The sequence below is a fragment of the Asticcacaulis taihuensis genome (assembly GCF_900100255.1).
Classification (GTDB): Bacteria; Pseudomonadota; Alphaproteobacteria; order Caulobacterales; family Caulobacteraceae; genus Asticcacaulis; species Asticcacaulis taihuensis.
Genome location: NZ_FMTS01000006.1, coordinates 1 through 57,671 on the forward strand (window position 1 = coordinate 1; position 57,671 = coordinate 57,671).

Consider the following 57,671-nt stretch of genomic DNA (forward strand, 5'->3'; position numbering starts at 1 on the left):
CGCCAGGAAACTACTGACACAGATCAACGCCATGATCAGAGATAACAGGCCGTGGACTGAACAAAAAACTTGACTAATAACACAGTCGCTCCCCAGTAAAGGTATAAGAAGGCGAGCTTTATACCTCCCCGGCTATGCCGGGGAGGGGGACCGACGCGCTCTTGCGCGTTGGTGGTGGGGTTTCTTTGCTAAAATAAAATCCCGCCGGAGAGGCTCCGGCAGGATTTCAAACTCAGATAACTTGTGGGTGCAGGGTCCGCGACCCTGCCCCTTATTGCGCCGCTGCGCCGGTGATATCGTCCCAGAAGCGCCTGGCCTTGTGCATGAAGCCCTGTGACTGCGCATAGGTCTGTTCCTCGGAAATCTGGGCGAATTCCTTCATCAATTCCTTCTGGCGGGCGGTCAGGTGTTTCGGCGTCTCGATGAAAAGTTCGACAATCAGGTCGCCCTTCTTCTTGGAATTGAGCACCGGCATCCCGCGTTCCCTGATCTTGACCTTGTGGCCGGTCTGGGCGCCTTCGGGGATTTCGATCTGGAGCTTGCACTGGCCGTCACAGCCTTCACCACCCATCAGGCAGGGCACGTCCAGCTCGCCGCCGAGAATAGCCGTCGTCATCGGCACCGGTATCGAACAGTGCAGGTCGGCGCCATCGCGCTCAAAGATATCGTGTTCGGCCACAGTCAGGAAAATATAGAGGTCACCCTTCGGCCCGCCGCGCGTGCCCGCCTGGCCCTCGCCCTTCAGCAGGATGCGCGCGCCATCATCGACGCCGGCCGGGATGCGGACCTTCAAGTCCTTGTTCTGGCGCACCTGGCCGTGGCCGCGGCATTCGGTGCAGGGATCCTTGATCGTCTGGCCCTGGCCGTTACAGGTCGGGCAGGTGCGCTCCACGGCAAAGAAACCGTTCGAAGCGCGTACGCGGCCCTGACCGCCGCAGGTTGAGCAGGTGACCGGCTTGGTGCCAGCCTTGGCGCCGGAGCCATGACAGACCTCGCAGGTCATGGTCGTCGGGATGGTGATCTCGACCTCGGCGCCCTTATAGGCTTGTTCCAGCGTGATTTCGTAATCGGCGCGCACATCCGGGCCGCGCTGCGCACCCTGAGGCCCGCGGCGCTGCTGCTGACCAAAGATATCGCCGAACATTTCCGAGAAGATGTCCTCGACGTTCGAGAAGCCTGCGCCACCGAAGCCGCCGCCGCCAAAACCACCACCGGCGCTCTGGCCATTCACACCGGCATGACCGTAGCGATCATAGGCCGCGCGCTTCTGCGCATCCGAAAGGACGCTGTACGCTTCGTTGACTTCCTTGAAGCGCGCTTCGGCTCCATCGTCACCGTGATTGCGGTCCGGATGGTGCTCCATGGCCTTCTTGCGGAAGGCCGATTTGAGGACCACCTCATCGACCGTGCGCTCAACGCCCAGCACTTCGTAATAACAACGCTTGCTCATACTGCTTGCCCCGATATCAGCCACATCGTCCACGCATCGCGCGGGCGAACGGCTTCATCTGTCCAGTTTGTTTGGGAAATTAGAAGGAAAGGCGGCAAGGAGTCAAACCTTGCCGCCCCGTCCGTGCGGGATGCGGCCGCGATACCCGTATCAAGGTCAGCCGTCGCATCCATGTGAGGTCTTAGCCTCGCTTTTGGTCGTCGCCGTCGACTTCCTCGAAATCGGCATCGACCACATTGTCATCGGCGGCAGCCGAAGGCTCTTCGCCACCTTCGCCGGCCTGTTGCGCGGCGTACATGGCTTCACCGAGCTTCATCGAGGCGGTCATCAGGGCCTGATGCTTGGCCTTGATGTCTTCCACATCTTCACCGTCCTTGGCCGTTTTCAGGTCAGCAATGGCGGTCTCCACGGCGGTCTTGTCTTCCGCTGAGACCTTGTCGCCAAAGTCCTTCACGGCCTTTTCGGTCGAGTGGATCAGGGCGTCGGCCTGGTTGCGGGCTTCGATGAGGGCCTTGCGCTTCTCATCCTCGGCCTTGTTGGCTTCGGCGTTCTTGATCATTTCCTCGATGTCGGCATCGGAGAGACCGCCATTGGCCTGGATGCGGATCGAGTGCTCCTTGTTGGTCGCCTTGTCCTTGGCGTGGACATTGACGATGCCGTTGGCGTCGATATCGAAGGTGACTTCGATCTGCGGCACGCCGCGCGGCGCCGGCGGAATGCCGACCAGGTCGAACTGACCCAGCAGCTTGTTATCGGCGGCCATCGGGCGCTCGCCCTGGAAGCAGCGGATCGTCACGGCCGACTGGTTGTCGTCGGCGGTCGAGAAGGTCTGCGACTTCTTGGTCGGGATCGTGGTGTTGCGTTCGATCAGCGGGGTGAACACACCACCCAGGGTCTCGATGCCGAGCGTCAGCGGGGTCACGTCCAGCAGCAGCACGTCCTTGACATCGCCTTGCAGAACGCCGGCCTGGATGGCGGCGCCCAGCGCCACGACTTCATCCGGGTTGACGCCCTTGTGCGGTTCGCGGCCGAAGATGTTCTTCACGGCTTCGACGACCTTCGGCATACGGGTCATGCCGCCGACGAGAACGACTTCATCGATATCCGACGCCTTCAGGCCGGCGTCCTTCAGCGCCTGCTGGCAGGGGCCAACGGTCTTCTGGATCAGGTCTTCAACCAGGCTTTCCAGCTTGGCGCGGGTCAGCTTCAGGTTCAGGTGCAGCGGGCCGGACGCGTTCATCGAGATGAAAGGCAGGTTCAGGTCGTATTGCGCAACCGTCGACAGTTCCTTCTTGGCCTTTTCCGCTTCTTCCTTGAGGCGTTGCAGGGCCAGCTTGTCGGAACGCAGGTCGACGCCGTTTTCCTTCTTGAACTCGTCGGCCAGGTAATCCACGACACGCATGTCGAAGTCTTCACCACCCAGGAAGGTGTCGCCGTTGGTCGACTTCACTTCAAACACGCCGTCACCGATTTCGAGCACCGAGACGTCGAACGTACCACCACCGAGGTCGTAAACGGCGATCTTCTTGCCGTCGTTCTTGTCCAGACCGTAGGCCAGGGCGGCCGCGGTCGGCTCGTTGATGATGCGCAGCACTTCCAGACCGGCGATCTTACCGGCGTCCTTGGTGGCCTGACGCTGGGCGTCGTTGAAATAGGCCGGAACCGTGATGACGGCCTGGGTGACGGTTTCGCCCAGATAGGCTTCGGCGTCTTCCTTCAGCTTGGTCAGGATAAAGGCAGAGATCTGTTGCGGCGAATAGTCCTTGCCGTGGGCCTTGACCCAGGCGTCGCCGTTGGGGCCCTTGGAGATTTCGTAAGGGACCATGCCCTTGTCCTTCTGGACCATCGGGTCGGAATAGTTGCGGCCGATCAGGCGCTTGATGGCGAAGAAGGTGTTGGACGGGTTGGTGACGGCCTGACGCTTGGCGGGCTGGCCGATCAGACGCTCCGAGTCGTCGACAATGGCGACGACGGACGGCGTGGTGCGCACGCCTTCGGCGTTTTCGATCACCTTGGGATTCTTGCCGTCCATGACGGCGACGCAGGAATTGGTCGTGCCGAGGTCGATACCGATAATTTTAGCCATGGATTTCAATCTGCTCCGTTGAGGCGAATGGGTTTTGGCGGCCTTATGAAAGAGAAGCGCCGCGATTGTCCATCCCCGTTAAGATGAATTAAGGGATTTTTTCAAGCCCCTTCCAAAGAAGGACACCTGAAAGCTGTAGCCGATATGGGAGATTGAAACGCCCCTGCAAGGGTATGGGGCCAAATGCCCCTAAAATTTTTGCGGTAAGGGTGCGAGGCACCCTTAACCCGGCATCGCTACAGCGCGTGTGGCAACCTTCTCCTTATACCTCCCCATCTCCGATGGGGAGGGGGACCGTCCGGCGCAGCCGGAGGGTGGTGGGGTTTCTTACTTGATGCAGTTTCTGAGCTTTAGCTAGGTTACACTTAATGCTGAATATCGCCCCGGAGCGAGGCCCTTCTCGCCCGCGATTGGAATAAAATTCCGACGTCATATAACAAACGACTGCGGTATCGGCGCGGTTCGAGATTAAAATGTTTGATGACAATTTAAAGTCGAGAAGCTACCGTCAGTTTATGGAACGGGGCGAACAATTTATTCGGTTAACTTTGGACTGTGACGATCCGATTGAACTGCGAGATTTCGTATGTTCATTTACGGCATTAGGCGCTGAGTACGACCGATTTATGAAAGAGAAGCATCCAGAGATATCTGGAGACTCATCTCTCTACGTTAAGCAAGTTCGCGCAGGTTCCGTGATAGCCGACCTGATACCGTGGATGCTTGACCCTTCTCACATGTTAATTGCTAGTGTGGGAGCCGTGGTTGCCGTCGGTGGCATAGTTTCGGCAATAAACTCTATGGATGAGTTTCTTGAGCGCCTGAACAATCGCATATCTCCATATTTAAAAAAACGTGGCAGGGCCCCAGACGCGACAAAATCAGAGCTGACCCACTACGAGCATTTACTTGCCATTCCCGCAAATAATAGCGGGGCAAGCGTAAAAGTCGCCTCAATGGAGAGAATAACCGATAGCGAGACTATTCGTGTCTCTATCGAGTACGACACCACACAAGCCAGAGAAATCCAGCAGCGGCTGGTGGAGCATAAGGCGGAATTGGCTCATTTGAGCCGAGCCGATCATGAGCGCGTTTTGATGCAATTTACAGAAACAAATACAACGCAGGTGAAAACCGGAAAACCAACTGGTCACAAGGTTAGGATCGGGAAAATCAGCCAAGATCCAAGGAAGGTTTTTTACGCCACCGATTTAGTAAAAGCTAAAATTGAGCATGAGATTAAGGAAGCGGAAGATAATATCTACAAGAAAGTATTCGATGTAGATGTGAACGTTGAAAATCTAAATGGTCGCCCTTACGCCTATCGCATCACGGCCATACATGGCGTTGAAAACGAAGATTAATCCCGCGAGTTTACCTCTTTTTCGTCAATACTGATTGCAGCGAGCTTTTCTACAAACTGCGCGTAAGTGACATCCTTGCGCGTCAATTTAGTTACTCTCCTCCCCTGTAGCGCAGCGTACGGGGGAGGTGGCAGCGCGAGGCTCGAAGAGCCGGTGTCGCTGACGGAGGGGGCCAACAGCGATGTCAGAAACGCCCCCTCCGTCGCGGACTTTCGCCGCGCCATCTTCCTCACAACGAAGTTGCCGCTGCGCTACGCTTGCAAGGGAGGAGAGTGTGATCTTATCCCCGCTGCCAAAAACCGCGCCATCATTCCCTGATGGAGACCTCTGACGACATCGCCGCCGACCTCTCGCCGCTCGAACATCGGCGGGCAGCGCTGCGCGCTTTGTCCGACGAGATCATGGAAACCATCAAGACCCTGCCCAAGCCGCAATCCTGGCTGGAGGGCGACCGCGCCATGCGCTGCCTCGGCACCGCCGATCGCGTCACGGTCCAGTTGTTCACCAAGGTCAAGGCACACGCGCCGCGCCCGGTAACGCCTGCTCGCGCGCCCGTACCCGTCCACGCCTCCGAACCGGAAGCGCCCTTCGTCTATCGTTACGACGATGACGGCGTTGAGGACACTGCGGAAACCGATGATGGCGCCGTGCTCGATGCCGCGCTTGACGATATGGAAGCCCTGCTCGACGCCCTGGATCGCGGCGAGACCCCGGCGCCGGCCAAACCGCCCGCGAAACCCACACCGACCAGCCGCGACACGCCCTATCACAATCTGGCCCAGACCTTCGCCCATGGCCGCGACCTGCTCACGCAACTGGCCACCGCCCCTCCATAAAAAAATCCTCCCCTCTTGGAGGGGAGGTGGCGCGGCGTAAGTCCGCGACGGAGGGGTAATAACCGGCCCGCCTTTACTTGTGACCGCCGATATGATTCAATATGACCAGTACCCCGCGTACAGTATTGTGTGTTCATAACCGGCGGTGACAAGCACCCGGATTATTGACGACAGACAGTTTGCCGCCAGCTTTCGGTGTGCGCCGCCTCTACAGAGGTGAAACATCATGAAAAGTGCAAATGTTGAGTTACTGAAGAGTCTCTATGCGGCCTTCGGACGGGGCGACATGCCCACGGTCCTGGCCGGCATGTCGCCGAAAATCGTGTGGAATGAGGCGGAGCATAATCCCTATGCCGACCGTAATCCCTACATCGGGCCGGATGCCGTTCTGAAAGGCGTTTTTACCCGTCTGAACAATGACTGGGACAATTACCACCTGGATATAGAATCCGTTCTTGATGCCGGCGACCGGCTGGTGGCGCTCGGCCGGTATTCGGCGCGGTTCAAGGCCACGGCCTTCCAGCAATATACCGACACAATGGCCTTCGCCACGGCCATGAACCTTAAGCCCGCCCACCAGCCGGCTTAAGCGAACGCAACAGAGGAGAGGCTGTTACGGGTCTTTCGACTGCACGCTCAGATGCTCGACCGTCAGCGTCTCCACCGACAGCTTCTCGATACGCGCTTCCAGAATGCGCAGCCGCCCGATCGCCACCGCTCCCACGGCAATGGCGCCGATGGCGAACGCCCCAAGCGCAACCGCACCGACCGCCACTGCGCCCGCTGTCACATTGCCTCGCCTTGTCAGATGCGTCACGGACGCGAGCCCAGCATACCGAACATGGCGCCTTGCGGATCACTGGCCGTCACCGCCCACATGCCGCCGGGCACCTCCATCGGCGGCACCAGAATCGCACCGCCGCCGGAGGTCACGCGCCCCACCGCGGCATCGATATCACCGACATTGAAATAGAACAGCCAGGCCTGCTGCGGCAGCGGATTATTCATCATGCCGCCGGTCTGGACACCGCCCGACGTGAACACCTGATAGGTGCCAGCGGGCCCCATATCCATGGCCACGTCCTTCACCCAGCCGAAACGGCCGGCGTAGAAATCGAACGCCTTTTCCCAGTCCTTGCCGTGATATTCGTTCCAGCCGCAATGGCCCATGTCCGAGCTGAAAGCCTGGCTCTCGCCTTCGCCGGTCGGGGCCATGACATAGATCGCCGCGCCCTGCGGGTCAGCCACCATGGCCATGCGGCCGACTCCGGGCAGATCATTGGCGGGCCACAAAACCTTGCCGCCGGCAGTCTCAAAAGCGGTGACCTGCGCATCGACATCGGCCACATTGACATAGCCGAACCAGGCCGGGGGCATACCGGCATCCGGGGCCTTCATCATGCCGCCCACGCCTTCGCCATCAGCGGTGATCCGGCGGTAATCCATGCCGGGGGTTTCGCTGGCCAGCACCTTCCAGCCGACGACATCGCTGTAAAAGCCGATCGCGGCGTCGAGATCCTGGGTAATCAGTTCGTACCAGATAAAACGGCTGTCCATGGCATCCTCCACGTCTTGACCGCTGCATCATGAACCCGCGCCGGCCAGAAAGAGTCAGCAGGTGTTAAAGCCGTGTCCACACCTGCGACTTGCAGAAAACCTTGAGCACGCAGCCCTGGAGCTTGAGATTATTGCCGGTCACCGCCGCAGAGCCATCATAGGTCTTGTCGTCCTTCGGATCAGTAATCTGGCCGTTATAAAGCCCGCCATTACCTTTCAGGTGGCCGATTTCCTTGCCGGCGTAAGGGCCGTTGATGAGCTTGATGCAGAACCCTTCAGCGCAGGGCGCGATATGGGCGGTATCGCCCTTCATCGTTTTCCAGTCGCCTTCGATCGGCTCCGCGGCGATGGCCGAACCGGTCCACATCGCCAGAACGCCCACCAGTAAAATTTTACGAATCACGGCTGTTCTCCACTTTGTTTCCTGTCGCCTACTTGCGTTAAGGCAGGTCGGCATGGCCAGTTTCTGCCCGCTTGACGTGAACGTAACCTCCTCCTGACGAGAATGTCAAATTTATTACACTCTCGAAAAAGTTGACACGGACGTCAACAAATCTCTTGACGTGAACGTAAGCGTAATGTGTAGCTAGGGGCAACGGCGTCTGAGAAGCGCCAGCCGAGTACAGTTTTACAGGAGCAAACGCACGTGACTGCTTTTCCGATCAAGGCCCTTATCGCCGCCTCCACGCTCGCCCTGATGGCGGGCGCTACCACCGCCGCCCATGCTGGCGGCTTCTATCTGCAAGACCTTTCGGCCAAGCAGGCCGGCAATGCCTATTCCGGCGCCGTCAGCGCCCAGGGCGCCGACGCCCTGTGGTGGAACCCGGCCGCCATTGCCGGCTCGACCACGAAGGAGCTATCCTTCGGCGCCGCCTATATCGCCCCCAAGGGCAATGTCGATGATGCCGGCACGATCATCGTCCGTCCGGGCCAGGCCCCAGCCTCGGTCGGCGGCAACCCCTCGGCCAAGAACCCGATCTCGAACGGCGTCCTGCCCAATGGCTCCTTCTCCATGCCGCTCAATGACCGCGTCGCCATCGGGGTTACGGTCACCGCGCCCTTCTCGTTTGAGACCAATTACGACGCCGATAGCTGGGCACGCTATGATGCCGATAAGACCCGCCTGACCACGGTCGATATCCAACCGGTCGTCGCCTTCACGGTCAATGACTGGCTGAGCCTCGGCGTCGGCCTCAATGCCGAATACACCAAGGCGACGCTGAACAACGCCCTGCCGAACCTCTCGCCCCTACTGCCGGATGGCGCCCAGACGCTGGAAGGCGACGGCTGGAATTACGGCTATACGATCGGCGCTCAGGCGCATCATGACAAGGTCACGGTCGGCCTGAGCTACAAGTCAGCCATCAAGCACGAACTAAGCGGTGACCTGACGATTTCCGGCCTGCTCGGCCCGATTGCCGGCTCCAACGGTACGGTCAGCAATCTCAAGGCTGATTTCAGCACACCGTCGCAAACCATGCTGGGCGTGACCCTGCAGGCCACTGACAAGCTGGCCCTGCACGCCCAGGTGATCAGCTTCGGCTGGAGCGAATTTGACTACATCACCATCACCGGCTCGGTGAACCAGGCCATTCCGGAAGACTACCGCGACACGGTCAGCCTAGCGATCGGCGGCGATTATGTGCTCAATGACAAGTGGACGGTCCGCGCCGGCATCCAGTCCGACCAGACCCCCACCCGTGACGGCCACCGCGACGCCCGCGTGCCGGACGCCGACCGCATCGATTACGCCGTGGGCACCAGCTATCAGGTGACGCCGAGCTTCGCCATCGATGCCGCCTTCACCTATGTCGCCTTCGACAAGAGTGCGCTCAGCACCACCACCGCCGCCTATGCCGGCACCGCCGTCCAGACCCCGATCATCGTCAAGGGCACCCTGAACGACGCCAGCGCCAGCGTCTTCTCGATCGGCGGCCACTTCACCTTCTAAGCCGTCTCGGACTGCACATAAGTCTAAGGGAGCGTCGCGTGGCGCTCCCTTTTCTATTCCCCGCAGCCGTTATAGATACTGGCGCTCAATGCGCCGATAGCGGTCTGGGCATCCACCGCCGCCACCTCCGGCGCCAGCCTGTAGGCACGAATGTAATAACCGGTCAGCACCTTCACCGCCACGGCGCCCGCCGCCGCGCGGGCAGGCGGCAGGTCTTCACTTAAGCTGTCCTTCCAGATATCGTCACGGTGCAGCCGCACAACGGTCAGCATTTTCTGGGAATCACGGAAAACCGAAAAGCGGATCGTGCCGTCGCAGTCACCGACATCCTGCCAGGCGTGGTCGGCGAAGGTTTCCAGTTCCGGCACCGGCGGCAGCATAGCGTCGCAATCGGAATCCGGCACCATGCTGTCCAGCATCCCGCCGTAATAGGCGCCGAGCGCCTCGATCAGGCCCGGCCGGCGCAGCAGCGCATCGCACGGCATGGGCATGATATCCCCCGCCGCCATATCGGCGACCACGAAATAGGCACTGAACCCCTTGTCGGAAGCCACGACCTCTTCCGGCGTCATGGATTTTACGTTTTCGTCGTCAGACTGTTCTTGAGCGTTTTCCACCAGCGCCCCCACCACCTGCCGGCGTCTGGCGTCATCGCGGATCGTGACATATTGGTAGAGCGCGACATAGAGCAGCGCCAGTTTCGGATATTCGCGCTTCAGGATCGCCAACGAGTCATCCGGGTCACGAAAAAGCGTCGCCACGGCCAGTTCACCCAGCCGCGCCCGGTAGGCGCTGCTCAGGCATGTGTCGGAAGGGCCATAGCGCGTATCGGCACAGTCACGGTTCCGGTTCGCCAGCCAGGCTTTCTGCAGCGCAGCCTGTCCGGAAGGGCCTGTATTGAACAGGTCGATTTTCGACCGCGCATAAAGCCTGGCCAGGTCACGGTCCTGTTGCGACAGCCCCTTATCCTTGCAGATGATTGCTTCCAGTGCGGAGGGATGGGCGCAACTGAAGCTCGGCCCCGTCTCGGCGGCTTTCGCCTGTCCGAAACCGGCAACCAGAAACAGAATAGATAAGATAAATACCCCTGGAACCCAAATCCGCATATCATCCCCCTCTGCCGAGTCACAGGGAAACGCGAAAAGGGGAGCGCGGTCAAGATATCGCGTCTCAGTCCTTCATCCGGCCCCAGGATTCATCGTAATCGGCCTTTTCGCCGATATCCTCCGCTTTTGCATTGATCAGGCGCGCCGTTTTTCTGAAGTCGGTCTCGGCTTCTTTGCGCAGGCCCGCCGCCTTGTCGCCGAAGCGCTTTTCCCAGGCCGGCGCATAGGTCAGGGTGATCAGATACCCGGCCCGGCGATAAAGTTCAGTCAGCCGCTCACGGTCATGCGCGTGTTTGATATCATCGCGGATTTCACCGAATATCTTGTCGATATCAGTCTTGTTCTCGACATGACCATATTTCACGTCATTATCGTCTTTTGGTTTTTCAGCGGTCTTGACCATGATGGCCTCCTGATCCTCTCCCCTCCCGGCGGAGTCTCCGCGCCGGAAGGTAAGAAAGCAATCAGGAACCTGTGCCTATTGAGGCTTGCCGCCCGGCTTCCATTCCGGCCTGAAATCACTGTTCACCAGGTATTTCACCGGCACGATCAGCGACTGGATCGCCTGGGTCATGAAGGGCAGGTCGAGATGGGCGATGTCATCGGTCTTGTCGTGATAGGTCGGCGTCACCGCCCAGCCAGAAATGGTGTGGGCGACAATGCCCTTCAGCGCCAGAGAGTAGTTATCCGAGCGCTCGAAGAAATGCTGGTCCGGATAGGGATCGGAGGTCACTTTCGCGCCCTTGGCTTTCAGGGTCTCGCCCAGGTTTGAGCGCTCGAAACCAGTCATCATCAGTTCGCCCTTCGCCATTTTCGGATCCTGCGCCCCGATCATCTCGAATTCGAGATTGGCGACAATTTTTTCGAGCGGAACGGGTGGATGTTCGCCAAAATATGTCGAGCCCAGCCCGCCGATTTCTTCCGCGCCATAGGCGACAAACAGGATGCCGCGCCTGGGCTTTTTCCCGGCGGCCAGAGCATGGGCCACTTCCAGCACCGCCACAGTGCCCGAGGCATCGTCATTGGCGCCGTGCATGATGGTCCCGTCCGGTTGCACACCCAGGTGATCGAGGTGCGCCGTCACCAGGATCAGGCCCGCCGATGGGTCGCTGCCTTCGAGATAGCCGATGGCATTGGTGGTGAGGCTCCGTTCCAGCGTGGCGCCGCCGAGATCAAGCGTAACCGCCTGACCATTGGCGGCGGTCACCTGAGCGAAAGCCGCATCGGACAGGGCGATCAGGTCCGGACGCGCGCCGCCCATGCCATTCTGGCCGCTGTCCAGTTGCGGCGCGGTGCCGGTCTGGCCGCCAAAACGTTTCAGCAGGGCGCGGCTGTCATCGCTTTCGCGCACGATCAACAGCTTCACGCCCTTGCTACGGGCGGCGCGCCACCAGCCAGAAAGCGGCGTCTTACCCGAATTGCTGATCAGCAGGATATCCCCGGCGGGCAGATTGGCAATATCATCGGCAGGCACCACGGCCAGGTTGCCGGATACCGGCTTGCCACTGGAATAAAGTAAAGTCAGGCCATCATCTTCACTAACCCTGGCGGCGCCGGCATTCAGCACCGCATGGCCCGTCAGCCTCGGCGTCACCACCCCAGCGGTTTGCAGATAGCCATCCATGCCCGGTGCCGGCATCAACCCATAGCTCTGGAACTGCGCCGCCACATAGGCCGCCGCGATGGCTTCGTCAGGCGAGGCGCTCTTGCGGCCGCGCAGGGCATCCGAGGCCAGAAAGGCTTCATGCGCTGCCACCCATTCCGGTTTTACCGTCCAGGGCCTAGCCACCGCCGCGGAAGAGACAAAGACCAGCAGACTGGCGGCGACGGCAAGACGATGTTTCAACATGGAGGCCCCTTCAAATGAGACCACCAGTGTTAGTTACAGCCGCAAGCATCGTCAAGCCGCGCCAAGCTTGACTTTCCGGTCCACGGACCTACCTTAGGCTTATGATTATCCGCGCCCGGCTCACGCTTGTTCGTTCACTCAAAGGGAATCCTGTCACAGGGTCCTAGCCCGAGGCTCGGCCCTGCGCCCTCCGAGCTTCGGGGGCGCCCTTTTATGCAGATGACCGGAGCTTAATCCGCCTGGCCATCTTCACCGGCACACACATCCTGAATGTTCCTTTCGCCCGTGGTGAAATCCGCCTCCGGGCGCTCTTGTGTATGAAATCATGTCCCAGACCCATATCCAATCACCCAGGCATATCCGCCTGCCCGCTATCCTGATCGGCGAAGACGATCTCGACGCCCTGCACCGGCTGGCCGATCAGGCGCGCGGCCATCTGGCCGCCGCTGCCGAACAGTTGCTGACCGAACTGGAACGCGCCCGTATCGTGACTCAGGACAAACTGCCGCCGGAAACGGTGCGGATGGGCTCCCATGTCACCTTCACCACGGAAGACGGCCTGAGCCGAACAGCCGAACTGGTCTTCCCGGACCGGGCTGATATTGCCGCTGACCGTATCTCGATCCTGACGCCGGTCGGCGCCGCCTTGATCGGCGTTTCCGTCGGCCAGACCATTGACTGGCAATCGCCCGATGGCCGACGCCGCAGCCTGACCGTAACCGCCGTTAGTGGCTGAAAGCCTATGGTTAAGCCGGTTTTAAGCTACCAGATATAGCGGTGAACAAACAGGTAACCTGACGATGTCAGTGATTCGTCGCTGATTCGTTTCCGTGCCGTTCGGCATTCGCCCTGAAACCTGTTTACTTTTGACATGGCGCAAAAAAACCCCCGCCGGAAACCGGCGGGGGTTTAATGTCCATACGGACTGTAACCTACTCAGCCTGGGTATCGACCTTATGCTCGCCTTCCGCGGCGCCGCTGTCATAGCCATTCTTCACCGGCGCCGCCGCCGACTTGGCGGCCACCGCCACCATGGCCGGACGGATCACGCGACCGAACAGCTCGTAACCGGCCTGCATCACCATGATGACACCGCCACCCTCGACCTCGGTCGAGGGCTGTTCCATCACCGCCTGGTGCAGGTTGGGATCAAACTTCTCGCCCTTCAGCGGGTTAATCTTTTTAACGCCGTTCTTCTCAAATGCGCCGGCCAGTTCCTTTTCAGTCATGTCGATGCCGGCCACGAAGTTCTTGAAGGCCGGATCGGCGATATCGGCCGGCACGGAACCGAGCGCGCGTTGCAGCACGTCGGCGACATTCAGCAGGCTGGTGGCGAATTTCTGGATGCCGTAGGCGCGCGCGTCATTGCCTTCGCGTTCGGCGCGGCGCTTGATGTTCTCGACCTCGGCGGCGTAACGCAGGGCCTGTTCCTTCAGGGCGGCGTTCTCGGCGGTCAGCTTTTCCAGCTCGGCATTGAGCAGCGCCGTCGCGTCCTGCTCCAGTTCGTTACCGTCTTCGTTCTCGATTTCATCACTCATAATTCAGTCCTCATAATCTCTTTTTGGTCGCCCCTTACTCAAGCAGGCGGCCCAGAATCCGGGCGGTGTAGTCCACAAGTGGGATGATGCGCGCATAATTCAACCGGGCGGGCCCGATCACGCCGATCGCACCCATCACCTTCGCCGCGCCCTTTTGCGGGGACACCATATAGGGCGCTGCAATAACAGCCGAACCCGATAAAGAAAACAGTTTCGATTCCGATCCGATGAAAATTCGCACCCCTTGCGCGTCTTTCACGTCATCCAGCAGGTCGATCAGCTCTTCCTTCTGCTCCAGATCCTCGAAGAGCGACCGCACCCGCTCCAGGTCTTCCAGGCTCTGGGTCGCTTCCAGCAGATTGGCGCGGCCGCGCACGATCAGGGCGCGCTTTTCCTTGTCCCCGCCCGACCAGACGGCCAGACCTTCCTCGATCAGCCGCGCGGCGGCCTCGTCCAGCCGCTGGCGTTCGGCCTCCAGTTCGGCCTTGAGTTCCACGCGCGCTTCGGAAAGCGTGCGGCCCTTGAGGTGGCTGTTGAGATAGTTCGATGCCTCGGCCAGCACCGAAGGCGTCATGCCGGGCGCCAGAGGCATCAGGCGGTTTTCCACCCGGCCGTCATCAAAGACCAGCACGGTCAGGGCCTGTTCGGCGGAAAGGGCGATAAATTCGACGTGTTTGACCCCGGCCTCGAAGGAGGGCGTCATCACGACGCCCGCGCCGCCGGCGAGGCCCGAAAGCATCTGGCTGGCCTCGCGCAGCGCTTGGTCAAAGGTCTGACCGCGACCGGTCAGCCGGGCCTCGATATCGCGTTTGGCCACTTCGCCGATATCGCCGATCTCCAGCAGGCCGTCGACAAACAGCCGCAGGCCCTGATGGGTCGGCATCCGGCCGGAGGAGGTATGCGGTGCGGAGAGCAGACCCAGATGCGCCAGGTCCTGCATGGTGTTGCGGATCGAGGCCGGCGACAGGTGGACGCCGCCTTTGGAGACGGTGCGCGACCCGACCGGCTCGCCGGTTTCCAGATAGGTCTCGACCACATGGCGGAAGATATCACGGGCGCGCTGATCCAGTTCGCTTAAGGACGCGCTGGAATTCATCAGGCCGGTCATGTGCGGGGAGTGTTTCACCCCCTCAGTTTAGCAAAGCCTGAGCCCCCGCGCCAAGCCTTATTAACCGCCACAATTGTGCCATAAATGAAGCCAAATCTGGCAGGCGAAAGAAGGAGTCTGTCATGCGCCCGGTATGTTTCGCCTGCATCATGATACTAGGTCAGGCCGCCACCACGGCGGCGTTGGCCGAGAACTACACCTACGCACCGCCGGCCTCACCGGCCGTGACCGAAGCCCTGCAAACGCCGGCAAAGACGTCCGCCGCCTATGCCGATCTTAAAAAACAAGGCAATCTGGCGGCCGTCGATACCACGCCCGGCCTGATCCGCCCGGCCACGCGCATTGCCGAATGGACCTCGCATGACGACGACCATCGCGGCTTCGCCTGCGCCGATAAAAAGTGCAAGACGGTCACGCCGGTCTATAATACCCGCACGCCGCTGGAGCAGGAACAAAACCGCTACGGTTCGGAATGATGAAACACATCCTTGTTGTCGTCGGGCTTCTGGCCGCGGCGGGTCTTGCCGCCTGCGTTGATATAAATGCGCTGCCTTCGCCATCGCCTCACGGAGACCTCGGCAGGACCGATGCTCCGCAGAATGGTCGCGGCAACGATCCAATGGCGCAAACTATGCCCGCCAAAAAGGTGATACCGCCTGGCCAGACCTCCGGCGTCTATAAGGGACAGCCCTATGTTTGTGCCACCTCATCATGCAAGGTGGCCATACCTGTTCCTTACCCGCCACCACCTAGCGAAAAGAAAAAATAGAGTCTCGCTACTTTTATTACGGTATCGGCGTTCCCATAGCGGTCGCTTTCCTGTACGGGCAGGGCATTATCCTCATGAGGCCCCGCATGTCGCACTTTGACGCCCTTTCCGCGCTGAAAACCATCCGCCCATCCAACCGCAAGCCCGACCAGATGCGCGCCGTGACTCTGGAAACCGGCGTGACGCGCTATGCCGAGGGTTCGTGCCTCGTCACCTTTGGCCACACGAAGGTACTGGTCACGGCCTCGCTGGAACAGGGCGTGCCGGGCTTCCTGAAAGGCAAGGGCCAGGGCTGGGTGACGGCCGAATACGGTATGTTGCCGCGCTCGACCCACACCCGTTCGCGCCGCGAAGCCGCCGCCGGCAAGCAATCGGGCCGCACCCAGGAAATCCAGCGCCTGATCGGCCGCTCCATGCGCGCCATCATCGACCTCAAGGCCCTTGGCGAACGCCAGATCACACTGGATTGCGACGTACTCCAGGCCGATGGCGGCACCCGTACCGCCTCTATCACCGGCGCCTGGGTGGCGCTGGCCATGGCCTGCAACAAGCTGGTGGCCGACAAGGTGCTGGAAAAATCGCCGATCCTCGATCAGGTGGCCGCCATTTCGTGCGGTATCTTTGAAAACACCCCGGTGCTCGATCTCGATTATGATGAGGATTCCAACGCCGAAACCGACGCCAATTTCGTCATCACCGGCAATCTGGAAGCGGTCGAAATCCAGGCCACGGGTGAAAAGCGCGGCTTCTCACGCGACGAGTTCAACGCGCTGTATGATCTTGGTATCAAGGGTGCGAAAGAGCTTTTCGAGCTCCAGAACGCGGCCTTGGCGGCAAAATAAGTTTAGCAAGAAACCCCGCCACCATTTCGCTGCGCTCATGGTCCCCCTCCCCGGCATAGCCGGGGGAGGTACAGGAATAGAGGGGCCTTGTCCTTCTTATACCTCCCCGACTTGTCGGGGAGGGGGACCGCGCCGAAGGCGTGGTGGTGGGGGTTCTTACTTACTCAGAGTCTTCCGCCGCATATTCGATCAGGTCACCGGGTTGGCAGCCCAGCGCCCGGCACAGGCAATCCAGTGTCCGAAGACGCAGGGCCAGCGCCTGTTGATCACGCAGGATTTCGAGATCGCGCACACTGAGGCCCGTGCGGTCGGACAATTCGACGATAGACAGTCGTTTGCGGGCCAGGACTTCCGCCAGTTTAAGTTTAATCATCCAAAGCTCCTTAGGAAAAGTGGCTTCCACTTTTCCGTAAAAAGGGGCGTCTTGCTCATATGGTGCGGTCCACTTCCTGGCGCAGGCGGGCACCTTCCTTGAAGACCTCCGCCAACACGAAAACCACCAGAACGGCAAACCAGGTCGTCACCGCGCGCAGGCCGTAGATCGGTTCAAAATGCAGGTGAAACACCCCCGAGGCCACACCGCGCGCCAGATAACCGAAAACCTCCAGCGCCCCAAGGCCAAAGCCGATCCAGCGCAGGCGGATAGTGTTGTCCGGATGGAAAACATCCCCTTCGGACAGGGTGCGGAAAATCTGCCGCGTCCAGTGGGTGATCAGCAGGTAGCCGGCCAGCGAGGCACCGAACGCCATCAGCATGAAGGCCATCGACCCGGCTGACAAGCTGGCATCGACATTGAAGCGCCGCACCGCTTCCGCGGCCAGATTGGGCACACTGAGCAGGCAGACCGACAGCGCCACCACCACGGCGATCAGGCTGTAGAGGCCGTAATAGACGACATCGAGCGCCGTCTTCAGCAGGCTGGAAATGGAGCGCGGCCCCAGGAAACGCATGTTTTAGTCCTCGAATTTCCCTTAGTGTTCCATAAGTTCCACATAAAACACAAGTGACCTATTTGTAAGGATGGGTTAGACAGCGTGAAACGAGAGAACCAATATGCCCCTGCACCTGATCCCCGACCAGAAGCTGATCGCCGCCACGCATAATCCTGGCAAGGCTGTGGAAATTTCCGCCATGCTGGAAGGTCGCTATAAGGTCATCACCGCCGGTTCGCTGGGCTTGCCAGAACCACCGGAAACCGAGGTCAGCTTTATCGGCAACGCCATCCTGAAGGCCCGCCATGCCGCTATGAGCGCCGGTATGGTGGCCCTGGCCGACGATTCTGGCCTCAGCATAGAGGCGCTGGATGGCGACCCCGGCATCTATAGCGCCCGCTGGGCCGGACCTTACAAGGATTTCGACCGCGCCATGGAGGTGATCGAGCACAAGATGCGCATCGCCCGCGAAACTGAAAGTAAGACCAGCCTGAATGCCTGGTTCACCTGCGCCCTGGCCGTGGCCTGGCCGGAGGGTCACGCGGCGGTTTTTGAAGGCCGCGTCGATGGCGAGATCGTCTTCCCGAAACGCGGCGACAAGGGCTTTGGCTACGATCCAATCTTCCGGCCGAATGGCTATGACGTCACCTTCGCCGAAATGGACCCCGAAACAAAAGACAAGATCAGCCATCGCCATCTCGCCTTCGAGCAGCTACGGGCGGCACTGTTTTGATTGGCGATAACTTCTCCTCCCCTGCAATAGCGGGGGAGGTGGCGCGCCCAGTCGCGCTGGAGGGGGCAAAACCCCTCTCCCTCTATATCCACTGGCCTTACTGTTCACGCATCTGCCCCTATTGCGATTTCAACGTCACGCGAGATCGCGGCCAGGCCTCGCAGCGCGCGCTTTTCGACGCCATCATGGCCGATATGCGACGGCAGGCGGAAGGCCTGGGCAACCGCCAACTGGCCAGTGTCTTCTTCGGTGGCGGCACGCCTTCGTTACTGCCGCCGGACTGGGTGGCCGAACTGATCGCGCAGGCAGGCGACCTTTTTCCCTATACGGACGATATCGAAATCACGCTGGAAGCCAACCCGACCGACGCCGAGATTTCACGCTACGAAGGCTTCCGCGCCGCCGGCATCAATCGTCTGTCCCTTGGCGTCCAATCCCTGGATGACGCGGCGCTGAAATTCCTTGGCCGCAACCATTCCGCCGCCGAAGCCATCCGCGGTATCGAGACGGCGCAAACCGTTTTTGGTCGTGTTTCGCTCGACCTGATCTATGCCCTGCCGAACCAGACGCTCGATGCCTGGGAGACCGAACTGCGTGCCGCCGCTGCACTCGGTATCGAACATATCTCTCCATACCAACTGACCATCGAACAGACCACGCCGTTCGGTCGCGCCGTTAAACGCAAGCTATGGTCGCCACCCGAAGAAGAACTGGCCGAAAGCTTCTATTTCCGAACGCTCGATGTTCTGGGATCGCTCGGTTTCGAAGCCTATGAGGTCTCCAACCATGCCCGCGGTAAGGCGGCACGTTCGGCGCACAATGTGCTGATCTGGGAAGGCGTTGACTATATGGGCATCGGCCCCGGCGCTCATGGCCGCCTGACGCGGAATGGCGCCCGTACGGCTACGGTCGCCGAAAAGGATCTCAAAACCTACACGGCCGCTGCCGATCCTATCGAGGCTATACCTTTAACGCCTTCCGAAGCCGAGGAAGAAGCCCTGATGCTGGGCCTGCGTCTCACTGAAGGCGTGGCGCTGAATCGCCTGCCCAATCTGCCTATCATCGAGAAAGCCACGCCCCTCATCGAGCAGGGCTTTATGGAGCTGACTGCGGATCGCCTGCGCGCCACCGAAAAGGGCCGTGTGGTGCTGGACCGGCTGCTGTTTGAACTGCTAGGCTGATCTTATGGAATCTCTTTTCGCTCCGCCGCCGCGCGCCGTCTCCCCCGGCCTCTATATCGTCGCCACGCCGATCGGCAATCTGCGCGACATTACTCTGCGCGCGCTCGATATCCTGCGCGCCGCCGATGTGGTGCTGGCCGAGGATACCCGCGTCGCCGGCAAGCTGCTGGCCGCCTATGACCTCAAGAAGAAACTGCTGCGCTATGACGATCATGCCGGCGAAAAAATTCTGCCGGAAATTCTCGACCGGCTGGCGCAGGGCCAGATCATCGCCCAGGTCTCGGATGCCGGCACGCCGCTGATCAACGATCCCGGTTTCCGGCTGGTCAGCGAGGCGCAGAAGGCCGGCGCCAAGGTTCATCCCATACCCGGCGCCTCGGCAGTACTGGCGGCGCTTTGCCTTTCCGGCCTGCCGACCGACCGCTTCCTGTTCGCCGGTTTTCTGCCCAATAAATCCGCAGCCCGGAAAACCTTCCTCAGCGAATTTGCCGCCCAACCGGCGACCCTCGTCATGTTCGAGACCGGCCCACGACTGCACGACTCCCTGACCGATATCCTGAGCGTGCTCGGCGACCGTGAAGCCTGTGTCTGCCGTGAGCTGACCAAGCTGTACGAAACCGCTCATCGCGGCACGCTTTCCGAACTGGTCGCCGATCCGGCCTTGCAGGAGCCTAAGGGAGAGATCGTTCTTGTGATTGCGCCGCCGGCCGAGGCCGCCCCGTCGGCCGAAAATCTCGAAGAGGCGCTGAAACTGGCTCTGGAAAGCTACGCCCCCGCCGATGCCGCCAAACAGCTTTCCGCCATGTTCGGATTACCGCGCAAAATGATCTATCAGAAGGCGCTCGAAATGCAGGGCAAGGCGCGTGGATAAGGCGCTTCGGGGAGCGAAAGCACACAAACGCGGCCATCTGGCCGAATATGTTGCCCTCATCCACCTGATGCTGAAAGGCTACCGCATCCTCGGCTTTCGCCTCAAAATGCCGCAGGGCGAAATCGATATCCTGGCCCAGAAGGGCACGCGCCTGCATCTGGTCGAGGTCAAGCAGCGCCGCAGCCACGAAGAGGCTTTCGAGACCGTCTCCACTATCCAGCAGGAACGCCTGTGGCAGGCCGGACTGGCGCTTCTGGAAAAGAAGCCGCGGCTGCGCAAGCTCGACCTGGTCATCGACCTCTACACGATCGCACCGGGTCAATGGCCGCGCCATCAGATCAACGCTTTTGAAAAGATTGAGCGCTTCTGAACTTGCCATACGCGCTTCCGCGTCTCATATGACGGACAGCATAAAGGAACACCGCTTATGAGCCTGCGCGTCGCCGTCCAGATGGACCCCATCGAAAACATCAATATCGGTGGCGACACCACGTTCCTGCTGATGATGGCAGCGCAGCGGCGCGGTCATACCCTTTGGGTCTATCAACCCGAACATCTGAGCTACGAAGACGGCAAGCCCTTCGCCCGCGCACGCAAGGTCACCTTGCGGGAGGTCAAGGGCGATCATGTCACGCTGGGTGACTATGAAAAGCTCGACCTGTCCGATGATCTCGATGTCATCCTGATGCGTCAGGACCCGCCCTTCGATATCGCCTACATCACCGCCACCTATTTCTTAGAGGCCGTCCATCCGAAAACCCTGGTGGTCAATAACCCGACCAGCGTGCGCGATGCCCCGGAAAAACTGCTGGCGACACGTTTCCCCGGCCTACAGCCGCCGACCCTGATTTCCTCCGATCCGGTGGCCCTGCATGATTTCTTCGAGCGCCACGGCGACTGTATCCTCAAGCCCCTGCACGGTGCAGCAGGCAACGGCATCATCAAGCTCAAGGCCGGCGACCGCAATCTCGACGCCTTGATCGAACTCTTCGGCAATATGAGCCGTGAGCCGGTCATCCTGCAAAAATTCATTCCGGCGGTCAGCGCCGGCGACAAGCGCATCATCCTGATCGATGGTGAAATCGTCGGTGGCATCAATCGTGTGCCGGAAAAAGGCGCCGTACGCTCCAACCTGCGCGTCGGCGGCACGGCCGTACCGCTGGTGCTCACAAATCGTGATCGGGAAATCTGCGAGATACTCAAGCCGGTGCTTAAGGAAAAAGGTCTTATGTTTGTGGGCATTGACGTGATCGGCGATTACCTGACCGAAATCAACGTCACCTCACCCACCGGCGCCGTGCAGCTAAAAGCTTTTGAAGGGGTTGATGCCGGCGAAATTTTGTGGGATCGCATAGCCGAGACGCTCCAGAACCGTGCCTGATAACGAGGCCGGTTTCCCGTCGGTAAATATTAAAATCAACCGCCCGATTTCCCCCTCCGCAAGGCAGGGTTGAGAAAATGCGCATTTGTTCCATTTTTGTTCTTGCTTTGTATTTTTCAACGCACTAGACTGTGGATAATTCCAGTATAGGCGTACCAGATTTTGGCCAGACCATTGGCAAGAGATTAAACGGGGGCAATCACATGCCGGCGCGGATCACCACCGTTGCGTTTGAAGGCGCCGAAGCGCGCCGGGTCGAGGCCGAGGTTGTCCTGACCAATGGGCACATCTCTTTTCATGTGGTCGGACTGGGCGACAAGGCTGTGGCCGAAAGCCGCGAACGGGTGCGTGGCGCCTTTGCCGGCATGGGTTTGAGCCTGCCGGGCAAGCGCATCGTTGCCGCGCTCTCGCCTGCCGACCTGCCCAAGGAAGGCTCGCATTTCGACTTGCCAATCGCGCTCGCCCTGATGACCGTCATGGGCATTATTCCCGAAGACGCCCTGACCAACTATGTCTGCGTCGGCGAACTGATGCTCGATGGCCGCATTGCCGCCATCAGCGGCGCCCTGCCCGCGGCCATCGCCGCCTCGGAGTTCGGCATGGGGCTGATCTGCCCGGCCGATAATGGCGCCGAAGCCGCCTGGGCGGGCGATGTCAATATTCTCGCGCCTGCCTCGCTGATTGCCCTGATCAATCATTTCAAGGGCCATGCCGTGCTCAGTCCGCCGGTGCCAGGCGAGGTGAAGGCATCCGCCAAACCGCTCGATCTCAATGAGGTCAAGGGCCAGGAAGTGCCCAAGCGCGCTCTGGAAATCGCCGCGGCGGGCGGTCATAATCTGCTGTTTGTCGGCCCGCCGGGATCGGGCAAGTCGATGCTGGCCCAGAGACTGCCGGGTATATTGCCGCCCCTGACCTCGCGCGAACTGCTGGAAACCTCTCAGGTCTGGTCTATGGCCGGGCTGATCGCCAAGGGCGAGCTTACCCGTGAACGGCCCTTCCGCGCCCCGCATCATTCGGCCTCGATGGCGGCCCTGACCGGCGGCGGGATGCGCGCCAAGCCGGGCGAGGTCTCCCTGGCGCATAATGGCGTGCTGTTTCTTGATGAACTGCCGGAATTTTCGCCGCAGGCGCTGGATTCGCTGCGCCAACCGCTGGAAACCAATGAAATCATCGTGGCGCGCGCCAATCACCACGTCAAATACCCCGCGCGCGTGCAATTGGTGGCGGCTATGAATCCCTGCCGCTGCGGCTATGGCGGCGTCGGCAAGGGCGCCTGCGGCAAGGCCCCGCGCTGCATCAGGGATTACCAGGGCCGGGTGTCCGGACCGCTGATGGATCGCATCGACCTGCAAATCGATGTTCCGCCGGTCACCGCCATGGACATGGCCCTGCCCGCGCCGGCTGAAGGCTCGAAGGAGGTCGCCGCCCGCGTATCAGCGGCGCGCGAGATCCAGCTCGACCGTGCCCGGCGGCTTGACCTGGCCACAGATAATGGCCTGAACGCCACCGCCTACGGTGCCGGTCTAGAACACATTTGCGCCCTTGACGACAGCGCTAAGGCCCTGCTGACACAGGCCGCGCAGCAGACCGGATTAAGCGCCCGTGGGTGGACCCGCACCCTGCGCCTGGCGCGCACTATTGCCGACCTCGAACAATCCGGCCCGGTACTTCGCCGCCACATCGCAGAAGCCCTGGTCTATCGCCGCACGGCCACCACCGATGACCAGGTTGAGGCGCGAATGCAGGGCCGCGTGGTATCTTAATACTATGTGAATCCCGCATTGGAGCTAACTTAACCTTTTTGATCTAGGCTGGTCTCCTCAGTTAGGGACAGGCGGAAGAATCCCCATGCAGATTTCAGTTACAGGCCACGATCAGGAAGAGCGGCTATCGCCTGAGGAGCGCCTGAAAGCGCGCGAAGATTTTTTCCGCCTTATGAGCCATGAAATCCGCACCCCGCTCAATGGCGTCATGGGCATGTTATCGCTTCTGACCCGTACGCCCCTGTCTCCTGACCAAGCGTCGTACGTCCAGACGGCGCGTGAATCCGGCGATCACCTGCTCACCCTGGTCAATGATCTGCTCGACTATGCCCGTATCGATGCCGGCCGGATCGAACTGGAAACGACCGAGGTGCAACTGGAGCCGTTGCTGCAGAGCGTGGCTGAGCTTCTGTCACCGCGCGCCCACGCCAATCATATAGAGGTGGTGTGGTCGCTCGATCCGCGCCTTGACTATATCCATGCTGATGAAGGCCGCCTGCGCCAGATCCTGTTCAATCTGGCCGGCAATGCCATCAAATTCACCACAAAAGGCGGCGTGCTGATCCATGTCGGCCTGAGCGATGTCGGCCTTGTCCGTTTCAGTGTCCGCGATACCGGCGCCGGTATTCCGGAAGAAGCCCGTGTGCGTATTTTCGAGGAATATGGGCAGGTAGAGCCCAGCCACGCCACCCGTTATGGCGGCGCCGGACTGGGACTGGTGGTTGTCAAGAAACTCGTCGACGTTATGCAGGGCACGCTCACGCTCGAAAGCGAAGTCGGCCACGGCTCGCGCTTTACCGTCGAATTTCGCGCGCCCTATGGCCTGCGCAACCGGCCGTCACAAAACCGCTATCCCCACGCCATCGCCTTTATCGGCGACAATGACATCCTGGCCGAAGGCGCCGGGTCGCATCTGGCAGCGGGCGATTGCCGTCTGCGCATGGTGCCGCGCGCCGAAGACATTTTCGATCCACAGGCTATTATCCTGGCCGATCGTGCCGCCTTTTCCGCGCCCGTACCTGCACCCTCCCCGCGCAGCCTGATTTTGCTGGCGCCGGAGCAGCGCGACGAAATCGATGCCTGGCGCGAAAAAGGCTGGTCCGGCTACCTCATCAAGCCCCTGCGTCGCTCCTCCCTGCTCGAACGTCTGGAGACGCTGCACGATCAGGAACAGAAGGTCGAACCGAAACCGCAGAATGACGACGAGCGCATAGTCAGCGAATCCGCGCCGGACAAGTCCGTACTGCTGGTCGAGGATAATCCGGTCAATGCTCTGCTGGCGCAAATCCTGCTCCAGCGCGAAGGCTGCCGTGTCGAACGCGCTTCTTCCGGCGAGGAGGCCATAGATATTGTTAAGTCTCGCCAGTTCGATATCATCTTCATGGATCTCGGCCTGCCGGGCATTGATGGCCTCGGTGCGGTGCGTGAAATCCGCGCCATGGGCATCCGCACACCAGTGATTGCCCTGACCGCCAATGCCTATGAGGAAGACCGCCGCGCCAGCATTCATGCCGGCATGAACGACTTCCTGACCAAGCCGATCGAACTCGTAGCGCTCAAACACCGCCTTCAGACCTGGACCGGCGAGCACCCGGCGGCCAAAAGCGCTTAAGCTCTGCACATCTGACGCTTTGACAGGCCGGGCGAAGCCCCATACCTTCCCTTCAAACGGACGGAGCAAGGCATGTCGGAAAAATCTGTAGCGGACGAAAGCGCTAAACTTAAGCGGAACCTTTGGCCCGCCTCAGTTATGCTGGCCCTCGGCTTTTCCTCCGGCCTGCCATACCTGCTGATCTATGATACCGCCAGCGTCTGGCTGCGACAGGCGGGCGTTTCCCTGGCTGATATTGGCTATTTCTTCCTGTTCACCACCTTTAGCTATACGCTGAAATTCCTTTGGGCACCGGTGATCGACCGGCTTAACCTGCCCTTCCTGACCCGCCATCTCGGTCATCGCCGTGGCTGGTTGCTGCTGATCCAGGGCTTACTGGTGATCGGGCTGCTGGGCATATCGCTTAGCCATCCGGAACGCGGCATTGTGGGCATGGTCATCATCGCCTCCCTGACCGGCTTTATCGCCGCGACGCAGGACATCGTCATGGATGCCTGGCGTATCGAGGCGGTCGAGGAGAAACTGCAAGGGCTGATGGCTTCCTGTTATCAATGGGGTTATCGCATCTCGATGATCCTGTCCGGTGTATTGCCTCTCGTTTTGTCCAAGCCGTTGGGCTGGAACATGGCCTATGCCGTGATGGCGGCCTTCATGGCGGTGGGGATCGCCGCCGTGTTGCTGGCGCCGCGCGAAAAGGCGCACACCATCCGTCCTATTCATATGGAAGGCCTGACAGCGCAGCCATGGCGTGAAGCGGCGGAATGGGCCACGCGCGGCATTCTGATTGTGCTGGCTGCCATTCTCATGGGGTGTGGCCTGACCGGCAATGTCGATGTACTCGATTTTCTGCTGGGGCTGGTCGGTCTCAGCGATCAGGCGCAACAGGCCCTGAAAGTTATATGGACCGCCAAGGCCACGGGCGTTTTCCTGCAAATCCCGGCCTTCCTGATCGGCTTCGGTCTGCTTGCGGCGTGCTGCCTGCCCTTGCCCTGGGCCACCCGGCCCGGCGCCTATTTCAAGGGCGCTTTCGTCGCACCCGTAGCCGATTTCTTCCAGCGCTATGAAAACTGGGCGGCGTTTATCCTGGCCCTGATCCTGGTCTATCGCGTCAGCGAATTCGTACTCAACATCATGAATCCCTTCTATGTCGACCTCGGCTTCGACGTCGACACCATCGCCGGAATGCGCAAGGTCTGGGGCGTGATCATGTCGATGATCGGTCTGGGCTTCGCCAGTTGGATCATCGCGCAGTTCGGACTGATGCGATCGCTGATCATCGGTGCCCTCGTCGGCCCCCTGAGCCACGCCGGCTTCATGTGGCTGGCTTGCGCGGGTCACGATGTCCGGGTATTCGCCATAGCCATGGCCATGGATAACATCTCGGCCGGTATTTCGGGCACAGTGCTGATCGCCTACATGTCCTCCCTGACCTCGGCCTCATTCACAGCATCGCAATATGCCCTTTTCTCCAGCCTGTATTCGATACTCGGCAAGCTGGTTGCCTCGCAGTCGGGGCGTATTGTCGAGGCATCGGCCAAAGCAGCGGACCAGGGGGGTATCGCATCCTTGTTTACCGGCCTGATGACACATCTTCATGCCGATTCCTATGTCACACCCGCCGCCAAGCTGGGGGTGACACCCGCGGCTCTGGGCGCGGGCTATTTCACCTTCTTCGCCTATACCATTGTGATCGGATTTGTCGCTATCGCCATGTCATTCTGGCTGTATTTCCGCCGGAGGACCGACACCGTCGTGTAATGGGGTCGAGGGGTCCGCGACCCCTCACCTCACCCTGAGAAACAAAAGGAGCGGCTCCCAAAAGGGGCCGCTCTTTTTGTTTATTAAGAAAAGACGAAGGGGCCCCAAACAACGTTTCTAGGCCCCTTCATCCCGAAACCCGACAGTGTCACCCCTTCGCCGATGCCCGGATATCATAGGCGGCAAACGTCGCCATGGTCAGGATCTTCGATACAGAATCCGACAACTGGCAGATCTGCACCGGCTTGGAGAGACCCAGCAGCAGCGGACCCACCACCGTGGCCCCGCCCAGGGCTTCAATCATCTTGGTCGAGATCGAGGCCGACTGAATGGCCGGCATGATCAGCACATTGGCCGGCGCGGTCAGACGCTGGAAGGGATAGTTGGCCCACATGGCCGGCTCCAACGCCACGTCGGGCGGCATCTCACCTTCAAACTCAAAGTCCACACCACGTTCTTCCAGCAGGCGCACGGCTTCCTTGACGCGATCCGAACGCTCGCCGGTCGGATTGCCGAAGGTTGAATAGCTCATGAAGGCCACGCGCGGGGTGTGGCCCATGCTGCGTACCGCCATGGCGGCTTCGATGGCGATATCGCCCAGCTCTTCCGGCGATGGCATTTCGGCGACCGTGGTATCGGCCACGAAGATGGTCCGGCCCTTGGCCAGCACGATCGAGAGACCCATGATGCGACCGCCCGGCGCCGGATCGACCACGCGCAGCACGTCATCCAATGACTTGTCGAACGAGCGCGTCACGCCGGTGACCATGCCATCGGCATGGCCGGAAATGACCATGGCAGCGGCAAACGAATTGCGGTCCAGGTTGATCAGGCGATCGACGTCGCGCTTGAGGTAGCCTTCTCGCTGGAGGCGCGAATAAAGCAACTGTGAATAGGCGGCATTGCGGTGGCTCAGGCGGGCATTGACGATCTCGATACCCTCTTCTTTCGGATCGATACCGGCAGCGCGCATGTTCTCCTCGACCAGGTTTTCACGGCCGCACAGGATCGGCGTGCCGAGCCCTTGCAGCTTGAAGGCGTGGGCGGCGCGGATGACCGAAATATCCTCGCCCTCGGCGAAGACAATGCGTTTGGAGGGCCTCGAACGGACCGCCGAGGTGATCGATTGCAGGAAGCCGGCCGACGGATCGAGGCGCTGTTCCAGCGTCTTGCGGTAGGCGTCCATATCGGTGATCGGCTTGCGGGCCACGCCGGTATCCATGGCGGCCTGGGCCACGAAGGGCGGAATGTACCAGATCAGGCGCGGATCGAACGGCGACGGAATGATATAGTCCTTGCCGAATTTCAGATGACGGCCCTGATAGGCGGCGGCCACTTCATCAGGCACATCTTCGCGGGCGAGCTGCGCCAAGGCATGGGCCGCGGCCAGCTTCATCTCGTGGTTTACCCGGCGGGCGCGGACATCGAGCGCGCCGCGGAAGATATAGGGGAAGCCCAGGACGTTATTGACCTGGTTCGGGTAATCCGAGCGGCCGGTAGCGACGATGGCGTCGGAACGCACGCTGGCCACCTCTTCCGGCGTGATTTCCGGGTCCGGATTGGCCATGGCGAAGATGATCGGCTTGTCGGCCATGGTGGCGACCATGTCCGGCGTCAGCACGCCCTTGGCGGACAGGCCCAGGAAAACGTCGGCACCGACCATTGCCTCGGCAAGCGTCCGCTTCGAGGTCTTGGTGGCGTGCGGCGCCTTCCACTGGTCCATGTCGATGGTGCGGCCTTCATAGACGACGCCGTGGATATCGACCACCGTGGTGTTCTCATGTTTTACGCCCAGCGACTTGATCAGAGAGAGCGACGACAGACCGGCGGCGCCGGCGCCGCAGAGCACGACCTTGACATCCTCGATCTTCTTGCCAGTGATTTCGAGCGCATTGATCAGGCCGGCGGAGGCGATGATGGCCGTACCGTGCTGGTCATCGTGGAAGACGGGGATATCCGCCAGATCCTGCAGGGCCGCCTCGATGATGAAGCACTCCGGCGATTTGATATCTTCCAGGTTGACGCCGCCAAAGGCGCCCGTGATGTTCTTCACCACCGTAATGAATTCGTTCGGTTCCTGGGTCGCCACCTCGATATCGAACGAGTCGATATCGGCGAAGCGCTTGAAGAGAACCGACTTGCCTTCCATGACCGGCTTGGAGGCCAGCGCACCGAGATTGCCGAGACCGAGGATGGCCGTGCCATTTGAAATGACCGCCACCATATTGCCCTTGGCCGTATAGTCATAGGCCGCTTCGGGGTTCTCGGCGATGCGCAGCACCGGCACCGCCACGCCCGGCGAATAGGCCAGGGCCAGGTCGCGCTGGGTGGCCATCGGCTTGGTCGCCATCAGCGCGATCTTGCCCGGCTGGGGATGCTGGTGAAGGTGCAGCGCTTCGTCGTCGCTGAAGGTCTGTTTTTCGGTGGTCATGACTTTAGGGAAACTCTGACAGGGTGTGTGGCGATTTATATTATAATTTAAGGACTTGCGTCCCTAACGGAATAGAACAAGAGCGGCGGCGAATAAAGGGTCTACACGGTCGCAGGGGTACTTTTCTTTATTGTCTGACAAATGAATTTGCAAGTTGTTGTTTTTAAAGCGCGGTTTGAAGGGGTTTTACACATAAGAGAGCTCAAGCGCCGGCACTCCAAGACATGGGCTCCTCGCCTAAGCTCGGGCGTGTGTCGCACTTGCCAACAGCCAAGCTGTTGGAGAAGTTTTACACACTTTCCTTTGCGAAATCCCTTCTCTTCGCTGTTAACAATGGTTAACTTCGCGGCATGAACGCCCCGCAAACCCTCACGCCTGATGCCACCGTCCCGAATGTGGAGGGTGCCACGCCGGTCATGGCGCAATATATCCAGCTCAAGGCGCAGTATCCGGATGCCCTCCTGCTGATGCGCATGGGCGATTTCTACGAAATCTTTTTCGAGGATGCGGTCATCGCCTCGGCAGCCCTTTCACTGGCCCTGACCAAGCGCGGGCAGTTCCAGGGCAAGGATATTCCGCTGGCTGGCGTGCCCGCCCATGCCGCCGATGCCTATATCGCCAAGCTGATCCGGCTCGGCCACCGCGTCGCCGTCTGCGATCAGTTGGAAGACCCGGCCGAAGCGAAAAAGCGCGGCTCGAAAGCCATCGTCAAGCGCGGTATAACACGCGTTGTAACGCCGGGCACACTGACTGAGGATACGCTTCTGGAGGAGCGCGGCGCCAACCGGCTGGTCGCGCTGTCATCGCGCGGCGGTGTGCTGGCCCTGGCGGCGGTGGAGCTTTCGACCGGTGATGTCGAGGTGCTGGAGGTTGCGCCCGAACAACTGGGCGTTCAGTTGTCCGCCCTGCGGCCTTCGGAAAGCCTGGTGGCTGACCGCCTGATCCAGGACGAGGCCATTTACCCCCTGCTCAAAATGTACGGCGGGGTCATCCAGCCGCAGCCGGCCTCGCTATGCGATCCGACGAGCGGTGAAGCGCGCCTGCTCAAGCTCTACGGTGTCTCCACGCTAGATGGTTTCGGTGCGTTCAGCCCGGCCGAGGTTTCGGCGCTGGGCTTGCTGGCCGCTTATATCGACCTGACCCAGGCTGGCAAGATTCCGACCCTGAAACCGCCGGCACGGGTGATTTCCAACAACTATCTCGCCATCGACGCTGCCACGCGCAACAGCCTTGAGATCGACCGCACCCAACAGGGCAAGCGCGAAGGCAGCCTGATTTCGGCGCTAGACATGACGGTGACCTCAGGCGGCTGCCGCCTGTTGCTGAACCGTCTCGCGCGCCCGCTGTATAATCCGGCCGATATCAATGCGCGGCTGGACACGATCGAGTGGCTGCTGCCGCGCCGGACATTGCGCGAGACCCTGCGCCACCTGATGCGCTCGCTGTCCGATCAGGCGCGGGCCCTGTCGCGGCTGTCTCTGGGCCGGGGAAGCGCGCGCGACCTGTGCGTCATTACCCAGGCGCTGACCATCAGCGAAGCCCTAGCCAGCCAGCTAAACGACGCCCGCCATCAGGAACATGACGACCTGGCTGGCGATCCCCCCGCCATTCCGCAGGAAATCGACGGCATCATCTCGGCCCTGGTGCCTTCCCTGCCGCTCAGCCAGTTGCGCGACAAACTGGCGCGCGCCGTTGTCGAAGAGCCGCCGCTCAAACTGTCCGACGGCGGCTTCATCCGTCCCGGCTTCAATGCCGACCTGGACGAGGCGCGGGCCCTGCGCGATGACAGCCGCCAGATCATTCTGGCGCTGGAGCAAAGACTGGCCGCTGAAACCGGCATCGCCATCCGCATCAAGTTCAACAATGTGCTGGGCTATTTCATCGAGCTTTCCGCCAAGCTGGCCGAACAGCTTCAGGCGCAGGACACGGAAAGGCAGTTCATCCACCGCCAGTCTCTGGCTAATCAGGTGCGCTTCGTCACCACCGAACTGATCGAACTCGATGGCCGCATCCAGCGCGCCGCGCAGCAGGGCCAGGCACTGGAACTGGACATTTTCGAACAGTTGCGCGAAGAGGTGCGTCTCGCCGCCGCTGAAATCCAGGGCGGCCATGACGCCATCTGCGCGCTCGATGTCGCGGTCGCCAATGCCTGCTGGGCGGAAGACTGGGATGCGGTCCGGCCGGTGGTCGATGACAGCCTGAGACTCGAAATCTCGCGCGGCCGCCATCCGGTTGTGGCAGCGGCATTGAAAAGCCAGGGCAAGCCCTTCACGCCCAATGATGTCGATCTCGACGCGTCTGGCGCCCATGCCGCGCGATTGTCGCTCGTCACCGGTCCGAACATGGCCGGTAAATCGACCTATCTGAGACAAAACGCGCTTTTAATCATCATGGCTCAGGCCGGCCTGTTCGTGCCGGCCAAATCCATGCATCTGGGCGTGGTCGACAAGCTGTTCTCGCGCGTCGGCGCCGGCGATGACCTGGCGCAGGGCCGCTCTACCTTCATGATGGAAATGGTCGAGACTGCCGCCATCCTGACCCAGGCCAGCGAGCGCTCCTTCATCATCCTCGATGAAATCGGCCGCGGCACCGCCACCTATGACGGCCTGGCCATCGCCTGGGCCTCGGCGGAAAACCTGCACGAGGTCATCAAGGCACGCACCCTCTTCGCCACCCATTATCACGAGCTTTCCAGGCTCGAAGAGCGAATGAAGCACCTTAACAACCTGTCACTGACCGCCCATGAGCACAATGGCGAGCTGATCTTCCTGCACGAGGCGCGCAAAGGCTCGGCCGACCGCTCCTACGGGGTACAGGTGGCGCGTCTGGCCGGTATGCCGCCGGCCGTGGTTTCGCGCGCCCGCGATATCCTAACCCGCCTGGAAGAAGAAAATCAGACCCAACTCAAGCTCGACGATTTACCGCTGTTTTCCGCAAGTCGCACACCGGAACCGGCGTCTTTCGCGCCCTCGAAGGTGGAAACCATGCTCAGGAGCGTAAATCCGGATGATTTAAGCCCCAAGGAAGCTCTGGAACTCATATATAATTTACACAAACTGCTGTAAGCCGGAGGCAAGCCGAGTTTTGTTCATATGAGTGACTCCTCCCCCATGCTCACCCAGACACACCCGGCGGCGCCCGCATACCGTATCGACGGGACTGATCTGCGTAGACGCCTGACCGAAGCCTATGAGGATTCGTCAGGTGACACGCTCGATTTGCGACGCCGCGCCGTTACCATTCTGAAAGACGCGCTCGACAAGGGCCGCGCCAGCCTGCTTGAGCGCGTGGACGATCAGAAGGGCGGATATGCCACCGCCCGCGCCCTGGCCGGGGTGACCGACGAAGTGGTCTCGGCCCTGTGGGACTTCACCCTCACCCATGTCTACCGTGCCCGCAACCCGACCGAAGGCGAGCGCCTGGCCCTCTTGGCCGTCGGCGGTTACGGCCGTGGTGAACTGGCGCCCTATTCCGATCTCGACCTGTTGTTCCTGCGTGCCTGGAAGGAAACCTCGCACTCGGAATCGGTCATTGAATTCATCCTCTATACCCTGTGGGACTTAGGGCTGAAGGTCGGCCATTCGTCGCGCACGGTCGATGAGACGCTCAAATATGTCAGGAGCGATCACACCATCATGACGGCGGTGCTGGAGCATCGCCTGATCGCCGGCGATGCCGAACTGGCCCAGAACCTCGAAGACCGGCTCACGCACGACGGCCTGAAATCGCACGCCTTCGACTTCGTCGCCTCCAAGCTGGAAGAACGTGACCAGCGCCATGTCAAGACCGGCACCACGCGTTTTGTGGTCGAGCCCAATGTCAAGGAGGGCAAGGGCGGCCTGCGCGACCTGCACACCCTCTACTGGATCGCCAAATTCCTGGCCGGTGGCGCGGGGAAGGATGCCGAGGTGCTTGACCTGATCCTGACCGACAAGGAACGCCGCATCTTCATGCGTGCCTTTGATTTCCTGTGGAAGGTCCGCATCATCATGCACACCGCCGCCGGACGCGGCGAGGAGCGCCTGACCTTCGACCTCCAGCCGGAAGTGGCCCGCCGCATGGGCTTTATCGACCGCGAAGGCGAACCCAATGTCGAGCGCTTCATGCGCCGCTATTTCGTGGTCGCCAAGGAGGTGGGCGCGCTGACCCGCACCTTCTGCACCAAGCTGGAAACCCAGCAGGCCAAGCCGCTGGCCCGGCTGTCGAGCCTGATTCAGTCCGGCATCATGAACCTGACGCGGGCCGATCACCCTGGCTTCATCGTCACCAATGGCCGCCTGAGCGTCAATTCGCCGGATATCTTCCAGAAATCGCCGGTGGCCATGTTCATGCTGTTCAAGATGGCAGATCGGCTGGAACTGGACCTGCATCCCGATGCCTTCACCGCCATCGCCCGCAATCTTGACCTGGTGACGCCCAGCTTGCGGCGCAATCCGGAAGCGGCGCGGCTGTTCCTTGACCTGCTGGTGCGCGGCAAGGATCCGTACAAGACGCTGTCCATGATGTCGGAAACCGGCCTGCTCGGTCGCTATATCCCCGAATTCGGCCGCATCGTCGCCCAGACGCAGTTCAACATGTATCACGCCTATACGGTCGATGAGCACACCCTGCGCGCCATCGATATCATCCACGGCATAGATACCGGCGCCTACAAGGAAGACCATCCGCTGTCGAGCGTGATCATGCCGCAGGTCACCGACAAGGAATCGCTCTATCTCGCCATGCTGCTGCACGACACCGGCAAGGGCAATGAACTGGGCCAGGAAGTGGGCGGCGAGATCGCCGCGCGCAAGGCGTGCGAACGGCTGGGCATCGAGGACTGGAAGATCGATCAGGTGGCCTGGCTGGTACGCCACCACCTCGTCCTCTCCGACTATGCGCAGAAACGCGACGTCTCCGATCCGGAAACCGTGGCCGCCTTCGCCCATATCGTCGAAACGCCGGAACGCCTGCGCCTGTTGCTGATCCTGACCGTGGCCGATATCCGCGCCGTCGGGCCGGGCGTCTGGAACGCCTGGAAGGGCCAGTTGATGCGCGACCTGTTCGACGCCACCGAAAGCGCCTTCCGCGGCGGGCGTGGCCCGGATGCTGTGGCCAGTGTGCGCGAAGACCTGCAGCAACGCGCCCATGCCCGCCGGATACAATTGAGCGAAAACGACGCCGACATGGCCGCCTGGCTGGAAACCATGGACGAAAGCTACCTGTTCTCTTTCAGTCCTGAAGATATCAAGAACCACGCAGTACTGGTGCGCAAAGCCAATGGCGCGCCGGCCGTCGCCCTGCGCATCGATACGGTGCGTAACGCGACCGCCTTCTCGATCTCGGCGGAGGACCGCACCGGGCTCTTTGCCGATCTGGCGCGCTGCTTCGCCAATCTCGGCGGAAACGTGGTCGGCGCACAGGTCTTTACCTCCGCCACCGGTCAGGCGCTCGATGTGTTTTATGTGCAGGATTCGACCGGCAAGCCCTTCGCCCATGACGACCTGCCGCGTCAGAAACATGCCCAGACCGCCCTGGAGGCCGCCGCGAATGGCCGCCTGCCGGAAGCCCTGACCTGGAAATCGCCCTTCGCGGCGCGCACCGCCGCCTTCGCCATCGCCCCCACCGTGGTTTTTGACGATGACAGCAATGCCAATGTCACCATTATCGAGGTCTCCGGTCGCGACCGTCCCGGCCTGCTGGCGGATATCGTCGAGGTCATGGCGAAACAACATGTCGATATCGCCTCGGCGCATATCGATTGTTATGGCGAACGCGCGGTCGACGCCTTCTATGTGGCGGACCACTATCGCAAGGCGCAACTGGCCGGCGGCCTGAAACAGACCCTGAAAAAGCAATTGCTGGCGGTGCTTGACAAGCCGGCCCAGCCGCCCAAGCGCAACCTGGCACGCGCGAAAGCCAGCCTGGCGCGTTAACCCATAACTGCTTGCAGGAAATCCACAGCCAGCCTAAAGCGAAAGACACACCCTAGCAGAGCATGTCCGTGTCTGACGCCGAAACGCCCGCACCACCCGCCAAAAAGCCTTCCGGGCTTCTGCGCAATTCGCTGATCAACAGCAGTTTCACTCTGATCTCGCGTCTAGCCGGGTTCGCCCGTGACCTGGTGCTGGCGGCCTATCTCGGCGCCTCGGGCAATATCATGGCCGATGCCTATAACACCGCCCAGGCGTTTCCGAACCTGTTCCGCCGCATCTTCGCCGAGGGCGCGTTTTCCGCCGCCTTCGTGCCGTCCTATTCGGCGTCCCTGGAACGTGACGGGAAAGAAGCGGCCGATAAAATGGCGCATGACGCCATGGCGACGCTCACCTTCATCACCGTCGCCTTCTGCCTGTTGTGCCAGTTCACCATGCCGTGGCTGATGATGGTCATTAAGCCAGGCTTCCTGGCCGACCCCGCCAAGTACAAGCTGGCCGTTCTGTTCACCCAGATCACCATGCCCTACCTGCCGTGCATGGCGATCGTGGCGCACCTCTCCGGCGTGCTCAATGCGCGCGGGCGCTTCCTGATGTCGGCCGGGGTGCCGATCCTGCTCAATGCCGTGACCTTGATTTCCATACTGCCGCAACATACGGTCTATGCCTCGGCGCTATGGGGCTCCATCGGCACCCTGATTGCCGGCATCCTGCAGGCCGCCATGCTGCTGTGGGGCGCGCGGAGGTCCGGCGCTCATGTCAATCTGGCGATCATCCCGGTCTTCTCGAAGGACATTAACAGGCTGCTCCTGCTGGCCGTGCCCGGCGCTCTGGCGGCGGCGGCCACTCAGGTCAATATCTTCATTTCCGGCATCTTTTCCTCATCGATCCACGGCGCCACCTCGTGGCTGGCCATGGCCGACCGCTTCTATCAGTTACCGATCGGGCTTGTGGGCGTCGCCATCGGCACGGCCCTGCTGCCGGCCCTTTCCCGCGCCGTCCATGCCGAGGATCACGAAGCGGCGCAAGTCCAGATGGATCAGGCGGTCGTGTTTTCCATGGCTTTCGCCCTGCCCGCCGCCGCCGCCCTGATGGCCATGCCCTTCTTCCTGATGGATGGTCTCTACACGCGTGACGCTTTCCACCTGGATGACGCCCACCAGGTCGCCCGCTGCCTGTTCCACTATGGCTGGGGTGTCCCGGCCTTCGTCCTGACCCGTATCCTCAACCCCGCCTTTTTCGCCCGCAAGGACACCTTCGGGCCAATGAGGTTCGCCATCATCTCGGTCATTGTGAATCTGAGTGTCGGCCTGACCATGTTCAAGCTGATCGGCCCGGCCGGTCTGGCCATCGGCACTTCCGCCGCTGCCTGGGTCAATGTGGCGCTGATGGTCTTTACCCTGGCCAAACGCAAGACCTGGATCATTACCCCCAAAGCCTTCCGTACCCTGCTGCTGTTGCTGCTCTGCGGGCTCGGCATGGCGGCCTTTTGCGGATTCAGTTCGTTCGAACGTCCATTGATACAGGGCTGGATAGGCTCGGTGGTCCCCTATGTGCGCGGCATTCCGCTGCTGCCTGTGATCTTTAGTCACACCAAGGAAATCGCCGTTCTGGGGGTTTGTTTCGCCGGACTGTTCCTTTATATCGGGCTGCTGTTTATAACCGGCGCGATCAAGCCGCACGAACTGAAAGCGGTGCTGCGGCGCCGCCCTGCATAAAGACTAGAAAATGACCAAGAAGCGCATCCTTTCCGGCATCCAGGCCTCCGGCTCACTTCACCTCGGCAATTACTTAGGCGCGCTGAAGAAGTTCGCCGACATGCAATCCGATGACGCCGAGCGCTTCTTCTTCATCGCCGACCTGCACGCCATCACCGTCTGGCAGGAACCGCAGAAGCTGCTGGACCAGACGCGCGAGATCGCCGCCTGCTACCTGGCCGCCGGCGTCGATATCGAAAAATCGACCATCTTCCCGCAATCGGCCGTCACCGGGCATGTCGAGCTGGCATGGATCTTCAACTGCGTCGCCCGCCTCGGCTGGCTCGACCGCATGACCCAGTTCAAGGACAAGGCCGGCAAGGACAAGGAACGCGCCAGTGTGGGCCTCTACACCTATCCGGTGCTCCAGGCCGCCGATATTCTGCTCTACAAGGCCACCCATGTACCGGTAGGCGAGGACCAACGCCAGCACCTCGAACTGACGCGCGACGTGGCCAAGAAATTCAATCACGATTTCGAGGTCGATTACTTCCCCGTGCCGGAAACCCTGTACCAGGGCCCCGGCGCGCGCATCATGTCCCTGCGTGATGGCATGGCCAAGATGTCGAAGTCAGACCCTTCCGATAATTCGCGCATCAACCTGACCGATGACGCTGATACCATCGCCTCCAAGATCAAGAAGGCCAAGTCCGATGCCGATGTCCTGCCGGAAGCGGCGGAAGGTCTGGAAAACCGGCCGGAAGCCAAAAACCTGGTCGGCATCTATGCGGCCCTGGCCGGTACTTCCGTGGCTGATGTGCTCAACGATTTCGGCGGCAAGGGCTTCGGCGCCTTCAAGCCGGCCCTGGCCGAGGTCGTGGTCGAAAAGATGGCGCCGATCTCGCAGCGCCTTCGCGGACTGCTGGCCGATCCGGCGGAGATCGATCGCGTGCTGAAAATCGGTGCCGACCGCGCCAATGAGGTGGCTGCGCCGGTCGTGAAAGACGTGAAAAAGATTGTAGGCTTATGGGCAGGGTCATAATGACCCTGCACCCTTAAGTTTGGAGGTCGCTATGCGTACTTTACTCGTTCTGGGCCTGGTCTGCCTGACCCTGCCATTCACTTTGTCCGCCTGCGAAAAGGTGGAGCAACGCACTACCACTATATCGAGCTCAAGCGATGCCAGCGGCGTGGTCACCCAGTCCAGTCTCAGCATGACTAATTACGCCATGCGCGCGGCCCTGGGTAATAATCCCAATACCGCCGCCTATGTCACCATCACCAACAAAGGCAATACCGACGACCGCCTGATCTCGGCGGCCTGCGAGTGCGCTACCACCACGACCCTGCACACCATGAAGATGAACGGCTCGACCATGGAAATGGCCGAGGCCAAGGATGGCTTCGTCATCCGCTCCGGCGATACCTTGGTCTTCGCACCCGGCGGCAATCACATCATGCTGGAAAACCTGACCCATCGCCCGGTCGAAGGCGAAACGGTCAATGTCACCCTGGTGTTTGAAAAGGCCGGACCCGTCACCCTGCCCATGCTGGTCTCCAATACGCCCTTGGCCAAGGCCGGCACGTCTGGTGGCATGGACCATGGCGATATGAAGATGTAATCAACGGCTGCCAAACAAAGCGGAACCAACGCGGATTTCGGTTGATCCAAAGGCAATCGCTGTTTCGAAATCGTCGCTCATCCCCATGCTGAGGTGGCTGATACCATTGCGATCGGCGATCTTTTTCAGAAGGGCGAAGTAAGGCCCGCGCGGCCCCTCGACCGGCGGAATACACATCAGTCCTTCGATTTTCAGGCCATAGCCTTTGCAGGTGGCCAGAAACGCATCCGCCTCCGCTGGCAGAACGCCCGATTTCTGCGCTTCCTCGCCGATATTGACCTGGACATATAGCACTGGCGCCTTGCCCTGCTTCTGGATTTCGTCGGCAATGGCGCGGGCGATCTTGTCGCGGTCAATGCTTTCGATCACGTCGAAAAACGCCACGGCTTCCGCCGCCTTGTTGCTTTGCAAAGGCCCGATCAAGCGCAGTTCGAGGTCCGGATATTGCGCGCGCTTATCGCTCCAGCGCTCCATCGCCTCCTGCACCCGGTTTTCGCCGAAACGCCGCTGCCCGGCCGCAAGTACCGGCGCGATCGCTGACCACGGCTGATTTTTGGAAACCGCCGTCAGATAAGCCGCGTCCGGTGCGCGGCCCGCCGCCTTTAAAGCCTTGTGCATCTGAGCCATGAGCCTAGAATAGGCGCCAGATTGGACATCCGCTGATGACATACAAGACCCGCTTTCAATATCTGCTCGACAAGGCACGGGATATAGCGCAAGCGCAGTCACCCCAAAACCCCAAATTGCCGCCCTTGTTCTTCTTCACTGATCCGAAGCGTACGCCGCATCCGGAAGATATCGCCATTCACATGCCCGCGGGCTGCGGAATCGTCTATCGCCATTTCGGCGAAGGCCACGCCAGCCAGCGCGCCCGATTGCTGCGCAAAATTGCCCGTGACAACGGTCTGACCCTGCTGATCGGCGAGGACGACACCCTGGCGCTGGAGATCGAAGCCGATGGCGTTCATCTGCGTCAGGCGAGCATTGATCGCGCGGCCGGTCTCCATGCCGCGCGACCGAGCCTGATCCTGACTGCCGCCTGCCATGATGCCGAGACCCTGCGCGCCCTGGATACGGATAGCGGCCTGTCGGCAATATTCATATCTCCCGTCTTTGCCAGCCACAGCCCGTCGGCTCAGGGCGTCGTGCCCTTGGGTGTAAATGGGGCACGCGAAATGACGGAGCTGTCAAGCCTGCCGGTATATGGTCTGGGAGGGATTGGATGCGACAATATCCTGTCGCTGAAAGGCAGCGGCCTTGCCGGCATCGGCGCGGTGGACGCTTTTAAACTTTAGAACTTACCGGATTTAGAATTTAAACGTCGTTTCCAGGCGGACACGCGGCTGCTTCTTGTCGCCCTGAGCCGCGCTGCGGGCGGGCTCCGGCTTCATCGGATCGGACTTTTCACCGAAACCGAGCGTGCCACCGACGCGCAGAGACGGCGTCAGGCGATAAAAGGCGCCGGCATCGATATCGCTGGAGCGCGGTGCGCTCGACTCAGGCTGGTTGACATCGAACTTGACGCCCCATTTGCCATCAAGGTTGAACTGGTAGACCTTAGATTGCGGCTTGGAAAAGCCGGTCGTATCATCGCTGATGAAGCTTTCGCCCACCGGTTGGACCAGCGGCGTCAGGCCGGCGATATTTTCGACGGTCGACTGCGGACGCACGGTCTTGGTCTGCGCCATGGCAAAAGTGCTGCTTCCGGCCAAAGCCAGAACCATCACCGATACAGCCATGAATGCGACAGATTTCATTTTCTTTTCTACAGCCCGAAACCCGGATCATTTCGGGAGCGCCCCTTGAAAGGGTTGTCTTCCTGAACAGCCACCGGATACCAGTTTATTGTTTTACACAGCTATTTTGACAAAGCTGTGACCTGATTGAGATATGACGAATTGTCTGACCGGTCAATTTGATATCACGCGAAAAGAGCCGCCTGGCGAGATTCACCTGACAGATGTGTTGAATCCGCCACGGATAGTAAACGCGGAATAAACAATATTGGATGGCGATCAGTAACTTATCGGCATCTCAAGCGTGCGACCGCACGCCGCCTCTGACGCGACGATGCCGTGCCGCGTAGGCCTGCGCGGCCTCTAAACGCAAAATGATGTTGCAGCCCTGACGCAAAAGAGCCGGGAAGCTTTTTCGCTTTGCCCCACATCCGCCCTTATTTGCTGTAGAGTTAACAAACTTGTGATGCTACCCCTTGTCATACCCTAGGGCCTCCATGCTATAGAGGGCCGGGTCGCCGGGCCAATACCGGCAATTGGGGCCAATAAATCCAGGAATTCCGGCTGCTTAGCCGCGCGAATTCAAATCATGCGGAGTGATCAGTCTATGACGATTATGCGGAAATCGGCCCCGAAGCGTTTCGGCCTGGCTCTCGCTGCTTTGGGCCTATGCCTGTCCTTCAGCGCCTGTGCCAGCCTGGGCACCAAGGGCGGTACGGCTTCCGCCAATACCACCGCGCCGACGGAAGAAAGCAAGATCGATCTCGGTCACCTGTTTGGTGGCGGCAAGAAGGAATCCGCCAATACGGAACAGGCAGGCATCGGCGTCAACGCCTATCTGTGGCGCGCCTCGCTCGACACTATTTCCTTCATGCCCCTGACCTCGGCCGATCCGTGGGGCGGCGTGATCATCACCGACTGGTACGCCAATCCGCAAACCCCGGACGAGCATTTCAAGGTCACCATCTTTATCCTGGATTCGCGCCTGCGCGCCGATGCGCTGAACGTCTCGATCCAGAAGGAAGTCCGCGCCGGCGATCGCTGGGTGCCTGCCGACGTATCGCAGCAGACCCAGCTCGACATCGAAAACGCCATCCTGACCCGCGCCCGCGAACTGCGCCTGTCGAACGTCAAGAACTAGGCACCGGTCTTTCCGTTTAAAAAAGCCGTTGTGGTCAATGCCGCAACGGCTTTTTTTATGGTCTTGACTGGCAACGCGCCTTATAAGCAGCCATCTCTATTTACGCACAATCCGCACAAAGATTTATGGCCCGTTATAATCCCAAAGAGACCGAACCCCGCCAGTTGCAGCGCTGGGACGACGCCAATGTGTTCCTGACTCGACAGGACGCCGATAAACCCAAATACTATGTGCTGGAGATGTTCCCCTATCCCTCCGGTCGCATCCATATGGGCCATGTGCGCAACTATGCCATGGGCGACCTGGTGGCGCGCTTCAAGCGGGCGCGCGGCTTCAATGTGCTCCACCCGATGGGCTGGGACGCCTTTGGGATGCCGGCGGAAAACGCTGCCATGGAACGCAAGATCCACCCCCGCGGCTGGACCTACGACAATATCGCCAATATGCGTGGCGAACTGAAGCGTCTGGGCCTTTCCATCGACTGGTCGCGCGAATTCGCCACCTGTGATCCGGCCTATTACGGCCAGCAGCAGAAATGGTTCAATACCCTGCTGAAGAACGACCTCGTTTACCGCCGCGAAAGCCAGGTCAACTGGGACCCGGTGGACATGACTGTTCTGGCCAATGAGCAGGTGATCGACGGTAAGGGCTGGCGCTCCGGTGCCGTGGTCGAAAAAAAGAAGCTGACCCAGTGGTTCATGCGCATCACCCGCTTCGCTGACGACCTGATCGAGGGCCTGACCGAGCTGGAGCGCTGGCCGGAAAAGGTGCGGCTGATGCAGTCCAACTGGATCGGCAAGTCGCGCGGCCTGAAGATGACCTTCCCGTTCGCTGACAAGGATGGGGGCGTTGAAGTCTACACCACGCGCCCGGATACGCTGTTTGGCGCGTCATTCATTGCTATTGCCGCCGATCATCCGCTGGCCCAGGAAGCGGCCGCCGCCAATCCGGAACTGGCCGCTTTCATCAAGTCGATTGCCAAGGGCGGCACCACCCAGGCCGAAATCGACACGGGCGAAAAGCTGGGTTTCAATACCGGTATCAAGGTCAAGCATCCCTTCAAGCCGGGCGACACGCTCGATGTCTGGGTCGCTAATTTCGTGCTGATGGATTACGGCACCGGCGCCATCTTCGGCTGTCCGGCCCACGACCAGCGCGACCTCGATTTCGCCCGCAAATACGACCTGTCCGTTACCGAAGTCGTCCTGCCGCAGGGCGCCAATCCGGAAGACTTCAAGGTCGGTTTTGAGGCCTATACCGGCCCGGGCCACATCTTCAATTCCGCCTTCCTGGACGGTCTCGATATCGAAGCCGCCAAGGACGCGGCCATCGAAAAGATCGAGCAGATGGGCCTTGGCGAAGGCGCGACCGTCTTCCGTCTGCGTGACTGGGGCGTTTCACGCCAGCGCTACTGGGGCTGTCCGATCCCGGTCATCCATTGCGATGATTGCGGCGTCGTACCGGTGCCGGACGAGCAATTGCCGGTAGTCCTGCCGGAAGACGTCACCTTCGATATCCCCGGCAATCCGCTGGAACGTCACCCGACATGGAAGCACACCAAGTGCCCGCACTGCGGCAAGGACGCCACCCGCGAAACCGACACGCTCGACACCTTCGTTGATTCCTCATGGTACTTCGCGCGCTTCACCGATCCGAAGTCGCCAACCCCGATCAACAAGCAGGCGGCCGATTACTGGCTGCCGGTCGATCAATATATCGGCGGCATCGAGCACGCCGTGCTCCACCTGCTTTATGCCCGCTTTATCACCCGCGCACTGAATCATTGCGGCTATCTGGAAGTGAAGGAGCCTTTTGCCGGCCTCTTCACGCAGGGGATGCTGACGCACGAAACCTACAAGACTGCCGCCGGCCACTGGGTTGAACCGGCCGATGTCGAGGTCAGCACCGAGGGTGGCGTCCGCAAGGCCGTGCAGGTCTCCACAGGCGAAGCGCTCTCTATCGGCGATATCGAAAAGATGTCGAAATCGAAGAAGAACACCGTGGCGCCGGAAGATATTTTCGACACCTATGGTGTTGATTCGGCACGCCTTTTTGTTCTGTCTGACTCACCGCCCGAGCGCGATGTTCAGTGGTCGACCTCAGGCGTTGAAGGGTCTTGGCGCTTTACCCACCGTGTCTGGGATCAGTTCGACAGCCTGCCGGAAGGCGAGATTGCCTGCACGGATGAAGCCGCCGCCGCTGACCTTCTGAAGGCCGCGCACAAGGCGGTCAAGTTCGTCACCGAGGGCTTTGAGAGCTTCCGCTTCAACGCCGCCATCGCCAGGCTCTATGAATTCGTCACCATCGTCCGCAATGCCGATATCGCAAAGACCGGCTCAAAGGCCCGCCGCGAAGCCCTGACCCTGCTGGCCGGGTTGATCGCGCCGGTGACCCCGCACCTGGCTGAGGAATGCTGGACGCGCCTGGGCCATGACGGCCTGATCGCCAATGCCGCCTGGCCGAAATTCGATCCGGCCCTGGCGCAGGACGACGCCTACCTCATGCCGGTGCAGGTCAATGGCAAGAAGCGCGGCGAGATTTCGATCCCTGTCGGCGCCTCCGAGGAACAGATCCGCGAGATGGCCCTTGCGGACGAAGGGGTTAAGCGTCATCTTGACGGTGTATCCATCCGCAAGATCATCATCGTGCCGAACCGGATTCTCAACTTCGTGGTGGGATAAACGAATGCGTAAAGTTCTTGGAGTCCTTGCCGTCCTTGCCTTGCTGGGGGTGTCCGCTGCCGGCCTGACAGGCTGCGGGTTTGCGCCGCTTTACGCCAAGACCGGCCTGACCGCCAGCCTCTCACAGGTGGCGATCGAGGTGCCACAGACCCGTACCGGCTATTTCCTGGAACAGGACCTGCGCAATGGCCTGGGCGGTGATGAATCCGCACCCAAGTCCTTTCTGCTGACCATCGGCATGAAGGAAAGGCATTACGGCGTGGGTTACAAGGTAGATGACACTTCGACCCGGTCCGAAATCACCTCGTCTGTTGTCTATACCCTCAAGGACATGTCGACCGGCAAGGTACTGTATACAAACCGGTTTAGCGAAACCGTCACCTATGATACATCGAGATCGCCCTTTACCGGCGTGATATCGCAGCAGAATGCCCAGCAGCGCATCGCCACGGCAATATCCCAGCAGATCCAGCATGATCTCGCCCTGTATTTCCACAGAGATATGCTGCCGGCGGTCGCACCGGCTGACGCCGCCGCGGCCGATGCCGCCGTCTCGGCCATGTCGTCCGACACGGAAACCTCAGCCGCCAGCCAATGAAATTAAGCAAGCGCGCTGAGATAGACACTTTTTTCAGCAAGCCGCCAGCCCATGTGGTTGGCGCCCTGATCTATGGCAAGGATCGCAGCCAGGTCATTGAACGCTGCACGGTGCTGGCGAAAAAAATCGTTCCGGATATCACCGATCCATTCAATGTTTCGCTGCTGACCGATACTGATGTCGAGGGCGATGGCGGCCTGCTGGAAGGCGAACTTCAATCCCTGTCGCTGATGGGCGGCAAGCGCCTGATCCGGCTTAAGTTCTTCTCTGAAAAGGCCGTACTGGACAAGGCTGTGGCGGCCACTCTGAAAGCCCATGCCGCCGGCGAATACAACAAGGACGCCTTTATCGTCATCGAGGCCGGCGGTCTGGGTGCCGATTCCGCCCTGCGCCGGCTGGCCGATGCCGACAAGAACCTGGTCAGCATTGCCTGCTACGAAGACGAGACCGGCGATGTGGTCCGCATGGCCCGCGAAGCCCTTGCTGCAGACGGCGTTTCGCTCAGCAACGCTGCCATGGATATCTTCGCTCAGCGCCTGCCCAAGGAACGCGGCATCGCCCGGCAGGAAATCGAACGGCTGATCCTGTTTATCGGCCCCGGTTCGCACAAGACACTGAACGAGGTCGAGCTTCAGGAGTTTCTCGGCGTCGAGCCGGAAGCCTCGCTTTTCAAGGCAGCCTCCGATGCCTTCGGTGGCCGCATGAAGCAGGCCCAGGCCGGTTTGCGCCGCGCTTTCGCCGAAGGTGAAGGCGGGGCGGACGCCATGCGCGCACTTAGCCTGCAATATAACAAGCTGAAATTGCTCAAAAGTTATCTCGAAAAGGGTCTCGGAACCAAGGAAGCCACGCGCAATGCCGGCGTCTTCTGGAAGGATGAGGACGATATGCTGCGCCAGGCGCGGACCTGGAATTTTCCGGCTCTCGACGCCCTGGCGCGTGATCTGATCGATGCCGACAAGCAATGCAAATCAACCGGTATGCCGGACCTTCTGATCGCCGAACGGCTCTATCTGCAAATAGCCGGACGGGCCGCCAGGGCGGGCACCTGATGCCGGCCGCCGATGCCTTCGCGGCCGAATGGCACGTTCTGGCGCAGGCGCTTAACTTGTCGGCAGCGCTATCGGAATCACTTCTGGCCGAATTGCAGGCCGGATATGGCCATCCCGCACGGCATTACCACAATAAAAAACATATCATCGCCATGTTGAATGGCGCCGCCGGTCTTGAGTTCAACGATCCGGACATGGCTCGCCTGGCTATTGTCTTTCATGATGTCATCTATGACCCAACGCGCAGCGACAATGAACACCGCAGCGCCGATTTGCTGAAAGACAGACTGGCGAGCCAGATCACACCCGATCGCCTGATTAAGGCCGCCGGTATCATCGCGGCCACCGCCGGTCATCAGCCAAGCGATGATCACGATACCAACCTGGTGCTTGATCTCGACATGGCCATACTGGGCCAGCCCTGGCCGGTTTATCTAAGCTACGCTCAGGGCGTGATGGCTGAATACATGCCCCATATTGGAGACGCGGCCTGGCGGCAGGGGCGGAGCAGCCTGTTTATCGACCCTACCCTCGCCCGCGAGGATATCTTCATAACCGAACACTTCAAGCCTCTGGAAATACAGGCACGGGAAAATCTTCGGCACGAAAAAGCCTGGCTTTCAGGCAACGCGCCCTCGGCCTGACCATGACCGTTTATATCGATGACATGTATCGCTACACCATCGGCCGGTTCCGCGGCATGAAGATGTCGCACATGATCGCCGACGAGGAAGAGGAACTCCATCTTATGGCCGTGCGCCTGGGACTGCGCCGCGCCTGGCACCAGGGGGATCATTATGATGTGCCGCTCGATGCGCGCTTTATTGCCATCAGTCTGGGCGTGATCGAAATCACCTACCGCCAGGCCTCGGCCATGCGCCGCCGGCGGGTAGTGGAAGGTGTATGCGGCGATCCGGATGAGGCTGTCGCCTGGCTGAGGGGCTGGTTTGCCGTGCGAAATATGGGCCTCTGAGACGCACCAGAACGTCCCGGAGTACGACTTTCGATTCCAAATTCGTGTGAGGGGCTGTTCTTAAAAAATAATAAATTATTTCATAAGCTTACGACACAGTTCGTCGAGCTGTTCGAGGCTTGCATAGCTCAAACGCAGCTCGCCCTTGCCGCCACGGTCATCCAGACGGACATTCAGGCCCAGCGCCTCCTGCAAATCCTGTTCGAGTGACAGGGTGTCGGCATTCTGCTGCGGCCGCGCCTTGGGCGACGGCGCCGCCTTCGGTCCGGCCTGCTCCTCGCGCACCAGGGCTTCGGTCTGGCGCACAGACAGCCCCTTGGCAATAACCTCTTCCGCTAGGGCGTCGGCATTTTCGGAGGTGATCAGCGCGCGGGCATGACCGGCCGACAGGCGGCCGTGCAACACATGATCCTGAACACCTTCAGGCAGCGCCAGCAGGCGGAGCGTATTGGCGATATGTGGGCGCGACTTGCCGACCACTTGCGCCAGTGCATCTTGGGTACGGCCGAAGCGATCCTGCAAGACCTTATAGCCGCGTGCTTCTTCGATCGGGTTCAGATCGGCGCGCTGGACGTTTTCGATAATACCGATTTCCAGCACGTCGAGGTCATCCAGTTCACGGATGATCACCGGCACCGTATGCAGCCCGGCTTTTTGCGCCGCACGCCAGCGGCGTTCGCCGGCCACAATCTGGTAATGCCCGGCCTGACCGGGCGCCGGACGCACCAGGATCGGCTGGAGAATGCCCTTCTCACGGATCGAGGCCGCCAGTTCGTCAATATCGGATTCGACAAAGGTGCGGCGCGGCTGGTCCGGATTGCGCACCAGAAGTTCGATCGGCTGTTCTAAGCCCCTCATCGGCTCAGTGCCCCGCGCCTCCGCCGCTTCCGCACCCGTCTTCGGGCTATTGGTGTCCTGATCACCGAGCAGTGCGGACAAACCGCGGCCCAAACCTCTATTCTTTTCAGACATTTATCTATTCTTCTTTTTGTCGGATACTTAAGCCGGAATCTTTTCCGCCTGCTTGCGGCGCTTGCGTTCCCGCGCCACCAGTTCCTTGGCGAGCTTGATATAGGCCTGGCTGCCGGAGCATTTCATATCGTAGATCAGGGCCGGCTTGCCGAAGGACGGCGCCTCGGACACCCGCACATTGCGTGGTATCACCGTATCATAGACCAGTTCACCAAAGTGCGACCGCACGTCGCGTTCAACATGTCCGGACAGGGCATTGCGCTTGTCGAACATGGTCAGGACAATACCTTGCAGGCTCAGCCTGGGGTTCAGACTACCGCGCACCAGGTCAATGGTGCGCATCAACTGGCTCAAACCCTCAAGCGCGAAAAACTCGCATTGCAGCGGCACCAGCACGGCATCGGCGGCACTCATCGAATTGACCGTCAGCAGGTTCAGCGATGGCGGGCAATCAATCAGGATATAGTCATAGGGCGGCTTTTCCTGATCCAGGCCATCGAGGGCATCCCGCAAACGATAGGAGCGACGCTCGGCCTGGCCCAGTTCGATCTCCACGCCTGACAGATCCGGGTCAGATGGCAACAGCCAAAGCCCCGGCACCGCTGTACTAACAGCCGTATCACCAATCGGCCGACGATCGACAATCACATCATAAAGCGAATTTTCGCGCTGCTTTTTCGGCACGCCCAAGCCTGTTGACGCGTTGCCTTGAGGATCCAGATCGATCAGCAGCACTCGCTGGCCGATAGCCGCCAGGGCCGTACCCAGATTGATCGCCGTTGTGGTCTTGCCCACGCCGCCTTTTTGGTTGGCTATGGCCAGCACGCGAACTTTTTTATCGGACACGACGCAATCTCCGGACATGGATGACGCGACCGCGTGGATCGCTAAGGGACTCGTATTGTTCTACGTCAAAGCCCCATACTTTTCCAGCGTCCACCAATTCACTTTCCACGTTTTCCCCTTTTAAAAACCATGCATCAGCGCCTTTGTGGATAAAGCCTTCAGCAAAGCCCAGCAGCTTGTTCATCGGGGCGACGGCCCGCGCTGTGACAACATCCACTTTCAGCTTCACGTTCTCGGCGCGGTCATTGATCACCGTGGCGGGCAGGGACAAATCATCTACGACGGTCTGGAGGAAACGGCAGCGCTTGGTCAGGGATTCCACCAGATAAACGTGCGGAGGAAGCCCCTCGGAATGCTTGAGCAGGATGGCGAGGATAATGCCCGGAAAACCGGCCCCCGCGCCGAGATCAGCCCAGGTACGGGCGTCCGGGCGGCGGTCGAGCAGTTGCGCACTATCAAGCACATGGCGCGACCAGTAGTCCGGCAAGGTCGCGGGGCCGACAAGGTTCATGACCTCGTTCTGCGCCGCCAGAATGTTGTTGAATGTTTGCAGCTCGGCAATGGCCTCGTGTTTCACGTGAAACACCAGCTTGGCGGACATCTCGTCCGGAGTCATATGGGTCATGCTGACAGCTTGGCCTGATTGCGAACGTAGAACAGAAGTGTCGTCAGCGCCCCTTGTGTCATGCCTTCGATCCGCCCCGCCTGCCCCAGGGTCTGCGGACGAATGCGGTTAAGTTTCTCGCGCGCTTCGTTCGACAGACCGAGGATCGACATATAGTCGATATCGTCCGGCAGGCTCAGATTTTCATCCTTACGGAAGCTCTCAATCTCCGCCTTCTGGCGCGGCATGTAACCCGCATAAAGCGCGTCGATCTCAACCTGCTCATAGAGTGCATCCGGCCATTGGGCAATTTCAGGCCACAGGGTTTCCAGGCGTTCCCGATTGCAGGAATCGTAGGCCATCAATTGCGTGACGTTACGCCGTTGACCATCGCCATTGACCTGAATGCCCTGCGCCAGCGCTTCCCTGGGCGTGGCAATCAGTTCGGCGGCACGGGTACGAATGGCTTGCAACGCAGCCTTCTTTTCCAGCCAGGCGGTTTTGCGCTTTTCGCCCACAACACCGATAGCGAGACCACGATCGCTCAGACGTTGGTCGGCATTGTCGGCACGCAGGGACAGGCGGAACTCCGCCCGCGAGGTGAACATACGATAGGGCTCGGTCACGCCACGCGTCACCAGATCGTCGATCATCACACCTATATAGGCTTCGTCCCGGCCGAGTATGGTTGGCGCATAGCCCCCTGCCCGCGCCGCTGCATTGATCCCGGCCATCAGTCCTTGAGCCCCGGCCTCTTCATAACCGGTCGTGCCATTGATCTGACCGGCCAGGAAAAGACCCGGCAACGACTTCAGTTCGAGCGTGGGATGCAGTTCGCGGGGATCAACATAATCATATTCGATGGCATAGGCGTAGCATTTGATCACCACATCTTCGAGGCCGACGATGGTGCGGATAAAGGCGTCTTGTGTTTCTTCCGAAACACTGGTCGAGATGCCGTTCGGATAGACCGTGTCGTCGTCATAACCTTCCGGTTCCAGGAAGATTTGGTGCGAGGTCTTGTCGGCGAACTTGACCACCTTGTCCTCGATCGACGGGCAATAGCGCGGCCCGCGACCGGATAGATGGCCACCATAGACCGCCGATTCCATCAGGCGATCGGCGATGATCTGGTGGGTTTTTTCGTTGGTATAGGTGATACCGCAGGCGATCTGGTCGCGTTCGATAGCAGGCGTCAGCGTGGAGAACGGCTGAATGGGATCGTCACCCAACTGCTGTTCCAAGCGATCCCAGTGAATGGTCTTGCCATCGAGACGTGCCGGTGTGCCGGTCTTCAGACGGCCCATGTCGAGTTTCAGATCGTAGAGACGCTGGCCCAGGCCATTGGCCGGGGCATCGCCCCAACGGCCGGCCGCCATCCGCTTTTCGCCGATATGTATGACGCCACGCAGGAAGGTGCCGGTGGTCAACACCACCGCCTTCGCCAGATAAGATTGTCCAGCGGCGTCAATCACGCCAGTCACCACGCCGCTTTCCAGAATAAGATCTTCAACCCCCGTTTCGATAATGGTCAGGTTTGGTGTCTGGAACAGCTCCGCCTGGACGGCTTCACGATAGAGTTTTCGGTCGATCTGGGCACGCGGACCCCGGACAGCCGGCCCCTTGGACTTGTTCAGCACCTTGAACTGCATCCCGCCGATATCGGCCATTCGTCCCATGATTCCATCGAGCGCATCGATCTCGCGCACCAGATGCCCCTTGCCCAGACCACCAATGGCGGGATTGCACGACATCTCGCCGAGCGTCTCCCTTCGGTGAGTCAGCAGAAGTGTTTTGGCGCCCATGCGCGCGGAAGCGGTCGCGGCTTCGCAGCCGGCATGACCGCCGCCAACAACAATAACGTCCCACAAGGTTTTGGGTTCAGACATACGCTAACTTTCAAAAGGAGACGCGGCCTATAGCAGATAAGGCCAAGCGGGTCGATTCTATTTGCCTATGCAGAAGCTTGAAAAAATGACATCCAGCACACCCTCGACATCATAGCGGCCGAACAACTGCTCGAAGCTATTGGTGGCCGAACGGACATTTTCTGCGGCCAGTTCGGGGACAGCCAGGTTAGACCGCGATGCCATGGTCAGTTGATCACGGGCTTCCGTCAATCGCTCGATATGGCGCAGACGCGTCGCTGCTGGGAAGGTCTGGGCCGAAAGCTGTTCGCCCACAATCTGTTCAATCGTAGTGACCAGTTCTGTCACCCCTTCGCCCAGAGCCACACTGACGGCGAAGACCGATGTTTCACGTGAAACACGCAAAGCGGCCACGGCCTCCCGTTCGGGCGTGTACGCTTCGTCAATCTTATTGAAGACCATGAGATCAGCGTCGCGGAAATCTTCCGGCAAAGCTGGAGCGGTCGAGTCGATCACCCAGATACGCAGGTCAGCTTCATCGGCCTTGGCCCTGGCCCGACGGATTCCCTCGGCTTCGACCACCTCTTCAGTCTCCCGCAGACCCGCCGTATCATAAAGCAGAACGGAATACGGTCCGATACGCAGTTGGGCTTCGATGATGTCACGCGTCGTGCCGGCTATGGGTGTGACGATCGCCGCCTCGGCCTTTAGCAGGGCATTGAACAGGCTGGACTTGCCAGCGTTCGGTTCACCCAGAATAACAATACGATACCCCTCGCGGATTTGCCGGCCGCGACGGGAATCAGCGATGGCGGTCGTCAGCCTGGCTTCCAAAGTGCGGATTCGACCAAGAATGGAGTCTGTCAGCTCCACCGGCAGATCTTCGTCCGGGAAGTCGATATAGACTTCCAGCCGTGCCAGAATATCGATCAGGTCGGAGCGCCAGGTTTCATATTGCTGCCTGAGCCCCCCACCCAACTGGGTCAGCGCCTGGAGCCTTTGCGCATCGGATTCCGCGTCGACCAGATCAGCAATGGCCTCGGCCTGGGTGAGGTCCAGCTTGCCATGCGCCAGCGCGCGGCGGGAAAATTCACCCGGCGCCGCCAGTTGCAGGCCCAGTTCGGTCAGGATGAGATACAGACGATCGAGAATCGCTTTCGAGCCATGGACATGCAACTCGACGCAATCTTCACCGGTGAAACTATGTGGCGCCTTGAACCAGAGGACAACGGCCTCATCGATCACCTCACCCTGCCAGGTGAGCGGCGTATAGGTCGCCATACGCGGCGTCAGAGTCTTGACCGTAAATTGTTGAACGGCCCATAGCGCCTTGTCACCGGAGAGGCGGATGATCGACACCCCTGCCCGGCCCTGCGCGGATGCCAGAGCGAAAATCGTGTGTTTCACGTGAAACACTTCCTTAATACTATTTACCAGTGCCGAAAGGTTTGAGGCTCGCCTGGGCCGCCGATTGCATCAGCTTGAAGAACTGGTCCTGAGCGGTGACGCCCAGGCTCGACCAGTTTTTCAACATCTCTTCCGGCTGCATGGAGTGAATGTTCTGCGCCAGGCGTTCCTGCATGGCGTTCATCATGTAGTCGTTCAGCGGCTGGACATCGGGCAGGCCGAGAAAACTGCGGGCCTCTTCCGGCGTGCATTCGACATTGACCGTGACCTTCATGATGATCTCCAGAACGGAATATAAAACGAATCAACCCGATATGATCCTCTCATACCGGGTTGACAAGAGCTAGTGGCCGATCGGCCCTATCAAGTATTCATGCTTTGGAAGAATTCGGCGTTGTTCTTCGTCTGGCGCAGTTTGTCACTGAGGAACTCGATCGCATCCTGTGCGCCCATCGGATTGAGGATACGGCGCAGGACATAGGTCTTTTGCAGGTTGACCTTGTCGGTGAGCAGTTCTTCCTTACGCGTGCCGGACTTGAGAATATCCATGGCCGGGAAGACACGCTTATCGGCCACCTTGCGGTCGAGCACGATTTCCGAGTTACCTGTACCCTTGAACTCTTCAAAGATGACTTCGTCCATGCGCGAGCCGGTATCGATCAGGGCCGTGGCGATGATGGTCAGCGAGCCGCCCTCTTCGATATTACGAGCGGCGCCGAAGAAGCGCTTAGGACGCTGCAGGGCGTTGGCGTCAACACCACCGGTCAGTACCTTGCCCGATGACGGCACGACCGTGTTGTAGGCGCGACCCAGACGCGTGATCGAGTCAAGCAGGATAACAACATCGCGCTTATGCTCGACCAGACGCTTAGCCTTTTCGATAACCATTTCGGCGACCTGAACGTGACGCGTGGCCGGCTCGTCGAAGGTCGAGGAAATGACTTCACCGCGGACAGTGCGCTGCATGTCGGTCACTTCTTCCGGACGTTCATCGATCAGCAGGACGATCAGGTAGCAATCCGGGTGATTGGCGGCGACGGACTTGGCGATATTTTGCAGCATGACAGTCTTACCGACGCGCGGCGGGGCGACGATCAGGCAGCGCTGACCCTTGCCGAGCGGCGCCACGATATCGATGATGCGGCCTGAACGATCCTTGAGCGTCGGGTCTTCGATCTCCATCCACAGACGCTGGTCGGGATAGAGCGGCGTCAGGTTGTCGAAATGGACCTTGTGCCGGATATTTTCCGGGTCTTCAAAATTGATCGTCTGGATCTTGAGTAGGGCGAAATAGCGCTCGCCTTCACGCGGCGAACGGATCGGCCCTTCGACGGTGTCACCGGTGCGCAGACCATGACGGCGGATTTGCTGCGGCGAGACATAGATGTCGTCCGGGCCTGGCAGATAGTTGGCTTCGGGCGAGCGCAGGAAGCCGAAACCATCCTGAAGCACTTCCATAACGCCGGAACCTGTAATTTCGACGCCTTCTTCAGCCAGCGCCTTGAGTACGGCGAAGAGCATATCCTGCTTGCGCATGTTGGAGGCATTTTCGACCCCCAGGGATTCGGCGAAGGTCAGCAGGTCGGTCGATGATTTATCTTTCAGGGTCTGAAGTGACATCTTCTGACCGGCCATGGAGCCTTCGACTTCTTCTTCCTCGCCCTCGTCTGTTTCGAGGTCGGCGTCGAGTGTGTCGTCGGTCAGGTTGTCTTCGGCCTGAATTTCGTTTTCGGGGATTTCGGTATCGTCGGTCATGGTATTCTCTTCGTCAGGAACGGAATACGCGCAAGTTAAAAGCCAAGGCTTTTGCCTTGAACTATTGCGATGGTATCCCCAGCCCATTTTAGCTTAAACGCTTGAAAAGGCTTATAAATGTCAAATGAAGTGGCAGTTCCACAGAACGTGGCGCCATCAGGACGGCTGTTAAGTGCAGCTTAAGTCGGTTGCGATAACTACACCAACACGGCCCATCGTCAAGTTAATCCTTATGGGGCGTGGGGTCCGCGACCCCACAAACCTTGTCTTATTCTTTCTATTTCCCTGCCCAAAGGGCCGGAAAATAGAAAGAATAGGGAAGACTTGGGGCCACAGGCCCCAAACCCCATAAGCTTAATTTTGCCAGAACTGCAAGGTCACTGCCAGGACCATGATGATGGCCAGCACGAACGGAATTTCGTTGATCTTGCGCCAGAAGCTTTCCGTGCCCATCGGCTCACCCCGTTGGAGCTTCTTGAAACGCACTGCCAGGAAATGATGATAGCCAGTGATCCCTACAATCCCCAGTTCCTTCACCACAAACCAAGGCTCCCAAAAGAACTTCCAGCCTTCCATAAAACGAACGTGGTAGACGATCAGACAGGTGCCGAACAGCCAGACCGCGATCATGGCCGGGTTCATGATCAGGCGCAGTAGATTGCGCTCCATCACCTTGAAGACATCGGTCACGGCCGTCACTTCGGCGTTCTTGATATGGTAGATGAACAGCCGCGGCAGATAGAGAAGCCCGGCCATCCAGGCAATTACCGCCAGGATATGCAAACCACGAAAGAGATCATACCAGTTCACGCAGCACCTCTTTTCGGACAGAAACTGTGACACTTGCCGCAATTATGATCGCCTACCACACGGTCACCAGAACCAATGGCCTTCAGCACCTCATCATTCAGTGCCTTGATATATGAGGCATTTACCCCCAGGGCCGGCAGGCGGATATAGTCCTTCACGCCCGATGCCGCCGCCAGATGGGCATATTCAATATCCAGTTCCACCAGGGTCTCGATATGCTCGGAGACAAAGGCAATCGGCACCAGGATGATCGATTTGCCATCGGCGCCCGCCTTCTGGATGCTGGCATCCGTCGAGGGCCCGATCCATTTCATCGGCCCGACCCGGCTCTGATAACAGATGCTGTGTTCGATCGGATTACCGAGCCCGGTCATGATTTTCGCCACGCAGGATTCAACCTGCGCCTGATAGGGATCGCCCCGCGCGATGATACTTTCCGGCAGGCCATGCGCGGAAAACAGCAGGCGATAATGTCCTGGCTGTTTCAATGTGCCGATCTTTTCCTGGATAGCATCGACATGCGCCTTGATGAAATGGGCATTGTCCGAATAGCAGCAGACCGAGGTCACCCTGGCCTTGCCGGCATAAACCTTCTGGAAAGCTTGAAAAGAGGACAGGGTCGTAGTCGAGGAAAACTGCGGATAGAGCGGCAGCAGCACAATCTCATCCGGTCCCCAGGCGTCGATTTCCCGCACTGTGTCTTCGATGAAGGGATGCCAGTAGCGCATACCGATAAACACCTTGGCTTCAATACCCTTGGTATTGGCGGCGATATAGGCTTCCAGCGCCTGAGCTTGCGCCTCCGTTTCCTTCAGGATCGGTGAACCGCCACCCATATGAGCGTAATTCTTTTTGGCTGAGGGTGCGCGCCGGCTGGAAATCAGGGAGGCCACGCCCTGCCTGACACCGAAAGGCAGGTTGATGATATTCTTGTCGGCGAAGAGATTATAAAGAAAACCCTGCACGTCTTCGGGGTTTTTCGGTCCACCCAGATTGAACAACAATACCGCTATGCGCTTCATTCGCCTCTGATCCGCTTGAGCGCCTGCTCGACATGAGCCATGGGCGTATCCGGGAAGATGCCGTGGCCCAGATTGAAGATCAAGGGCCCCTGCCCCCAGCTTTCGAGAATAAGATCGATCGCCCGGTCCAGTGCCTTGCCGCCGGAACGTAATACCACTGGATCGAGCGCGCCCTGGATCGGCACCTTTTTCTGTAATTCGACGCCCAGCTTCATCGGCGTGGCCGTGCCGAGCCCCATGCCCTGCACCGGCACCTGATCGGCATAATCATGACAGCGGGCTTCGGCGCCGCGCGGGAAACCGATGATCGGCAGGGTGACACCCAGTTCCCTCACCCGCCGGATCAGGCGAATTTGCGGCTGGATGATCAGGCTGTCGAAATAGGGATCAGGGAACCCTTCCGCCCAGCTTTCAAATATTTTCAGCACCTGCGCACCATTATCGGCCTGCATCTTCAGATACTGCGCCGACGCCTCGATCACGATATCCGTCAGATCGAGCACTTTCTGATAATCGTCATAAACGAAGGCCCTGATGAGACTGCGATCGTGAGCCTTCTTGCCGTTCAGCATATAGGTCATCACCGTCCACGGCCCGCCGCAGAAACCGATCAGTGTTGTCTCCGCTGTTAGCTCCGCTTTCACACGCGCGACCGTCTCACCGACATTTTTCAGTGCTTCTCCCGCCAAGCCGGCTTTTTTCCGCATGGCGTCCAGCGCCGGCAGTTCGCCCAGCACCGGCCCTTCACCCACCGCGAAAGTCAGATCCTGACCCAGAGCCAGGGGAATCATCAGAATATCTGAAAAGAGAATGGCGGCGTCGAAACCATAGCGTCTGATCGGCTGCAAGGTGGCTTCGGCCGCCTTCTCCGGTGTCAAGCAGAAATCCACGAACCCCTTGGTCGTCGCTCGCAACTCCCGGTATTCCGGCAGATAGCGCCCTGCCTGACGCATGAACCATACCGGAGGCACCTTAAGCGTTTGGCCGTTGAGAACCGCCAAAACCGATGAATGTATGGGTGCCTGAGCGAGAGCCATGAGTCAACCTGTGTGAAACCGACCTTCCCTTAGCCCTAATCTAAATAAAAAGAAAAGAGTTTGTAGAAGGTTATAGGGCCGGGGACAGTGCGCAAAAGTGTCGCAGATTTCGCCGGATTCACGGGTTTTTCACATGCCATCCGGAATGGTTAATCCTTCATTAACAGCCCTGTGAATGACTTGGATAATTAACCAAATATTAGTATTGCTTAAAAAATTCTTAATACGATGAAGCGAGTTTGTGTGAATGGTTAATGAAGAATTAACTTACGCACAGAGAGCCATAAGAATTTCATACAGAACGGGCGGGAGTCGATAAGCATCGGGTAAATACACGGGTTTTGCACGCTTTCCCCCGCCCTTGCGGCCCTTTGCGAATTATCGGATGATTGTCCACGACTGACTCCGACTTATACAGTCGCCTTATCCCCAGTTCGGCACACAGATTTAATTTTACAGGCTTTCCATGTCCTCCCCCTCAGCCAAGATCGGCAGCTATTTCCACGTTCACCTGGTGTCGGATTCCACCGGCGAAACCCTCAATGCTCTGGCCAAGGCGGCGGCGGCGCGTTTTGAAGGCATCCTGCCGATCGAGCATATCTATGTGCTGATCCGCTCGGAAAAGCAGTTGGAGCGTGCCCTTGTGGAAATCGAGAGTTTTCCGGGGATCGTGCTGCATACCATGGTCGATATGGAATTGCGGACTGCCCTGGAGGCGCGGTGCCGCGAACTGGATATGCCGGCGATCGGCGTGCTTGATCCGCTGGTGGTGGCCTTCTCGCGGCATCTCGGCGCGGCGGTTTCCAAGCGGGTCGGCGCCCAG

Annotated in this window: 53 protein-coding genes (1 of these 53 running past the window's edge); 28 read left to right on the top strand and 25 right to left on the bottom strand. The window is 59.7% G+C overall.

Annotated features, from left to right (window positions below; all coding sequences use genetic code 11):
• Positions 1 to 271 precede the first annotated feature (271 nt).
• Positions 272 to 1,450: a molecular chaperone DnaJ gene (dnaJ, locus tag BLO49_RS13875; protein WP_090649763.1), complete on the bottom strand. Its 1,179-nt coding sequence runs from the start codon at positions 1,448 to 1,450 to the stop codon at positions 272 to 274.
• A gap of 181 nt (positions 1,451 to 1,631) precedes the next feature.
• Positions 1,632 to 3,536 (bottom strand): molecular chaperone DnaK, encoded by a 1,905-nt coding sequence (gene dnaK / locus BLO49_RS13880; RefSeq protein WP_090649765.1) that lies wholly within the window; start codon positions 3,534 to 3,536, stop codon positions 1,632 to 1,634.
• Positions 3,537 to 4,009: 473 nt separating this feature from the next.
• On the opposite strand from dnaK, the gene BLO49_RS13885 reads away from it, so the two are divergent.
• From BLO49_RS13885 to BLO49_RS13900, 3 genes are all read left to right on the top strand, one after another.
• Positions 4,010 to 4,900: a hypothetical protein gene (locus BLO49_RS13885; protein WP_090649767.1), complete on the top strand. Its 891-nt coding sequence runs from the start codon at positions 4,010 to 4,012 to the stop codon at positions 4,898 to 4,900.
• 317 nt (positions 4,901 to 5,217) lie between these two features.
• Positions 5,218 to 5,736: a hypothetical protein gene (locus BLO49_RS13895; RefSeq protein ID WP_090649769.1), complete on the top strand. Its 519-nt coding sequence runs from the start codon at positions 5,218 to 5,220 to the stop codon at positions 5,734 to 5,736.
• Positions 5,737 to 5,962: 226 nt separating this feature from the next.
• Positions 5,963 to 6,325, top strand: coding sequence for a nuclear transport factor 2 family protein (locus BLO49_RS13900; RefSeq protein WP_090649771.1), 363 nt, complete (start codon positions 5,963 to 5,965; stop codon positions 6,323 to 6,325).
• Between the two features lie 24 nt (positions 6,326 to 6,349).
• Here the strand turns inward: BLO49_RS13900 and BLO49_RS13905 are convergent, their stop codons facing one another.
• The 3 genes from BLO49_RS13905 to BLO49_RS13915 form a co-directional block, all read right to left on the bottom strand.
• Positions 6,350 to 6,526, bottom strand: a complete 177-nt coding sequence (locus BLO49_RS13905) for a hypothetical protein (protein WP_220083753.1) — start codon at positions 6,524 to 6,526, stop codon at positions 6,350 to 6,352.
• A gap of 23 nt (positions 6,527 to 6,549) precedes the next feature.
• Complete coding sequence (locus tag BLO49_RS13910; protein WP_090649775.1) at positions 6,550 to 7,293, bottom strand: VOC family protein; 744 nt, start codon at positions 7,291 to 7,293, stop codon at positions 6,550 to 6,552.
• 64 nt (positions 7,294 to 7,357) lie between these two features.
• Entirely contained in the window at positions 7,358 to 7,696 is a 339-nt protein-coding gene (locus BLO49_RS13915; RefSeq protein ID WP_090649776.1) for a DUF2147 domain-containing protein, read from the bottom strand.
• Positions 7,697 to 7,939: 243 nt separating this feature from the next.
• Here BLO49_RS13915 and BLO49_RS13920 point away from each other — a divergent pair, with 243 nt between their 5' ends.
• Entirely contained in the window at positions 7,940 to 9,244 is a 1,305-nt protein-coding gene (locus BLO49_RS13920) for an OmpP1/FadL family transporter (RefSeq protein ID WP_090649778.1), read from the top strand.
• 53 nt (positions 9,245 to 9,297) lie between these two features.
• On the opposite strand, the gene BLO49_RS13925 is transcribed toward BLO49_RS13920, so the two are convergent.
• From BLO49_RS13925 to BLO49_RS13935, 3 genes are all read right to left on the bottom strand, one after another.
• Positions 9,298 to 10,350, bottom strand: a complete 1,053-nt coding sequence (locus BLO49_RS13925) for a lysozyme inhibitor LprI family protein (protein WP_090649780.1) — start codon at positions 10,348 to 10,350, stop codon at positions 9,298 to 9,300.
• Between the two features lie 64 nt (positions 10,351 to 10,414).
• Positions 10,415 to 10,753 (bottom strand): hypothetical protein, encoded by a 339-nt coding sequence (locus BLO49_RS13930; RefSeq protein WP_090649781.1) that lies wholly within the window; start codon positions 10,751 to 10,753, stop codon positions 10,415 to 10,417.
• Positions 10,754 to 10,828: 75 nt separating this feature from the next.
• Positions 10,829 to 12,199 (bottom strand): M28 family metallopeptidase, encoded by a 1,371-nt coding sequence (locus tag BLO49_RS13935; RefSeq protein WP_090649783.1) that lies wholly within the window; start codon positions 12,197 to 12,199, stop codon positions 10,829 to 10,831.
• A gap of 325 nt (positions 12,200 to 12,524) precedes the next feature.
• Between BLO49_RS13935 and rnk the strand changes: the two genes are divergently transcribed.
• On the top strand, positions 12,525 to 12,935 hold the full coding sequence (rnk, locus tag BLO49_RS13940; RefSeq protein WP_090650150.1) for a nucleoside diphosphate kinase regulator: 411 nt from the start codon (positions 12,525 to 12,527) through the stop codon (positions 12,933 to 12,935).
• A 196-nt stretch (positions 12,936 to 13,131) separates the two neighbouring features.
• On the opposite strand, the gene grpE is transcribed toward rnk, so the two are convergent.
• Positions 13,132 to 13,737, bottom strand: coding sequence for a nucleotide exchange factor GrpE (gene grpE / locus BLO49_RS13945; protein ID WP_090649784.1), 606 nt, complete (start codon positions 13,735 to 13,737; stop codon positions 13,132 to 13,134).
• 34 nt (positions 13,738 to 13,771) lie between these two features.
• Positions 13,772 to 14,845 (bottom strand): heat-inducible transcriptional repressor HrcA, encoded by a 1,074-nt coding sequence (gene hrcA / locus BLO49_RS13950; RefSeq protein WP_090649786.1) that lies wholly within the window; start codon positions 14,843 to 14,845, stop codon positions 13,772 to 13,774.
• 122 nt (positions 14,846 to 14,967) lie between these two features.
• Here hrcA and BLO49_RS13955 point away from each other — a divergent pair, with 122 nt between their 5' ends.
• Together BLO49_RS13955 and rph are read left to right on the top strand one after the other, a co-directional pair.
• Positions 14,968 to 15,321, top strand: coding sequence for a hypothetical protein (locus tag BLO49_RS13955; protein ID WP_090649788.1), 354 nt, complete (start codon positions 14,968 to 14,970; stop codon positions 15,319 to 15,321).
• Between the two features lie 415 nt (positions 15,322 to 15,736).
• On the top strand, positions 15,737 to 16,456 hold the full coding sequence (gene rph / locus BLO49_RS13965) for a ribonuclease PH (protein ID WP_139159709.1): 720 nt from the start codon (positions 15,737 to 15,739) through the stop codon (positions 16,454 to 16,456).
• A gap of 160 nt (positions 16,457 to 16,616) precedes the next feature.
• Here rph and BLO49_RS13970 read toward each other — a convergent pair whose 3' ends face one another.
• Positions 16,617 to 16,829: a helix-turn-helix domain-containing protein gene (locus BLO49_RS13970; RefSeq protein ID WP_090649793.1), complete on the bottom strand. Its 213-nt coding sequence runs from the start codon at positions 16,827 to 16,829 to the stop codon at positions 16,617 to 16,619.
• 55 nt (positions 16,830 to 16,884) lie between these two features.
• The gene (locus tag BLO49_RS13975) at positions 16,885 to 17,406 is read right to left on the bottom strand and encodes a DUF2975 domain-containing protein (RefSeq protein ID WP_090649794.1); all 522 of its coding nucleotides are present in this window, start codon (positions 17,404 to 17,406) and stop codon (positions 16,885 to 16,887) included.
• 103 nt (positions 17,407 to 17,509) lie between these two features.
• Between BLO49_RS13975 and rdgB the strand changes: the two genes are divergently transcribed.
• From rdgB to BLO49_RS14015, 8 genes are all read left to right on the top strand, one after another.
• Entirely contained in the window at positions 17,510 to 18,121 is a 612-nt protein-coding gene (gene rdgB, locus BLO49_RS13980; protein ID WP_090649796.1) for an RdgB/HAM1 family non-canonical purine NTP pyrophosphatase, read from the top strand.
• Positions 18,122 to 18,159: 38 nt separating this feature from the next.
• Positions 18,160 to 19,302, top strand: a complete 1,143-nt coding sequence (hemW, locus tag BLO49_RS13985) for a radical SAM family heme chaperone HemW (protein ID WP_090649798.1) — start codon at positions 18,160 to 18,162, stop codon at positions 19,300 to 19,302.
• Between the two features lie 4 nt (positions 19,303 to 19,306).
• Positions 19,307 to 20,173, top strand: coding sequence for a 16S rRNA (cytidine(1402)-2'-O)-methyltransferase (rsmI, locus tag BLO49_RS13990; RefSeq protein ID WP_090649799.1), 867 nt, complete (start codon positions 19,307 to 19,309; stop codon positions 20,171 to 20,173).
• Positions 20,166 to 20,543, top strand: a complete 378-nt coding sequence (locus BLO49_RS13995) for a YraN family protein (protein WP_090649800.1) — start codon at positions 20,166 to 20,168, stop codon at positions 20,541 to 20,543. Before rsmI ends, BLO49_RS13995 begins: the two co-directional genes overlap by 8 nt.
• A gap of 57 nt (positions 20,544 to 20,600) precedes the next feature.
• Positions 20,601 to 21,554, top strand: coding sequence for a glutathione synthase (gene gshB / locus BLO49_RS14000; RefSeq protein ID WP_090649802.1), 954 nt, complete (start codon positions 20,601 to 20,603; stop codon positions 21,552 to 21,554).
• 203 nt (positions 21,555 to 21,757) lie between these two features.
• A complete protein-coding gene (locus BLO49_RS14005) occupies positions 21,758 to 23,317 on the top strand; it encodes a YifB family Mg chelatase-like AAA ATPase (protein WP_090649804.1) in 1,560 nt (519 codons plus the stop codon).
• A gap of 85 nt (positions 23,318 to 23,402) precedes the next feature.
• Entirely contained in the window at positions 23,403 to 24,929 is a 1,527-nt protein-coding gene (locus BLO49_RS14010; protein WP_090649806.1) for a response regulator, read from the top strand.
• 72 nt (positions 24,930 to 25,001) lie between these two features.
• Positions 25,002 to 26,687: an AmpG family muropeptide MFS transporter gene (locus tag BLO49_RS14015; protein ID WP_090649808.1), complete on the top strand. Its 1,686-nt coding sequence runs from the start codon at positions 25,002 to 25,004 to the stop codon at positions 26,685 to 26,687.
• Positions 26,688 to 26,835: 148 nt separating this feature from the next.
• On the opposite strand, the gene BLO49_RS14020 is transcribed toward BLO49_RS14015, so the two are convergent.
• Positions 26,836 to 29,118: an NADP-dependent malic enzyme gene (locus BLO49_RS14020; protein WP_090649809.1), complete on the bottom strand. Its 2,283-nt coding sequence runs from the start codon at positions 29,116 to 29,118 to the stop codon at positions 26,836 to 26,838.
• A 350-nt stretch (positions 29,119 to 29,468) separates the two neighbouring features.
• Between BLO49_RS14020 and mutS the strand changes: the two genes are divergently transcribed.
• The 5 genes from mutS (at position 29,469) to BLO49_RS14045 (ending at position 38,349) form a co-directional block, all read left to right on the top strand.
• Entirely contained in the window at positions 29,469 to 32,183 is a 2,715-nt protein-coding gene (mutS, locus tag BLO49_RS14025) for a DNA mismatch repair protein MutS (RefSeq protein ID WP_090649810.1), read from the top strand.
• A gap of 27 nt (positions 32,184 to 32,210) precedes the next feature.
• Entirely contained in the window at positions 32,211 to 35,033 is a 2,823-nt protein-coding gene (locus BLO49_RS14030; RefSeq protein ID WP_090649811.1) for a [protein-PII] uridylyltransferase, read from the top strand.
• 62 nt (positions 35,034 to 35,095) lie between these two features.
• A complete protein-coding gene (gene murJ, locus BLO49_RS14035; RefSeq protein WP_090649813.1) occupies positions 35,096 to 36,748 on the top strand; it encodes a murein biosynthesis integral membrane protein MurJ in 1,653 nt (550 codons plus the stop codon).
• Positions 36,749 to 36,758: 10 nt separating this feature from the next.
• A complete protein-coding gene (trpS, locus tag BLO49_RS14040) occupies positions 36,759 to 37,769 on the top strand; it encodes a tryptophan--tRNA ligase (protein WP_090649815.1) in 1,011 nt (336 codons plus the stop codon).
• Between the two features lie 31 nt (positions 37,770 to 37,800).
• The gene (locus tag BLO49_RS14045) at positions 37,801 to 38,349 is read left to right on the top strand and encodes a copper chaperone PCu(A)C (protein WP_090649816.1); all 549 of its coding nucleotides are present in this window, start codon (positions 37,801 to 37,803) and stop codon (positions 38,347 to 38,349) included.
• On the opposite strand, the gene BLO49_RS14050 is transcribed toward BLO49_RS14045, so the two are convergent.
• Entirely contained in the window at positions 38,350 to 38,967 is a 618-nt protein-coding gene (locus BLO49_RS14050; protein ID WP_245679043.1) for a YggS family pyridoxal phosphate-dependent enzyme, read from the bottom strand.
• A gap of 44 nt (positions 38,968 to 39,011) precedes the next feature.
• Between BLO49_RS14050 and BLO49_RS14055 the strand changes: the two genes are divergently transcribed.
• Positions 39,012 to 39,644 (top strand): thiamine phosphate synthase, encoded by a 633-nt coding sequence (locus BLO49_RS14055; RefSeq protein WP_090649819.1) that lies wholly within the window; start codon positions 39,012 to 39,014, stop codon positions 39,642 to 39,644.
• A gap of 12 nt (positions 39,645 to 39,656) precedes the next feature.
• Here the strand turns inward: BLO49_RS14055 and BLO49_RS14060 are convergent, their stop codons facing one another.
• Positions 39,657 to 40,106, bottom strand: a complete 450-nt coding sequence (locus BLO49_RS14060) for an NtrZ family periplasmic regulatory protein (protein ID WP_245679044.1) — start codon at positions 40,104 to 40,106, stop codon at positions 39,657 to 39,659.
• Between the two features lie 586 nt (positions 40,107 to 40,692).
• On the opposite strand from BLO49_RS14060, the gene BLO49_RS14065 reads away from it, so the two are divergent.
• The 6 genes from BLO49_RS14065 (at position 40,693) to BLO49_RS14090 (ending at position 46,527) form a co-directional block, all read left to right on the top strand.
• The gene (locus tag BLO49_RS14065) at positions 40,693 to 41,226 is read left to right on the top strand and encodes a DUF3576 domain-containing protein (RefSeq protein ID WP_090649820.1); all 534 of its coding nucleotides are present in this window, start codon (positions 40,693 to 40,695) and stop codon (positions 41,224 to 41,226) included.
• Between the two features lie 125 nt (positions 41,227 to 41,351).
• Positions 41,352 to 43,907, top strand: a complete 2,556-nt coding sequence (leuS, locus tag BLO49_RS14070; protein ID WP_090649821.1) for a leucine--tRNA ligase — start codon at positions 41,352 to 41,354, stop codon at positions 43,905 to 43,907.
• Positions 43,908 to 43,911: 4 nt separating this feature from the next.
• Entirely contained in the window at positions 43,912 to 44,505 is a 594-nt protein-coding gene (locus BLO49_RS14075) for a hypothetical protein (RefSeq protein WP_090649822.1), read from the top strand.
• Complete coding sequence (gene holA, locus BLO49_RS14080; RefSeq protein ID WP_090649824.1) at positions 44,502 to 45,554, top strand: DNA polymerase III subunit delta; 1,053 nt, start codon at positions 44,502 to 44,504, stop codon at positions 45,552 to 45,554. The genes BLO49_RS14075 and holA overlap by 4 nt, the downstream gene beginning before the upstream one ends.
• Entirely contained in the window at positions 45,554 to 46,198 is a 645-nt protein-coding gene (locus BLO49_RS14085; RefSeq protein ID WP_090649826.1) for an HD domain-containing protein, read from the top strand. Before holA ends, BLO49_RS14085 begins: the two co-directional genes overlap by 1 nt.
• A 2-nt stretch (positions 46,199 to 46,200) precedes the next feature.
• Positions 46,201 to 46,527, top strand: coding sequence for a DUF4031 domain-containing protein (locus BLO49_RS14090; protein ID WP_090649827.1), 327 nt, complete (start codon positions 46,201 to 46,203; stop codon positions 46,525 to 46,527).
• 75 nt (positions 46,528 to 46,602) lie between these two features.
• Here the strand turns inward: BLO49_RS14090 and BLO49_RS14095 are convergent, their stop codons facing one another.
• The 10 genes from BLO49_RS14095 to hemE form a co-directional block, all read right to left on the bottom strand.
• The gene (locus BLO49_RS14095; protein WP_090649829.1) at positions 46,603 to 47,499 is read right to left on the bottom strand and encodes a ParB/RepB/Spo0J family partition protein; all 897 of its coding nucleotides are present in this window, start codon (positions 47,497 to 47,499) and stop codon (positions 46,603 to 46,605) included.
• 27 nt (positions 47,500 to 47,526) lie between these two features.
• Entirely contained in the window at positions 47,527 to 48,363 is an 837-nt protein-coding gene (locus BLO49_RS14100; RefSeq protein ID WP_090649831.1) for a ParA family protein, read from the bottom strand.
• Positions 48,335 to 48,961: a 16S rRNA (guanine(527)-N(7))-methyltransferase RsmG gene (gene rsmG, locus BLO49_RS14105; protein ID WP_170828353.1), complete on the bottom strand. Its 627-nt coding sequence runs from the start codon at positions 48,959 to 48,961 to the stop codon at positions 48,335 to 48,337. The genes BLO49_RS14100 and rsmG overlap by 29 nt, the downstream gene beginning before the upstream one ends.
• Before the next feature lie 5 nt (positions 48,962 to 48,966).
• A complete protein-coding gene (mnmG, locus tag BLO49_RS14110; RefSeq protein WP_090649834.1) occupies positions 48,967 to 50,838 on the bottom strand; it encodes a tRNA uridine-5-carboxymethylaminomethyl(34) synthesis enzyme MnmG in 1,872 nt (623 codons plus the stop codon).
• A 57-nt stretch (positions 50,839 to 50,895) separates the two neighbouring features.
• The gene (mnmE, locus tag BLO49_RS14115; protein ID WP_245679046.1) at positions 50,896 to 52,224 is read right to left on the bottom strand and encodes a tRNA uridine-5-carboxymethylaminomethyl(34) synthesis GTPase MnmE; all 1,329 of its coding nucleotides are present in this window, start codon (positions 52,222 to 52,224) and stop codon (positions 50,896 to 50,898) included.
• Between the two features lie 19 nt (positions 52,225 to 52,243).
• Entirely contained in the window at positions 52,244 to 52,498 is a 255-nt protein-coding gene (locus BLO49_RS14120) for a DUF6489 family protein (RefSeq protein WP_090649837.1), read from the bottom strand.
• An 89-nt stretch (positions 52,499 to 52,587) separates the two neighbouring features.
• On the bottom strand, positions 52,588 to 53,979 hold the full coding sequence (gene rho / locus BLO49_RS14125) for a transcription termination factor Rho (protein ID WP_090649839.1): 1,392 nt from the start codon (positions 53,977 to 53,979) through the stop codon (positions 52,588 to 52,590).
• Positions 53,980 to 54,333: 354 nt separating this feature from the next.
• Positions 54,334 to 54,789 (bottom strand): CopD family protein, encoded by a 456-nt coding sequence (locus BLO49_RS14130; RefSeq protein WP_090649841.1) that lies wholly within the window; start codon positions 54,787 to 54,789, stop codon positions 54,334 to 54,336.
• Positions 54,786 to 55,811, bottom strand: a complete 1,026-nt coding sequence (gene hemH, locus BLO49_RS14135; RefSeq protein WP_090649842.1) for a ferrochelatase — start codon at positions 55,809 to 55,811, stop codon at positions 54,786 to 54,788. Before hemH ends, BLO49_RS14130 begins: the two co-directional genes overlap by 4 nt.
• The gene (gene hemE, locus BLO49_RS14140) at positions 55,808 to 56,848 is read right to left on the bottom strand and encodes a uroporphyrinogen decarboxylase (RefSeq protein WP_090649844.1); all 1,041 of its coding nucleotides are present in this window, start codon (positions 56,846 to 56,848) and stop codon (positions 55,808 to 55,810) included. Before hemE ends, hemH begins: the two co-directional genes overlap by 4 nt.
• 466 nt (positions 56,849 to 57,314) lie before the next feature.
• Between hemE and BLO49_RS14145 the strand changes: the two genes are divergently transcribed.
• Positions 57,315 to 57,671, top strand: partial view of a pyruvate, water dikinase regulatory protein gene (locus BLO49_RS14145; protein WP_090649846.1) — the start only. Its footprint extends 495 nt past the window's final position; only the first 357 of its 852 coding nucleotides appear in the window; its start codon is at positions 57,315 to 57,317; its stop codon lies beyond the right edge, outside the window.

Excerpts from the sequence above, each read along its gene's own strand:
- dnaJ (WP_090649763.1), bottom strand. The coding sequence starts at position 1,450 with ATGAGCAAGCGTTGTTATTACGAAGTGCTGGGCGTTGAGCGCACGGTC.
- dnaK (WP_090649765.1), bottom strand. The coding sequence starts at position 3,536 with ATGGCTAAAATTATCGGTATCGACCTCGGCACGACCAATTCCTGCGTC.
- BLO49_RS13885 (WP_090649767.1), top strand. The coding sequence starts at position 4,010 with ATGTTTGATGACAATTTAAAGTCGAGAAGCTACCGTCAGTTTATGGAA.
- BLO49_RS13895 (WP_090649769.1), top strand. The coding sequence starts at position 5,218 with ATGGAGACCTCTGACGACATCGCCGCCGACCTCTCGCCGCTCGAACAT.
- BLO49_RS13900 (WP_090649771.1), top strand. The coding sequence starts at position 5,963 with ATGAAAAGTGCAAATGTTGAGTTACTGAAGAGTCTCTATGCGGCCTTC.
- BLO49_RS13910 (WP_090649775.1), bottom strand. The coding sequence starts at position 7,293 with ATGGACAGCCGTTTTATCTGGTACGAACTGATTACCCAGGATCTCGAC.
- BLO49_RS13925 (WP_090649780.1), bottom strand. The coding sequence starts at position 10,350 with ATGCGGATTTGGGTTCCAGGGGTATTTATCTTATCTATTCTGTTTCTG.
- BLO49_RS13930 (WP_090649781.1), bottom strand. The coding sequence starts at position 10,753 with ATGGTCAAGACCGCTGAAAAACCAAAAGACGATAATGACGTGAAATAT.
- BLO49_RS13935 (WP_090649783.1), bottom strand. The coding sequence starts at position 12,199 with ATGTTGAAACATCGTCTTGCCGTCGCCGCCAGTCTGCTGGTCTTTGTC.
- rnk (WP_090650150.1), top strand. The coding sequence starts at position 12,525 with ATGTCCCAGACCCATATCCAATCACCCAGGCATATCCGCCTGCCCGCT.
- grpE (WP_090649784.1), bottom strand. The coding sequence starts at position 13,737 with ATGAGTGATGAAATCGAGAACGAAGACGGTAACGAACTGGAGCAGGAC.
- hrcA (WP_090649786.1), bottom strand. The coding sequence starts at position 14,845 with ATGACCGGCCTGATGAATTCCAGCGCGTCCTTAAGCGAACTGGATCAG.
- BLO49_RS13955 (WP_090649788.1), top strand. The coding sequence starts at position 14,968 with ATGCGCCCGGTATGTTTCGCCTGCATCATGATACTAGGTCAGGCCGCC.
- BLO49_RS13970 (WP_090649793.1), bottom strand. The coding sequence starts at position 16,829 with ATGATTAAACTTAAACTGGCGGAAGTCCTGGCCCGCAAACGACTGTCT.
- BLO49_RS13975 (WP_090649794.1), bottom strand. The coding sequence starts at position 17,406 with ATGCGTTTCCTGGGGCCGCGCTCCATTTCCAGCCTGCTGAAGACGGCG.
- rdgB (WP_090649796.1), top strand. The coding sequence starts at position 17,510 with ATGCCCCTGCACCTGATCCCCGACCAGAAGCTGATCGCCGCCACGCAT.
- rsmI (WP_090649799.1), top strand. The coding sequence starts at position 19,307 with ATGGAATCTCTTTTCGCTCCGCCGCCGCGCGCCGTCTCCCCCGGCCTC.
- gshB (WP_090649802.1), top strand. The coding sequence starts at position 20,601 with ATGAGCCTGCGCGTCGCCGTCCAGATGGACCCCATCGAAAACATCAAT.
- BLO49_RS14005 (WP_090649804.1), top strand. The coding sequence starts at position 21,758 with ATGCCGGCGCGGATCACCACCGTTGCGTTTGAAGGCGCCGAAGCGCGC.
- BLO49_RS14010 (WP_090649806.1), top strand. The coding sequence starts at position 23,403 with ATGCAGATTTCAGTTACAGGCCACGATCAGGAAGAGCGGCTATCGCCT.
- BLO49_RS14015 (WP_090649808.1), top strand. The coding sequence starts at position 25,002 with ATGTCGGAAAAATCTGTAGCGGACGAAAGCGCTAAACTTAAGCGGAAC.
- BLO49_RS14020 (WP_090649809.1), bottom strand. The coding sequence starts at position 29,118 with ATGACCACCGAAAAACAGACCTTCAGCGACGACGAAGCGCTGCACCTT.
- mutS (WP_090649810.1), top strand. The coding sequence starts at position 29,469 with ATGAACGCCCCGCAAACCCTCACGCCTGATGCCACCGTCCCGAATGTG.
- BLO49_RS14030 (WP_090649811.1), top strand. The coding sequence starts at position 32,211 with ATGAGTGACTCCTCCCCCATGCTCACCCAGACACACCCGGCGGCGCCC.
- murJ (WP_090649813.1), top strand. The coding sequence starts at position 35,096 with ATGTCCGTGTCTGACGCCGAAACGCCCGCACCACCCGCCAAAAAGCCT.
- trpS (WP_090649815.1), top strand. The coding sequence starts at position 36,759 with ATGACCAAGAAGCGCATCCTTTCCGGCATCCAGGCCTCCGGCTCACTT.
- BLO49_RS14045 (WP_090649816.1), top strand. The coding sequence starts at position 37,801 with ATGCGTACTTTACTCGTTCTGGGCCTGGTCTGCCTGACCCTGCCATTC.
- BLO49_RS14050 (WP_245679043.1), bottom strand. The coding sequence starts at position 38,967 with ATGCACAAGGCTTTAAAGGCGGCGGGCCGCGCACCGGACGCGGCTTAT.
- BLO49_RS14055 (WP_090649819.1), top strand. The coding sequence starts at position 39,012 with ATGACATACAAGACCCGCTTTCAATATCTGCTCGACAAGGCACGGGAT.
- BLO49_RS14060 (WP_245679044.1), bottom strand. The coding sequence starts at position 40,106 with ATGAAATCTGTCGCATTCATGGCTGTATCGGTGATGGTTCTGGCTTTG.
- BLO49_RS14065 (WP_090649820.1), top strand. The coding sequence starts at position 40,693 with ATGACGATTATGCGGAAATCGGCCCCGAAGCGTTTCGGCCTGGCTCTC.
- leuS (WP_090649821.1), top strand. The coding sequence starts at position 41,352 with ATGGCCCGTTATAATCCCAAAGAGACCGAACCCCGCCAGTTGCAGCGC.
- BLO49_RS14075 (WP_090649822.1), top strand. The coding sequence starts at position 43,912 with ATGCGTAAAGTTCTTGGAGTCCTTGCCGTCCTTGCCTTGCTGGGGGTG.
- holA (WP_090649824.1), top strand. The coding sequence starts at position 44,502 with ATGAAATTAAGCAAGCGCGCTGAGATAGACACTTTTTTCAGCAAGCCG.
- BLO49_RS14085 (WP_090649826.1), top strand. The coding sequence starts at position 45,554 with ATGCCGGCCGCCGATGCCTTCGCGGCCGAATGGCACGTTCTGGCGCAG.
- BLO49_RS14090 (WP_090649827.1), top strand. The coding sequence starts at position 46,201 with ATGACCGTTTATATCGATGACATGTATCGCTACACCATCGGCCGGTTC.
- BLO49_RS14095 (WP_090649829.1), bottom strand. The coding sequence starts at position 47,499 with ATGTCTGAAAAGAATAGAGGTTTGGGCCGCGGTTTGTCCGCACTGCTC.
- BLO49_RS14100 (WP_090649831.1), bottom strand. The coding sequence starts at position 48,363 with ATGTCCGGAGATTGCGTCGTGTCCGATAAAAAAGTTCGCGTGCTGGCC.
- rsmG (WP_170828353.1), bottom strand. The coding sequence starts at position 48,961 with ATGACTCCGGACGAGATGTCCGCCAAGCTGGTGTTTCACGTGAAACAC.
- mnmG (WP_090649834.1), bottom strand. The coding sequence starts at position 50,838 with ATGTCTGAACCCAAAACCTTGTGGGACGTTATTGTTGTTGGCGGCGGT.
- BLO49_RS14120 (WP_090649837.1), bottom strand. The coding sequence starts at position 52,498 with ATGAAGGTCACGGTCAATGTCGAATGCACGCCGGAAGAGGCCCGCAGT.
- rho (WP_090649839.1), bottom strand. The coding sequence starts at position 53,979 with ATGACCGACGATACCGAAATCCCCGAAAACGAAATTCAGGCCGAAGAC.
- hemH (WP_090649842.1), bottom strand. The coding sequence starts at position 55,811 with ATGAAGCGCATAGCGGTATTGTTGTTCAATCTGGGTGGACCGAAAAAC.
- hemE (WP_090649844.1), bottom strand. The coding sequence starts at position 56,848 with ATGGCTCTCGCTCAGGCACCCATACATTCATCGGTTTTGGCGGTTCTC.